The sequence below is a fragment of the Aliihoeflea sp. 2WW genome, assembly GCF_000497755.1.
In the GTDB taxonomy this organism is placed as follows: Bacteria; Pseudomonadota; Alphaproteobacteria; order Rhizobiales; family Rhizobiaceae; genus Aliihoeflea.
Genome location: NZ_AYOD01000006.1, coordinates 1 through 56,158, shown reverse-complemented (window position 1 = coordinate 56,158; position 56,158 = coordinate 1). Strand labels below are relative to the sequence as shown.

Genomic DNA, 56,158 nt, shown 5'->3' with positions numbered 1-56,158 from the left:
ATAGACGCGGTCCGGCGTCTCCACGCGCAGCGTTCGCACGAAGGCGTCCGCGAAATCGTCGGTGACGTCGATCTCGTCGGCCTGGAAGCGCGTTCCGTCCGGGTCGATAATCTCGACGCCGCCACTCGCGATCAGCCGCGACGTCGCGCGGTCATAGGTGACGCGCTGCGCCACGAGGCGATTGCCGTCATAGTCGATCTGAACGGAGCCGACGGCGGTGATGCGGTTGCGGTCGTTGTCGTAGACCAGCGTGTCGGCCTCGAGCAGCATGTCGGCATTGGGATCGGTCTGCGCGGACAGATCGATGCTCTGCGCGATGACGGGCTGCAACGCGACGATCGAACCGGTCGCGGCGAGGACGCCGGCGAGCGCCGTCGCACCCAGAAGGCGCCGGGCTCGAACCGCTCTGCTCAGGCCGGAAAGCACGCCCCTCACTAACCGTCCTCTCTGTACAGCAAGAAAGTCACCCCGAAAAAGCCTGCGACGACGACCGGAAACCAAGCGGCGGCGACAGGCGGCACGAATCCGGCGCTCCCGAACGCCTTGACCAGAACCGTCACGACATAAAGCAGAAACCCCGCCATCACGCCACCCAGAATCATGGCGGATGATTGTCCCATTCTGGCAAAACGCATCGACACTGTCGCGGCGATAAGCGTCATCGCGACAAGCAGCGCCGGCATGGCGAGCATCGAGTGCATATGCATGGCGAAATTGTTTGCCGGCAGCCCGAACGAGCGTGCCGCAGCGATCTTGCGCGGCAGTTGGAAGATCGGGATCGTCTCCGGGCTTGCCAGGCGTTCGAGTACGAATTCGGGCGTCAGGTTCGTCGGAATCGCGACCGTTTCCATGAGTTCCGGCGGATTGCCGCGCGTGGTGCGACGGGCGTTCTCGAGCTGCCATTCGCTGGCGCGCAGGAATGCCCGCTGCGCATCGAACCGTTCCATAGCGTCCATGTCGGCGCCGATGACGATGAAGGTCGCGCCGACGAGTTGCAGCCCTTCGTCGAGGACGCCGGCGGCGCCGATATAGGTTTCGGTCTGTCCGAAGCGCTGCTTGATCCAGGGCGCTTCGCCGCCCGCCACCGGCGTGTTGTTGCCGCCGCGAATGTCGGCCTCGAGAAACTGCGTGCGCTCGTAGCCGAAGGAGGCGAGGGGATTGAGGACGAAAAGCGCGGCGAAGCCGAAGAGAAGCGCGCCGATGCAGATCGGCAGCAGGAACTGCCAGGCCGAGATTCCGGCGGCCCGCGCCACGACGAGCTCATATTTGCGGTTGAGCGAGATCAGCGTCGCGATGCCCGAGACGAGCGCGATGAACGGCACCGCCTGCTGCATGATGAACGGCGTCTGCAGGGCCGCGAACGTGACGCCCCACCACAGCGAATAGTCCGGCAGGTCGCCGACCCGGCGCGAGACCTCGGTGAAGTTGACGATGAAGATGAGGCCAAAGATGCCGGTGAAGAACCAGAAGGTGATGATCAGGTAGCGCCGCATGAAATAGGCGCCGAGGGTGCGTCCGATCATGGCTTGCCCTCCGAGGCGGAGCGGCGGCGAAAAATCGACCGCGACGCCTGGCGGGCCCAGAAATCCTGCATGCGCTCGGTCCAGCGGGTCGGGATTTCGAGCCGCTTGTTTGCCGCGATCACCCAGATGCACACGGCCATCGCCATCAGCGGCACCGCATACAGGGCGGGAATGACGGCAGGACTGTCGGCCGCGGCATTGCCGACGATGAAGCCTTCCCACCGGATGAAAAGCGCGATCAGCATGGTCGTGATCAGTGGATGGATGCGCGATTCGCGGAACGAGCGCGAGTCGCCGGCGACCGCCAGGCCCACCAGGGCGAAGACCAGCGGATAGACCCAGTCTGTCAGCCGTCGGTGCAACTCGGCCGCAAAGGCAAGCGGCGCACTCTGGAAGACCGGGTCGGCGGGGTCCGGATTAAGCAGGAAGCCGAGGGTCCGGTCCTTGGGCAGATAGTTGATCTGAGAGGTTGCCGGCGCGAATTCGGCCAGGTCGAACGCATAGGACTGGTAGCGGATGATCGAGACGTTGCCGGTCGCGTTACGCCGATGGACGACGCCGTCCTGCATCACCAGAACGTGCTCGCCATTGAGTTCGATCGTCGCGCCGGTATCGGCGTAGTAGATCAGCTCGGTCTCCTCCTCGCGCGTATCGGCGAGGAAGATGCCGGCAAAGCGGCCATCGGGCAGCCTTTCGCTGATCTGGATGACGAGACCGTCATCGATCGTCTGGAACGTGCCTTCCTGGACGACCGAGGTGATCAGGTCGGCGCGCGCTTCGGAGACGAGGGCGCGAAGCCTTTCGCGGGCGAACGGCTCGACCCCGTTTTCGATGGCGAAGGAGGCGACGGAGGCGAGGGCCGCGATCAGCAGAATCGGCCGGACCACCGTCGTCTTCGGGCTGCCCGAGGCGGTGATCACGATCAGCTCCGAATCGGTATTCATGGAGCTCAGCGTCTGCGCGACGGCGATTCCGAGCGCGAACGGAATCACGATCGGAATGACGGCGGGCAGCACAAGCGCGGCGATCTCGAAGAAGGTTGCGGCGGACTGTCCGCTGCTGGTGACGATGTTGATGCGGGTGAGGACCTGCGTCGTCCATACGATGGCCAGAACCCATAGCAGCGTCACCGCGAAAATCGCGAAGGTGCGCCGCATGATGTAGGTTTCGAGCACTCTCATGCGAGCTGATTGATCCGTTCATTGGGGCAAGTCTACGGCGCATGCTGCTGCCGCTGCGTCGCTTTGCCGACGCAACCCGATCCGTGGAACATACAATCGGCCTTCTTGGCAAACAAATGCCAAACACGCATGGTTAACGTTTGGTTGACGACCTCTTTCGACCTGGCCCACCTGTCTTTTCTTGAAATGCGGTGCCCGATTCTCTACCGCAAAGGCAACGACCTCGCCTTCCATCCCTACGCATAAGGATAGCCAATGTCCCGCACCCCAGCCATCAGCTTTGCCAAGCCGTCATCCATCTCAGAAGGCGTTCTGGTGCTCTTGAGCGGCGAGGAAACCGGCTTGGCTGCTTCGGCGGCGGGACATGACCCGCAGGGCGTTCTCCCCCGCGCGGTGGAAGTCGCTTCGTTCAAGGGCAAGATGGGCACATCGGCCGACATCCTCGCGCCGCACGGAACCGCGCTCGACAGGCTGGTCGTGCTCGGCATCGGCAAGCCGTCGGCGCTCGACGAACAGGCCTGGCTGAAGATTGGCGGCGCGGTTCAGACCGCGGCCCGCAAGGCGAAGACGGTGACGGTGATCCTCGACGTGGCAGGCGCCGAGGCGTCATCCACCGAGGCCGCGCAGCTTGCCATGGGCATCCTTTTGCGCGCCTACACGTTCGACAAATACAAGACGCGCAAGGACGAGGCCAATGGCGAGGGCGACAAGGAAACCGCCTTCGTCGTCGCCTGCGCCGATCCTCAAGCGGCAAAGAAGAAGTTCGCCGAACTGGAGGGCATCGCGGGCGGCGTGCTCCTGGCCCGCGATCTCGTCAACGAACCGGCCAACATCCTCGGCCCGCTCGAATTTGCCGCCAAGGCCAAGGAACTGGAATCGCTCGGGGTCGAGATCGAGATTCTCGACGACGCGGACATGGAAAAGCTCGGCATGGGCGCGCTTCTGGGCGTCGCGCAGGGCTCGGAGCGTCCGGCGCGTCTCGTCGTCATGAAGTGGAATGGCGGCAAGGCCAAGGACAAGCCCGTCGCCTTCGTCGGCAAGGGCGTGGTGTTCGATTCGGGCGGCATCTCCATCAAGCCGGCCGCCGGCATGGAGGACATGAAGGGCGACATGGGCGGCGCGGCCGCCGTCACCGGCCTGATGCACGCGCTCGCCGCCCGCAAGGCCAAGGCCAACGTCGTCGGCATCATCGGCCTCGTCGAGAACATGCTCGACGGCAAGGCGCAGCGACCCGGCGACATCGTGACCTCCATGTCCGGCCAGACGATCGAAGTCCTCAACACCGACGCCGAAGGTCGCCTCGTGCTGGCGGACGCGCTCTGGTACTGCAACGACCGCTTCGAGCCGCGTTTCATGATCAACCTGGCGACGCTGACGGGCGCGATCCTGATCGCGCTCGGCCAGCACCATGCCGGTCTCTTCTCCAACAATGACGAACTCGCCGGCCGTCTCTTCGATGCGGGACAGGTGACGGGCGAGAAGGTTTGGCGCATGCCGATGGGCCCGGACTACGACAAGCTCATCGATTCCAAGAACGCCGACATGAAGAATATCGGCGGACGCCACGCCGGCGCGATCACCGCCGCCCAGTTCCTGCAGCGTTTCGTCAAGGACACGCCCTGGGCGCATCTCGACGTCGCAGGCACCGCCATGGGCTCGCCCACCAACGAGATCAGCCAGACCTGGGCTTCGGGCTACGGCGTGCGCCTTCTCGACCGCCTCGTGCGCGATCACTACGAAGGCTGAGGCGCGCTTGACGGAAATCCTGTTCTACCACCTGACCGAATCGACACTCGAGGAGGCGCTGCCGGCGCTTCTCGAAAAATCGGTCGACCGGGGCTGGAAGGCTGTCGTCCAGGCTGGTGGCGAGGAGCGCCGGGATGCGCTCGACGCCGCCTTGTGGACCTTTCGCGACGATTCGTTCCTGGCGCATGGCACCGATGCCGAACCCCACGCGTCGGAAAATCCGGTTCTGCTGACGACCGGGCAGGCGAATGATAACGGCGCGCAGATCCGGTTTCTGGTCGATGGCGCCGACGCACCCGACCTGGCCGGATACGAGCGCGCGGTCTTCATGTTCGACGGTCATGACGACGAGCAGCTGCGCAAGGCGCGCGAGAGCTGGAAACAACTGCGGCAAGAAAGTCACACCGTCACCTATTGGCAGCAATCCTCGGATCGCCGCTGGGAACGCAAGGCCTGATCAAGAGTTCTGGCGGTCATGAATAGAACTTTACCTTCACTTGCCTTGATCGCTTGCGCCGCCGCCCTTGCCGGGTGCGGCAGCGAGGCGCCGATCGCACAGACGGCGGAAGCCGCGGCCCCGGTCGTCCAGACCCAGCCGGGCGTCGGCCACATCTATGGACGCTGGGCGCTGGACCCGGCCTTCTGCTCGGCGGATGGCGCAAGCCGTGTCATCACGATTGGCGAGCAGAAACTGGACTCGCGCAACTACGCCTGCACCATGACCACACCCGAGGTGAACGGGGAGGGATGGCTGGTCACGCTCGAATGCACCGGTTCGAACGGTGCAGAGGACGTCACCGAGCGCGTGCGCTTCGTGCCGAACGAGGAAAAGCTCGAACTCAACTATATCGATCGAACCGAACGCAACGACGAGCGTCTGGTCCGCTGCCCATAGTTCAGGCGGCCGCTATTCCCTCTTCGTACTCGGTCGAAAGGTTCAGCCAGATTTCCTCGTGCCGTTCGAGTGCTGCGACATTATCGGAGCGCTCCTTGGCCAGTTTCGCCGCCTTGCCCGGATCGCGCTCGTAAAGCGTCGGCACGGCCAGTTCCGTGTCGAGTGCGTCGATGCGCTTGCGCGTGCGCTCGATCAGGCCTTCCGTCGCCTTGATCTGCTTGGCGAGCGGTTCCAGCGCTGCGCGCTTCTGGGCCGCTTCCCGGCGCTTGTCCGCCTTCGAGGCCTTGTCCGTTTCGCGCTTTTCGCGCCGGTCGGAGGCACCGCCCGTCACCACCTGCCGGTAGTCGGCCATGTCGCCGTCGAAGGGTCCCACCTGGCCGTCCTTGACCAGCCACAGCCGGTCGGCCGACGCCTCGATCAGGTGCCTGTCGTGGCTGATGACCATCACGGCGCCCGAATAATCGTTGAGCGCGTGGATCAGCGCTTCGCGGCTGTCGATGTCGAGATGGTTGGTCGGCTCGTCGAGGATGAGCAGGTTCGGGCCGTCGAAGGCCGCGATGCCCATCAGGAGCCGCGCCTTCTCTCCGCCCGACAGATCCTTGGCGGGCGTCAGCATCTTTTCCGTCACGAGACCCATCTGCGCGACGCGCGCGCGCACCTTGGCCTCGGGCGCATCCGGCATCAGGCGGCGTACATGCTCGATGGCATTTTCCTCCGGCCGCAGATCGTCGAGCTGGTGCTGGGCAAAGATCGCGACCTTGAGGCCCGGAGCGATGGTCATCGTGCCCGAATCGAGTTGCAGCCGGCCCGAGAGCAGCTTGGCAAAGGTCGACTTGCCGTTGCCATTGGCACCCAGAAGCGCGATGCGATCGTCATCGTCGATGCGAAGCGACATGCGCGACAGGACCGGCTTGCCCGGCGTATAGCCGACCGATCCGCCCGAAATGGCGATGATGGGCGCGGCCACCGTCTTCGTCGGCTCGGTGAAGGTGAACGGCCGCACGCTTTCGCCCATGAAGCTGTCGATCGGCTTCAGCTTCTCCAGCGCCTTCAGCCGCGATTGCGCCTGCCGCGCCTTCGACGCCTTGTAGCGGAAGCGCTCGACGAAGGCTTCCATGTGTTTGCGATGGGCTTCCTGCTTGACGATGGACTTCTGCTGCAATTCGGCCTGTTCGGCATATTGCCGCGAAAACTGGTCGTAGCCGCCGCGCCAGAAGGTCAGCTTCTTGTTTTCCAGATGCACGATCGAAGAAACAGCGCGGTTGAGCAGGTCGCGGTCGTGGCTGATCAGTAGAACGGTGTGCGGATAGCGCGACAGGTAGGTCTCGAGCCAGAGCGTGCCTTCGAGATCGAGATAGTTGGTCGGCTCGTCGAGAAGCAGCAGGTCGGGTTCGGCGAACAGAACCGAGGCGAGCGCGACGCGCATCCGCCAGCCGCCGGAAAAGGAAGACGCCGGCCGCTGTTGCGCGGCCTCGTCGAAGCCAAGCCCGGCGAGAATGGTCGCCGCCCGCGCCTCGGCCGAATGGGCGTCGATATCGGCCAGCCGCATTTGGATTTCGGCGATCCGGTGCGGATCGTGCGCGCTTTCGGCCTCGTGAAGCAGCGACGCGCGCTCCGTGTCGGCCTTGAGCACGATCGAGATCAGCGATTCTTCCGTGCCGGGCGCTTCCTGCGCCACCTGGCCGATCCGCGTGTTGCGCGGCAGGTTGATCGACCCGCTTTCGGTCGGCAATTCGCCGGTGATCGCCTTGAACAGCGTCGTCTTGCCGGTGCCGTTGCGGCCGACGAGGCCGGCCTTGGCGCCTGCGGGGAGGGACAGCGTCGCGTGGTCGATCAGGAGCCGACCGGCGATGCGCAGGGAGATGTCGTCGAGAACCAGCATGATGCTGCGCTGTTTGGACTGCCGCCGCATCGCGCGCAAGGGGGCGCCGCTCGCGAGCTAGATCGATGCGGTGCCTGACCCGTCGATCACGAATATGTTATAATCGGCCGCCGCCAAGACGGCGAAAACAATCATCGAGGGGTGATCGGCAATGCCACAGGTTTCGCAACTCTTCTTCAAGGCTGCAATTCTGTTTCTATTGGTCGGCATCGGCATGGGACTGCAGATGTCGATCTCCGGCAATCACAACGTCATCGGCGCACATGCGCACACCAATCTTCTGGGCTGGGTGACGAGTGCGCTGTTCGGCACATACTATGCGCTCAACAAGGAGAAGGCGGCCCAGCGCCTCGCCATGATCCAGTTCGGCGTCTACACGCTCGGCGTCGTCGTCATGGTGCCGTCGCTGTACCTGCTGCTGCAGGGCAATGCCGGCGCCGAGCCGTTCGTGGCGATTTCGTCGCTGATCGCGTTTCTCGGCGTCGCGATCTTCGCCTTCATCGTCTTCGCTCCAGCGCCCGCCGCCCGCGAAATGCCGCGCGGCCCGCTTGCCGTGAACTGACGAAACGGGCGCCGGCTCGCACCGGCGCCCTCTGAGACTTGATCCGGGCGAGCCTGGGCCCGCCTGGAGAACTAGCGCGTCGCCGTCTGCACCATGTTGCACAGGTCGACCAGCGCACGGTCGTAGACGCCTGGCGAAGCCAGCACGTCGACGCAGCGACGGCTGAGCCGCGCGATCTCGGCCGAGTTCATGCTGCCGAGGCCGGGCGAGACACTGCCGGTTTCGGTGTCATCGGTGCCGGGTCCGGTTCCCGGGCCGGAGCCGCCATTGCCGCCCGGATCGCCGGGGCCACCGGGCCCGCCGGGGCCGCCGGGGCCACCACCCGTACCGCCGCCACCAATGCCGATGCCCAGCCCGACATCGACGCCGCCGGGTCCGCCGACATTGGCTCCGACACCGGCATCGATGCCGGAACCACCGCCAATGCCAACGCCCGCGCCGGCATTCACGCCGCCGGAGCCACCGATGCCGACGCCTGCGCCCGCGTCGACGCCCGAACCGCCACCGACGGATGCACCGGCGCCGACCCCGACGCCATCCGAGCCGCCGACGCTGGCGCCTGCGCCCGCATCGACGCCGGAGCCGCCGCCGACGGACGCGCCGGCACCGACGCCCACGCCATCCGAACCACCGACGGAGGCGCCCACACCTGCGCCGATGCCATCACTGCCGACCGATGCGCCGACGCCGGCATCGACACCGCCGATACCCACGCCCACTCCGGCGCCGATCTGCGCATGCGCTGCGCTCGCCAATGCCAGCGCACTTCCGGTCGCAAGTGCCAGCGCTGTTTTCCTGAAATTGAAGTTCATCGTCTTCTCCTCTTCCCATTGTTGCGATCGGAAGGGTACCGACCATGCAACAATACGGATGACCCAGAGGAAGGTTTCTTCAATTCACAGTAATATCATGCAAGAAATATAGTGCGTTACATAGATATACTATACGGATCATAAGAAAAGTCGAGCGTAGTCTGAACTGTCTCGATTCAGCCCGAATTCCCGTTATACGGGAGAAAGATGCGCGTTATACGGGAGATTGATGCCCGCTAAACGAGTATTGATGCAACTCGAGGTTTCTTCAACTCAAGCGAGTGATTCGCACGCAATCGCCCGAAGCGCACGTCCTTGCCGCCCTACGCGAAGCTGCGCCCGCCTTCGGAACGCTGGAAATAGGCGAGATCGAGCGCCGGAGCTTCACCTGCAAGCCGGGTGAGGGCGGCATGCGCCTGGCCGCGATGATGCGTCTGGTGGTTGAAGAAGTGGGCGAGCGCGGGCGCAAGGCGCTGCGAGATCGTTCGCATGTCGGTTGTGGTCGTATAGGAAAAGCGTCCACCCAGATCGTCGTCGGTCAGGTCGGCGACATAGCGCAGGATGCGCTCGTCTTCGGCCTCGCGGGCATCCCAGAGCGGACCGATGTCGCGAAACAGGATCGCGTCGAGCCGTTTTGCCGCCACGCCTTCGCCGGTAAAGCGCTTCATCCAGATCCCGTCGGCGACGAGAACGTGATTGAGCGTGCCGCCGAGCGAGGTAAAGGCAAGGCCGAGATCGGCCCACAGCGCATCCTCGCCCGCTTTTGCGGCCGCATCGTAGATCAACCGGTTGGCCCAGGCATTATAGGCGGCGAACATGGAGAAATGCTGCTTCATCGGGTTTTCATTCGTCGTGGTCGCGGGCATAGATTTGCGCAACGCTTATACGCCCGGGAGGCCGCACAGCAATGACCGTTCTGCTTTATGATCTCGTCGGCTCGGACCCGACCCGTCCGTTCAGCCCGCATTGCTGGAAGGTCGCCTTCGCGCTCGCGCATAAGGGCCTCGCCTTCGAGCGCGTTCCGACGCCCTTCACGGCCGTGGCCGGTGTCGAGGGCGGCAGGCACAAGACGGTTCCGGTCATCCGCGAGGGCGAGCGCACGGTCGGCGATTCCTTCGAGATCGCGCTCGACCTCGAGCGGCGCTACCCCGACCGGCCGACCCTTTTCGGCGGTGCGGGCGGCGAAGCGGCCGCGCGCTTCATCGAGCGCTGGGCGCTCGTCACCCTGCATCCCTATCTCGCGCAGTCCGCACTCATGGACATTCATGACCGGCTCGAGCCGGAGGATCAGGCGCATTTCCGCACGACGCGGGAGGTGCGTTTCGGCAAGCGTCTCGAAGACATCCCCATGACGCGCGACGAGCGCCGTCCCGCATTCCGCGCAAGCCTGGAGCCGCTGCGCTCGACCCTGACGTTCCAGCCCTTTCTCGGCGGCGAAAGCCCGCTCTTTACGGATTACATCGTGGCGAGCGCATTCCAGTGGGTCCGCGTCATCTCCGACTACGAGTTCCTTGAGAACGAAGATCCGGTCGGGGCATGGCTCGACCGCTGCCTCGATCTTCATTCCGGTCTGGGCCGTTCGGTTCCCGCTGCCGCATAGGCCGTCGGCGGGACTTCACATCACGGGGCGAGGTGGGTATAGACGCGCATCCAATCACTCCCCCAAAGAATTGAGGAAGACCCGACATGGCGATCGAACGCACCTTTTCCATGATCAAGCCGGACGCGACCAAGCGCAACCTGACCGGCGCCATCACCAAGATGCTCGAGGATGCCGGCCTCAGCGTCGTCGCCTCGCGCCGCGTCTGGATGAGCCGCCGCGAAGCCGAAGGCTTTTACGCGGTCCACAAGGATCGTCCGTTCTTCGGCGAACTGGTCGACACCATGACGTCCGGCCCGACCGTCGTTCAGGTTCTCGAAGGCGAAGGCGCCATCCTGAAGAACCGTGAAGTGATGGGCGCGACCAATCCGGCCAATGCCGATGAGGGCACCATCCGCAAGGTTCACGCGCTGTCGATCGGCGAAAATTCGGTCCACGGTTCGGATGCGCCGGAAACGGCCGCTCAGGAAATCCGCTACTGGTTCTCGGACACCGAGATCGTCGGCTGATTCAGTTTCGACGCTGAAGCTTCGAAATAATTGAAATTGCAGGAAAAGCCGCGGTCGATGCCGCGGCTTTTTTTATGCGCGGAGCCGAGAGTCGCGCTCAGCCGCATGATCGCGCATCTGCGTGCCGAGCGCCTGCAACCGGCGCGCATCGATGACGCCGACGCCGTTTCCGCCTGCGGCTTTAATGTCGTACATCGCCTGGTCGGCCTCCTTCAGGAGCGCATCGACGGACGTGTCGGTGCCGTCGAACATGGCGACGCCCACGCTTGCCGAAGCCTGGTGCGCGATGGAGCCGATCTGGAAGGGACGGGCCATCTCTGCAGCCATCCGCTCGGCGAGGGAGAGGGTATCCGTCAGCGCACGCGTCCGGTCCTCGGCTTCGGCAGGCAGGAGCGCAACGAACTCGTCGCCGCCGATCCGCGCCACGGAGCCTGCATCGCCGACCACGGCGGTCAGGCGCTCGGCGACCTGCTTGAGATATCGATCCCCCGCCTCGTGGCCGTGCCTGTCGTTCAAACCCTTGAAATTGTCGAGGTCGACATAGACCAGCGCGCCGCAATTTCCGTCGCGGCGGCAGGCTTGTAGCGCCTTGCGGGTGTCGTAGATCAGCGCGCGGCGGTTCGCCAGATCGGTCAGCGGATCGCGATAGGCGAGCCGGCGGATCTCCATTTCCTGCGCCTTGCGCAGCGAGATGTCGGTTACGTATCCGTGCCACATGATGCCGTCGCCGACCGGCTCCGGCGTCGCGAGGACGCGCAGCCAGCGAAACGTCTCGCCATGCTCGATCCGGAATTCATGTTCCCACGGACGAGCGCCCTTGCGGGCTCGGTGGAAGCTTTCCAGGAAGCGCGGCCGGTCCTTCTCCACCACGATCTCGAAGAAGCGATGCGGGGAGGGATAGCCGCGCTCGAACGACAGACCTGTCATCGAGACGAACCCGTCCGAAATGTAGGCGACGTCGAAGCTGCCGTCGTGCCCCCGTTTGAACTGGAACAGTCCGCCCGGCAGATGGCTCGTCAGCTTCGTGAAGCGTTCTTCCAGGTTCAGGCGCTGCATCGTTTCGGTAACGTCACGCACCGTGCCTTCATAGCAAAGGGGAGCGCCCGTTCGACGATGGCGGATCAGGCGGGCCGATTCGGAAATCCAGATGCGCTCGCCGGTGCGGTGCCGATAGGCCTGCGACACGAAATCGGTGACGGTGCCATCGCGGAAAAGCAGTTCGCGAAATTGCGCGCCGCGTGTCGGGTCGACATAGCATTCGACAGAAGGGCGAGGAGAGGCGTGCATCACCGCTTGGGAACTGGCGTAGCCCTGGAGCCGCGCCATCGCCGTGTTGGTACGGATGTGCCGACCGTCTGGCAGGGCCCGGTAGACGCCCTCGGCGAGGTTCTCGAACAGAAAGCGGCTGCGCGAAAGCTCGTCGGCGACGGCTGCGTGACGGCGCTGGAAGTAGACGGCGCCCGCGACCGAACACGCCACCACGGCAAGCATCGCCCCGTCCAGCCAGCCGTGAATTTCCGCCACCGTCTCCAGCATGTCCGCCCGCCCGCATTGCAAGGATCGGAGCCTAGCCGATGGCGGCTACCAAATGCCTAACAGAGAGATTTGGCCGGGCCGGTGGCTGGGGATTTGCTCACCAGCGCGCGGCAGCGTCGTCGTCGGCATCCTTCGCCTCGACCCAGGCCCCCGACGTGCCGTCGGCCAGATGTTCCTTCTTCCAGAATGGGGCGCTGGTCTTGAGAAAATCCATCAGGAACGAGGCCGCCTCGAATGCGGCCTGACGGTGAATGGAGGCGGCGACGACGAGCACGATTTCCTCTCCGGGCCTGAGTTTGCCGTGGCGATGGATCACGGTCAGGCTGGTGACGGGCCAGCGTTCGGCAGCCTGCGCCGCGATGCGCCGGATCTCGCCCTCGGCCATGCCTGGATAATGTTCGAGCTCGAGTGCGGCGAGCCGCCCGCTTTCGTCGCGACACACGCCGCTGAAGGTGACGACCGCACCGACATTCCCGCCCGCGGCCTTCGCCGCATCGATTTCGGCTGCCGTATCATAGGCGGCGGACTGAACAGCTACGCGAATGACGCATGCGTCCGTCACCTCGTCACCCCCCCGTCATCGGCGGAAAGAGCGCGATTTCGCGCGCGCCGGCAATCGGTTCGCGGTGGTCGACATGCTCCTGGTTGATCGCGACGCGAATGACTTTCGGGTTCTGCAGCGCTTCGGCATAGCCGTCACCGCGCTCACGCAGCCAGGCGAGTAGATCGCCCGCCGTCTTCACGTCGCCGGGCAGCTCGACGTCCTCTTCGGAAATGCCGATGCGCTCGCGCACCCAGGCGAAATAGATCAGCTTCATGCTCAGTCCTCGATGACGTGCTTCAGGCCGGCGCGAAAATAATCGTAGCCGGTGTAGAGCGTCAGCATGGCCGCGATCCAGAGCAGGGCCAGCCCCATTTCGCTGGTGTAAGGCAGGACCTTGTCTCCAGCGGGGCCGGCCAGAAGAAAGCCGATGGACACTAGCTGGATCGTGGTCTTCCATTTGGCGAGCTGGGTCACCGGCACCGAAACCTTGAGCGCGGCAAGATATTCGCGCAATCCCGAAACGAGGATTTCGCGGCACAGGATGATGATGGCGGCCCAAAGCGACCACTCGCCGATCGTGCCTTCGGCCGCCAGAAGCAGCAGCGCCGCGGCGACGAGCAGCTTGTCGGCGATCGGGTCGAGCATTCGGCCGATATTCGACGTCTGGTCCCAGATGCGCGCCAGATAGCCGTCGAGGAAATCGGTGAGGCTGGCGACGAAGAAGATGGTGACGGCGGTCCAGCGCCAGAAGTCGGTCGCCTGCTGGCGGTCGTCCGGCACGAAGCAGAGCACGACGAGCGGAACCGCCAATATGCGCGCATAGGTCAGGATGTTCGGAATATTGAAGGCGCGATTGGACATGTAAGCCTGTCGTTTATTCTGGAGCGCCGAACCTGCACCGTCCGGGCTGGCTGCAAATTCGCGGGACGGGTGGGGCAAGTCAAGCCGATAGCACGGCCGACCGTCATCCCTTTTCGTGGAAATGGTCGTAGATCGTCTTGGCAACGGTCGCCGAGATGCCCGAGACGGACATCAGGTCTTCGATCCCCGCCCGGCTGACGGCCTTCGCGGTGCCGAAATGGTGGAGCAGCGCGCGCTTGCGGCCGGGCCCAATGCCGCCGATCTCGTCGAGCGGGTTGCGCACCATCTCCTTCTTGCGCCGCGCCCGGTGCGAGCCGATCGCAAAGCGGTGCGCCTCGTCGCGCAGGCGCTGGACGAAATAGAGCACCGGATCGCGCATCGGCAGAGAGAAGGGATCGCGGCCCGGAATGAAGAAACGCTCCCGCCCGGCATCCCGGTCGACGCCCTTGGCAACGCCGATCGTCGCCACTGCGTCCTGTATCCCGAGGTCGCCCAAAATCTTGCGCACGGCCGAAAGCTGGCCCTGTCCGCCGTCGATGAGCAGGAGATCCGGCCATGCCGGAAATTCGTCGCGGTCGTCGGGCGCGTTGCGATCGGGAATCCCGTTCTCCTTGATCAGCCGCGAGAACCGCCGCTCCATCACCTCGCGCATCATGCCGAAATCGTCGCCGGGCGTGATGTCGGTCGAGCGGATGTTGAACTTGCGGCACTGGTTCTTCACGAAGCCTTCCGGCCCGGCGACGATCATCGCACCGACGGCGTTCGTTCCCATGATGTGCGAATTGTCGAAGACTTCGATCCGCCGCGGCGTCCGATCCAGGCCGAACGCCTCTGCAAGCCCCGCAAGAAGCCGCGCCTGCGACGACGTCTCGGCCAGCCGCCGCCCGAGGCCCTGCCGGGCGTTCTGCAGCGCGTGATCCGTCAGATCCTTCTTCTCGCCGCGCTGCGGCACCATCACCGTGATCTTGCGTCCCGCCTTGGTCGCCAGCGCCTCGGCCAGCAATTGCTGTTCCTCGACCGGCTGGGACAGGAGGATCGTGCGCGGGATCGGCTTGTCGTCGTAGAACTGCGCCAGGAACGCGCCAAGCACTTCCGGCGCCTCGATCGAGGGATCGGCCTTCGGGAAATAGGCGCGGTTGCCCCAGTTCTGGCCGGTGCGGAAGAAGAACACCTCGATGCAGCTCTGCCCGCCCTCCTGATGAATGGCGAAGACGTCGGCCTCCTCGGTCGACTGGGTGTTGATCCCCTGATGGCTCTGCACGTGGGAGAGCGCCGACAGACGGTCGCGATAGATCGCCGCCCGCTCGAAGTCGAGCTCCGCCGACGCCTCCTGCATCGCCTTCGAGATTTCCGCGACGATCTTCGACGACTTGCCCGACAGGAACGCCTTCGCCTCGTCGACCAGTTCGTCATAATCGGGCTTCGACACTTCGTTCGTGCAGGGGCCGGAGCAGCGCTTGATCTGGTAGAGAAGGCAGGGCCGCGTCCGGCTCTCGAAGACCGAATCCGTGCAGGTGCGCAAGAGGAACGCGCGTTGCAGCGAGTTGATCGTTCGCCCCACAGCGCCGGCCGAGGCGAATGGGCCGAAATAGTCGCCCTTTTTCGAACGCGCGCCGCGATGCTTGAAGATGCCGGGCGAGGGGTGGTCGCGTGTCAGAAGGATGTAGGGAAACGATTTGTCGTCCCGCATCAGAACGTTAAAGCGCGGCCGCAACCTTTTGATCAGATTCGCTTCCAGAAGAAGCGCCTCGATCTCCGTGCGCGTGACGACGAACTCCATATGCGCCGTCTCGCGCACCATCCGCCCGATCCGGTTGGTGTGGCCCTTGCCCTGCGCATAGTTCGTGACGCGCTTCTTCAGGCTGCGCGCCTTGCCGACATAGAGCACATCGCCGGCCGCATTCGTCATGCGATAGACGCCGGGCGAATTGGGCAGGCGTTTGACCAGCGTCTGGATGACGTCGATGCCGGTCTTGCCCTCCGCGTCGCCGCGGTCGCCATCCCACTCGATGCCGAGATCGGTGCCGGCGGGCTGCGGCTCGGCTTCGATCTCGATGTCGTCCTCTTCGTCGCCGTTCGGCATGTAGCCCGCGACGTCGCCGCCTGCACGCTCGGCACGTTTCAGGTCGGATGTGCCCTTCTCGGGTGTGGGCGGCTTCATTCCGCAACCCCGGCGACGTCCGGCGTTTCCCAGGCGAGATGCTGGCCGCCGTCGAGCGCGATCATCTGGCCGGTCACCGAACGGGCATCCCACAGCCAGCGGATCGTCCGGCCGAACTCGGCCAGATCCGGCCCGCGCTTCAACAGGAGCGCATCGACCTGGCGCTGGAAATCGCCATCGTCCTGCCGGGCATTGGCGAGCGTCGGTCCAGGCCCGATCGCGTTGACGCGGATCGCCGGCGCAAGCGCCTGCGCCAGTGTGCGCGTCGCCGTCCAGAGCGCGGATTTGGAGAGCGTATAGGAGAAGAACTTCGGCGTCGGCCTCCAGACCCGCTGATCGATCAAATTGACGACGAGCCCGTCGGTCCCTGCCGGAAGGCGTTCGGCGATCGTGCGGGCAAGCATCGCCGGCGCTTCGAGGTGGATCGCGAAATGGCGGTCCCATGCCTCCCATTCGAAATTTTCGGCCCCGTCCTCCTCGAAGATCGAGGCATTGTTGACGAGCAGAGAGATCGGCCCGAGCGCGCTCTCGGCACGACGCACGAGCTGCGCCACGGCGGCACGATCGGTGAGGTCCGCATCGACGACCGCGGTGGTCGCCCCGTTGCGGGCAAGGTCGGCAGAAAGGTCCTCGGCCGCTTTTCGCGAACCGTTGCAATGGATCGCCACGGCAAAGCCATGCGCCGCGAGGTCCTCGACGATGGCCCTGCCGATGCGCTGCGCACCGCCCGTGACGAGTGCGACTTGGGGCGTTGCCTGGTGATTGGTCTGCATCATCCGTTCGTGCTGCCGGGAAGGGAACGACAGATATAGGCGGCGAACGCCCAAACCAGAAGACCGCCCCCGTCTTTTCCCATGACGATCCTGCCATCTTCCAAGATCGCGGATCATGCCGCGAACGTGACGCTCCCGTGCCGCCACGAAGACGCCGATCGCAGCCCGGACATGAGACGACGGTCCTTGCGCCCGATCCGATTAGGGTATAGTAAACAGATAGTTAACCGGGGCTGATGTCCGTTACTGTGGCACGAATGCAACGTCACATTGCAGCCATATTGCAGCCCGGGAATGACCCCTTTTCAGTTTGGGTTCAGCCGCATTTCGACACGATCTTCGCCTCGGTCGACGCCGGGAACCATTTGCCTCCCGTAAGGGTTTCAGCGTCTGTCTCGAAGTCGGGAACCGCGTATTGGTTCTCGTGGCTAAGGAGTTATAAAAATGAAGAATCGTTTCTACCGCCCCGCCGCTCTCGCTCTCGGCGTTGCCGTCCTCGCTTCGGCCCCGGCCTTTGCTGCTGACGTTGTCTACCAGGAGCCGCCGGCACCGGCCGCTCCGATGGAGTTCGCTCCGGTCAACACCTGGTCCGGCCCTTACGCCGGTGTGAGCCTCGGCTACGGCTTCAACGGTGAGACGCGCAACCGCGCCACCAACGAAGAAGCCGAAACCGACGGCTGGATGGGCGGCGCGTTCGGCGGTTTCAACATGCAGAACGGCTCGTTCGTGTATGGTGCTGAAGCCGACATCAACTACAGCCGCGTCGATGGCGAAGCCACCACGTTCGACTCGCGTTCGACGGTCGACGGCTCGCTCCGTGCCCGCGCTGGTGTCACCGTCACGGAAGACATCCTGCTCTACGGTACGGCTGGTGTTGCCGCTGAGCGTCAGCGCATTACCCACGAAACGGGCGACCGCGATACCAACGTCGCTCTCGGCTACACCGTCGGCGCCGGCGTCGATGCCAAGCTGACCGACCAGGTCTTCGGCCGTCTCGAGTACCGTTACACGGACTACGGCAGCAAGGACTACGCGCTTCCGGGCGTCAATGGTGCCGACTTCGACTCGAGCAACCACCGCGTGTCGGTTGGCCTCGGCGTGAAGTTCTAATTCGGTCTTCGACTGAATGCGGAAAGGCCGGCGATTTCGCCGGCCTTTTTGTTTGCGCTATTTCGGAAGCTCGGCGGCAATCTCCGGAAAACGTTCGTCGAAACGCTTGGCCCAGCGTGTCAGCTTCGGCCGTCCGCGTTCCCACTGACCGTCGAAGCGCAGCGCCAGATAGCCGAGCGTCGCCCGCAGCGCGATATGACCACCGGTGATCTTCTTCGTCAGCTTTGGCGGATTTTCGTTCAGTTCGTCGAGCGCGCGCGTCGCTTTCGACCATTGCCGTTCGAGCCAGGGCAGGTGGATCTTCTCCTCCGGCCGAAAGCGGCGCTCGTAGACATGGGCGAGCAGGCAGTCGCAGATGCCGTCGGCGATCGCTTCCAGCCGCTCGGCTTCGAGCCGCTTCGCCGCATTTCGCGGATAGAGCGTATTGCCGGTCTCGCGGCCGATATACTGCATGATGACCCGGCTGTCGTGAATGCCGTCGCCTTCATCGGTGACGAGACAGGGGATTTTGCCGAGCGGGTTCGCCTTCAGCAGCTTCTCGGGGTCGGCATTGGTGTCGACCGTTTCGGATTCGAGCGCGTATCCGGTGTGGACGGCGGCCATCCGGACCTTGGCGCTGTAAGGTGAAGCGGGCGAATAAAGCAGTCTCGGCATCCATTTCTCTCCATGCGATCGGTTGCCGACAAGCTATGCGAGCACGGCCGGGTCGGCAATCACATCTCGTTCAGGGTGCGGGCAGGCGCAAATCCGGCTGCCGGCAGGAACGCTCGGCGACTTCCGGGCACGAGCGGAAGTCGAGCGCAGTCGTCATGCAGATGCGCACTTCGCGCAGGAGGCCGCTGCTGCAGGTGACGGCGACCCCATCGGCGGGCAATCCGTCATTGGCCTCGAGGAAGGCAGCGCGCATGTCGGCTGCAGAGACGCGGCGCTGGCTGAACTGCGGCACCGTCACCTTGTCGAACGCCGCGCGGGTCGTGTCGAAATAGCCGTCGGCCGCCAGCCCGGTGCAGGTGCCGTGCTTGCGCCATTGATGGCGGATCAATCCATCGGAAGGAATGATGTCGGAGATGGCGTCGATTTCCGGGCGCGACGGATTGCGTGCATCGTCGTCGCAATATTCCGGCCAGCCCTTTTCGAACTGCGGCCAAAGCCCATGCACGACGAAGCCCAGATCGCGATCCGCATCGCATTGCTGCGGATCGGCATTGCCGCCTTCGGCCGCACAATAGCTCGGCGACCAGGAAAGCGAGAGGACGTAGAAGTCGAAGGGTGCGTCGTCAGCGACGGTGTCTTCGCTGCCGCAGCCTGCAAGGATCGAGGCGGCGGCGAGAAGCCCGATCAGGCGGACGCGCAATTGACGATCAGCGAAGGACGCGGCAATTGCCGCCGTAGACCTTCCAGCGGTCGAAGCCGAGAACGCAGAATTCGACATTGCTGCCGATCGACGCGAAGCCCATCGGATGCTCGATCAGATACCAGACGTCGCGCATATGGCCGTCGGTCAGGTGAACGTTGGCGATGCAATAGCGGCGCTCGATCGGCCAGTCGGGACGCGAGGGCAAATAGCGGTTCTCGCGAATCTGCCGGAATTCGACGATGTCGACCATCGGCAGGTTCGGCACGTTGCGCACCTGATAGGCGAATTTCTTGGTGATCGCGCCGAGCACCTTGTCGTTTCCGCAGACGCCCGGATCGGTCGCATAGACGCCCCGGACCATGTCGGCCGCCGCCGCCTGATGCGTCATGCCGCCGGCGAGGATGGAAAGTGCCGTGAAGAAAGCAGCGCCGGCCCGGCGAAGCGAAATGGCCATGGAAAGTCTCCCGAAGGCGGTCAATGAGTCGGCAATGTCCGTCAGCGCCGCATTTCGGTCAAGATGCAGGCCGTTCCCCCGCGAGCCATTCCGCCCGCCATGTTGCGTCTTTGCCATCGCCGAGCAGCCGCGCCAGGACGGGAAGCACGATTTTCATCTCGGCTTCGAGCGGGTAGGGCGGGGTCACGACGACGAGCCCGGTCCCGTCGAGCCGCTCCGGCACGCTCGGTGCCCGGATGTCGAGCGACAGGTCGAGGATCTTGGAGATGCCAGCCTCGCGCAGCGCCTCGCGGAAGGCGGCGACCGCTTTCCGGTTCTTCACCGGATACCACATCAGATAGGTCCCGCCCGGCCAGCGCTTGTACGCTTTGACCAGTCCGTCGATGAGCCGGTCGAACTCGCCTTCGCGCTCGAAAGGCGGGTCGACGATGACGAGGCCGCGCTTCTCCTTCGGCGGCAGGTGCGCGCCGAGCGCCAGCCAGCCGTCGAGTTCGATCACGCGGGTCTGGAAGTCGCCTGCAAAACGCTTCTTCAGCGTTTCGGCATCGGCCGGGTGAAGTTCGATCGCCGTCAGTCTGTCCTGATTGCGCAGGAGATGGCGCGTGATCGCCGGCGATCCGGGATAGGCGGTGAGGCCGCCGGGAGCGTTTGCCGCACGGACGGCATCGAGATAGGGCGCGATCAGCGCCGCTGCGTCGTCCGGCAGGTCGGCATCGAGCAGCCGGCCGATCCCGTCCTTCCACTCGCCGGTCTTCTGCGCCTCCTCCGACGACAGGTCGTAGACGCCGATCCCGGCATGGGTGTCGATAACCCGGAACGCACCGGGCTTGCGCTTCAGATAGTCGATCGTGCGGGCAAGGACGATGTGCTTGACCACGTCGGCGAAATTCCCGGCATGGTAGATGTGGCGATAGTTCACGTTTCTGTCCGATCGATCGCGTCGAGGTGGGTCTGTTGAGTATCACCGCACGGGCTGCGCCGCAGAGGAAATTTGTCGGTTCAAGGAGGGAGGAGGAAGGACATGCCGAGCATATTCGACGACGACCGAGGCCGAACCGGCAGATTTCAGCGCGGCACAGCCGTGCGGTGATATTCAACAGACCCACACATGGTGGATCAATCCTTTTGTTGGGTCCACGGCCTACACGCTGGAAGCGATTTCGGCTAGGTTCCGCGGCATGAACCAGCACGCCCCGATCCGCATCGGCCATTCGGCCTGCCCGCATGACTGTCCGTCCACCTGCGCGCTCGACGTGGAAGTCGTCGACGGCAAGATCGGCCGCCTCCATGGCGCGAAGGAAAACAGCTACACCGCCGGCGTCATCTGCGCCAAGGTCGCCCGCTACGCCGAGCGCATCCACCACCCCGAACGCCTGTTGAAGCCGCTGGTGCGTGCCGGCGCCAAGGGTGAGGGCAAGTGGAAGGAGGCGAGCTGGGACGCCGCGCTCGACCTGATCGCCGAGAATTTCGAGGCGGCAGAGGCGAAGCACGGCTCGGAATCCGTCTGGCCTTATTACTATGCCGGCACGATGGGCCTCGTTCAGCGCGACGGCATACATCGCCTGCGCCACGCCAAGAAATATTCCGGCTTCTTCGACACGATCTGCACCAATCTCGCCTGGACCGGCTGGGTCATGGGCGCGGGCGCACTGACCGGCGTCGACCCGCGCGAGATGGCGAAATCGGACTGCGTGGTGATCTGGGGCACCAATGCCGTGGTCACGCAGGTCAACGTCATGACCCATGCGATCAGGGCCCGAAAGGAACGCGGCGCGAAGATCGTCGTCATCGATGTCTATGACAATGCGACGATGAAGCAGGCCGACCTGGCGCTGATCCTCAAGCCCGGCACCGACGGCGCGCTGGCCTGCGCCGTCATGCACGTCCTTTTCCGCGATGGCTTCGCCGACCGCGCCTATCTCGAAAAGTACACGGACGATCCGAAAGGCCTCGAGGCGCATCTGGCGACGAAGACGCCTGAATGGGCGGCATCGATCACCGGGCTCTCGGTTGCCGAGATCGAGACCTTCGCCCGCCTCGTCGGCGAGACGAAACGCACCTTCTTCCGCCTCGGCTACGGCTTCACCCGCAGCCGCAACGGCGCGGCCAACATGCACGCCGCGCTCTCCATCCCCGCCGTTACCGGCGCCTGGCAATATGAGGGCGGCGGCGCGTTCCATTCCAATTCGGACATCTTCAAGCTCGACAAGACCGAGCTCGAAGGCCGCCGCTTCCTCGACCCGAAAATCCGCCATCTCGACCAGTCCCGCATCGGCCCGATCCTGACCAACGATCCGTCCGCGCTGAATGGCGGCCCGCCGGTCACCGCGATGCTGATCCAGAACACCAACCCGGCCAACGTCGCGCCCGAGCAAAGGCTGGTGAAGCAGGGCTTCCTGCGCGACGACCTCTTCACCGCCGTCCACGAGCATTTCATGACCGACACGGCGATACTCGCCGACGTCGTCATCCCCGCGACCATGTTCCTCGAGCACGACGACATCTATCGCGGCGGCGGGCAAAGCCACATCGTGCTCGGCCCGAAAGTTATCGACGCGCCGGAGGGACCGAAGACAAACCATTTCGTCATCGAGGAACTGGCGAAACGCCTCGGCGTCGCCGACCTTCCCGGCTTCGGCCTGACCGAGCGCCAACACATCGACAAGATGCTCGAAAAGCGCGGCCTCGGCACCTTCGAAACCTTCTCCGAAGAACGCTGGTCGGACATGCAGCCGGACTTCGAAAAGGCGCATTTTTTGAACGGATTCGGCCATTCTGGTGGAAAGTTTCGCTTCAAACCGGACTGGATCGCGACGGTTTCGCCGAATAAACCGCCGAAATCGATCGGCTTGCAGGGAAACTGGGCCGGTTTGCCCGCATTTCCGGACCATGTCGAGCTGATCGAGAGCGCCGATCCGGCTCATCCGTTCCGCATGGCGACCTCGCCGGCACGGTCCTTCCTGAACTCGTCATTCACCGAGATGCCGACCTCGCGCAAGAAGGAAGGTCGGCCTGAACTGATGCTCCACCCCGATGATGCGGCTGGCCTCGGCATCGCCGACGGCGACCGCATCGAGATCGGCAACGAACGCGGCGAAGTCGTTCTGAACGCAAAGCTTTTCGACGGCGTGAAGCGCGGCGTGGTGATTGCCGAAGGCATCTGGCCGAACGGCTCGCACGAGCGCGGCGAAGGCATCAACGTCCTCACCGGCTCCGACGCCGCCGCCCCCTACGGCGGCGCCGCCTTCCACGACACCAAGGTCTGGCTGCGGCCGGCACCACCCGCTGAACTTCCCGCGACATCCTTGGGTTGAATTGACGTCCTCCATATGCGGTAATGGAAGCTCGGTCAGGAGGTGGCCGTGTTTTGCCAGCGACCGATTGATCGCCGGGACATCTGGGAGGATGACATGCAACGACGCTCGTTTTTGGGCGGTTTGGCGACTGGCAGCGTGGCTGCGAGCGCGACCGCTTTGGCAACGCCTGCCATCGCACAAAACACTCAGACATGGCGGATGGTCACGGCCTGGCCCAAGAATTTTCCCGGCCAGGGTGTAGGCGCGCAGCGCCTGGCTGACCGCATCACGCAGGCATCGGGCGGACGGCTGACAATTCAGGTCTTTTCCGCAGGGGAACTCGTTCCGCCGCTCCAGTCCCTCGACGCCGTCATCGACGGCAATGCCGAAATGAGCCACGGCGCTTCGTATTACTGGCAGAACAAGAGCGCCGGATTGTCACTCTTTTCCGGAGTCCCTTATGGCATGACGTCAAGGGAGTTGTCGGCTTGGATACGCCATATGGGCGGCCAGCAGCTTTGGGACGACATCTACGATCAATTCGGCGTACAGGGCTTCCTTGCCGGCGATACGGGCACTCAGGCCGGCGGCTGGTTTCGCAACGAGTTGACGAGCGTCGCGGACATTCAGGGCTTGCGCTTTCGAACCCCCGGCCTTGGCGGAAGGGTCTGGCAGCAGCTTGGCGCTTCAGTGACGAATATGGCTGCAGGTGAGATTTTTCAGGCTCTTCAATCGGGTACGCTGGATGCGGCCGAGTTTGTCGGGCCTTACAACGACCTTGCGCTCGGTTTCCACCAGATCGCCAAGAACTACTACTTTCCCAGCTTCATCGAGCCCGCGCTGACTGCCGAATTGGCGATCGACAAGTCCAAATATCTGGCGCTACCCGAAGACTTGCAGGCGATCATCAGACTGGCGGCCCAAGCCGAGCATGACGAGATTGCGTCGGATTTTGCGGCAAATGATCCGCGGGCGCTGGAGACGCTGGTCAATGACCATGGCGTTCAGGTCCGCCAGTTTCCGGAAGACATCCTCGAGGCGGGAGCCAAGGCTGCTGCGGAGGCGATCAACTCGCTGCGCGACGGCGACGAATTGACGGCGCGGGCCGTGGAGGGCTTCATCGCGGCTCTGGCGATCGTGCGGCGCAAGACGGAACTGGCCGAAACGCCCTTCGTCCGGGCGCGGCAGCAATACTTCAAGCTCTAAGTCTTGGAAGGGTAACGCCCGTCAAACGCGATTTCAGGGCGTAAAGCGTGCCAGCGATTCGAGGTCGGCTTCGCCGTCATGGCCGGTGGAGGGCGACAGGATGCGTTCGCGGCCGCTGGATGCGCCGAGATGATCGAAGGCGACGCGGTTGCCGACGAGTTGGGCGCGGCCGGTGGCGACGAGGTCGAGGGCCATTGGGTAAAGCTGGTGCTCGGCGGCGAGCACGCGGCGCGTCAGGCTGTCCTCGTTATCATCGGGCGAGACGGGTACGGCCGCCTGCGCGATGATCGGCCCGCCGTCCATTTCGGCGGTGACGAAGTGGACGGTGCAGCCATGGATGCGAAGCCCGCCGTCGAGCGCACGCCTGTGCGTGTCGAGCCCCTTGAAGAGCGGCAGGAGGGAAGGGTGGATATTGATCATCCGACCCTTCCAGGTCTCGACGAAGTCGGCCGACAGGAGCCGCATGTAGCCTGCCAGCGCGACAATTTCGACGTTCCAGCGCTTGAGCTGCGCGTCGATGGCGGCTTCGTGCGCCGCCTTGTCGACAAACTCCTGGCGCGGGATCGCGCGCGCCTCGATGTCGAGGGCGGCGGCGTGGTTGAGCCCGGTCGCCTCCGGCTTGTCGGAGATGACGCCGACGATCTCGTAGGTCGCGCGCGGACCGGCTGCGGCTTCCGCCAGCGTCTTCATGTTCGAGCCGCGGCCGGAGATGAGAACGGCGACGCGCTTTTTCGTGATGCTCATAGGTCGAGATGTCCGCGATAGACGACGCCGGTCTCGCGACGGGGCACGATGCGTCCGATGGTCATGACATGTTCGCCTTCCTTCTGGAGAACGGCGGCGACCTGCGCTGCCTGCCCCGAAGCGACGACGAGGATCATGCCGACGCCGCAATTGAAGGTGCGCTTCATTTCGACGGGCGCGACGCCGCCGGTCTTGGCGAGCCAGGAAAAGACGGGTGGAACGTCGATCGCGTCGAGGTCGAGTTCGGCGGCGAAATCCTTCGGCAGGACGCGCGGGATGTTTTCGGGAAAGCCGCCGCCGGTGATGTGGGCGAGCGCCTTGATGCCGTGCGTGGAGCGGATCGCGGCGAGGATCGGCTTGACGTAGATGCGGGTCGGCTCGAGCAGCGCTTCGCCGAGCGTGCGGCTTTTGTCGAATGGCGCCTTCGCACCCCAGTCGAGGCCGGAAAGCTCGACGATCTTGCGGACGAGCGAATAGCCATTGGAATGGACGCCCGAGGAGGCGAGGCCGAGGATGACGTCGCCTTCGACGATGTCGTCGGTAGGGAGCAACTGGCCGCGCTCGGCAGCGCCGACGGCAAAGCCTGCGAGATCGTAGTCGCCGTCGCGATACATGCCGGGCATTTCGGCCGTCTCGCCGCCGATCAGCGCGCAGCCCGCCTGTCGGCAGCCCTCGGCGATGCCCGACACGATGGCCGCGCCCTGGTCTGGATCGAGCTTGCCGGTCGCGAAATAGTCGAGGAAGAAGAGCGGTTCGGCGCCCTGCACGACGAGGTCGTTGACGCACATGGCGACGAGGTCGATGCCGACCGTGTCGTGGATGCCGGCGTCGATGGCGACCTTCAGCTTGGTGCCGACGCCGTCATTCGCGGCGACGAGGACGGGATCGGAAAAGCCCGCGGCCTTCAGGTCGAACAGGCCGCCGAAGCCGCCGATCTCGCCATCGGCGCCCGGTCGCCGCGTCGAGCGCACCATCGGCTTGATCTTCTCCACCAGCGCATTGCCCGCATCGATGTCGACACCGGCCTGCGCATAGGTGAGCCCGTTCTTCTGGTCGCTCATCTGAGAAACTCCGCTCCGGACCGGCGGGACGAGCCACGCTCGCTGCAAGCCGTCCAAATTTCGTATGCTCGTGCCCGCTCTTGGCACGAAGCACGCCCATCCTGCAAGGCGAAGGCGTTCTTGCCGGCCACTTGACCACCGCAACCGCGCGCGCCTATGTCGTGAGCCTGCCCGAACAGCGGATGATGACGCGCATGACGACGGAAACGCCAACGCCTGCCACCACGCCCGCCACGGTGCAGCCGCGCATGTCGCTGCGCCGGCAGGCCATGTTCTGGGCGGCCGCCGTCGCGGTCTTCGTCCTGTTCCTCTTCATCTTCGCGTCGGTCCTGCTGCCCTTTTTTGCGGGCATGATCCTCGCCTATTTCCTCGATCCGGTTGCCGACTGGCTGGAGCGGCGCGGCCTGTCGCGCATCTGGGCGACGGTGCTGATCCTGATCTCCTTCGTGCTTCTTCTGGTCGTCGGCCTGGCGGTTATCGTCCCGATCCTCGCCAACCAGCTTGCCGGCTTCATCGAGCGCGTGCCGGACTATTTCGCGCGGCTGCAATCGCTGGTCACCTCGTTCGACTTCGATTGGCTATCCTCGCGCATCGGCATGGAGCCGGGCGGGCTGGAAGAGGGGATCGGCTCGATCTTTTCCGAAGGCTCGGGCATGGTCGCCGCGCTGCTGGCCTCGATCTGGAGCGGCGGACAGGCGCTGGTCGACATCGTCGGCCTGCTGGTCGTCACCCCCGTCGTCGCCTTCTATATGCTTCTCGACTGGGACAAGATGGTCGCCCGCGTCGACCAACTCGTGCCGCGCAACAATGTCGAAACCGTGCGCCAGATCGCACGTGACATCGACGCGTCCGTTGCCGGCTTCGTCCGGGGGCAGGGCACGCTCTGCCTGATCCTCGGAACGATGTATGCGATCGGCCTGACCGTCGTCGGCCTCAATTTCGGCCTGCTGATCGGCATGTTCGCCGGGCTCATCTCCTTCATTCCCTATGTCGGGTCGATGGTCGGCCTCGTTCTGTCGGTCGGCGTCGCCTTCGTCCAGTTCTGGCCCGAATGGCACATGGTGGCGCTCGTCGCTGCGATCTTCTTCGGCGGCCAGTTCATCGAGGGCAACATCCTGCAGCCCAATCTCGTCGGCAAGAGCGTCGGCCTGCATCCGGTCTGGCTGATGTTCGCGCTTTTCGCCTTCGGCTATCTGTTCGGCTTCGTCGGGCTTTTGATCGCGGTGCCGGCGGCAGCGGCCGTCGCCGTTCTGGTGCGCTTTGCGATTGGCCGCTACGAGGCCTCTCCGCTCTATAGCGGCGGGCAAAAGCCGCTCGACCGGGTCTGATCCGTGACACTCGCGCCAAGACGGCCGCAACAGATTCCGCTCGATCTGGCGCATCGGCCGGCCACGAGCCGCGACGATCTCGTGCCGGGCAAATCGATCCGCCCCGCCCTGCATCTCATCGACACCTATCCAGACTGGCCGGCTCCCGTCGTGGTGATCGTCGGGCCGCGCGGGGCCGGAAAGACCCATCTGGCCTCCGCCTGGCAGGAGATGACTGGCGCCGCCTCGCTGGCCATCGCCGGCATCGCGCCTGAGGCGCTGGACTGGGCCGAGCGCGGGCCGATCCTGGTCGACGATGCGGATCGCGCGCCGATCGACGAGACCGGCCTGTTCCATCTGATCAACGCGGTCCGTTCGGCCGGAACGCACCTGCTACTGACGGCCTCGACGCGCCCGGCGGCGTGGCCGATCGACCTGCCGGACCTCGTCTCGCGCCTGCGCGCCGCGGCGGTCGTCGAAATAGGCGCGCCCGACGACATGCTGCTCGCCGGTGTCCTCACTAAGCTCTTCTCCGACCGCCAGGTCGAGGTCGATCCGGCGGTGATTCAATATCTCGTCAAGCGGATGGAGCGCTCGCTCGAAAGCGCCAACGATATCGTCGAAAGGTTGGACGCAGCGGCCCTCGCGCGCAAATCCAGGATCACGCGGGCGCTCGCTGCCGAAGTCGTCGGCGACCGCTGACCGGCGCAGCGGTCGTCGGACCTAACCAACTGATCCTGTTGCGTCTCGAAGATTTTCCACTACTCTGTGACGGTCATCATGGAGGGGGCCATGCCGCTGCATCGCAAGGCGGAAGAAGCCGGGATCATCTCGCCCATCGAACTGGCGCTCCTGGCCCGCGTCTTCCAGGCCACGGGCCGCACCGGCGAGAACGAGACCGACCGCGAGGCGCGCGCCTCGCGCATCCTCGGCTATTATCTGGCCGGCATCGATGACGAAAGCGAGCTGATAACGCTCGCGCGCCAGCCTCTGCAGCGGTAATCGGCTTGAAATGCGTTTTGGAATCGGCGCATCGCTGCGTCTGCCGGTCGGCTACCGTGAATAGTTTGGCCAGAGGCTAAGTGTTAGGCGTCGCCTCGGGCCGCAGCCGGCAGCCATCAAGACAGGAGCGGGGGCATGACCCAACCGGTGAACGCGATCTGGATCGGCGATCGCATGGGGCCGATCCACGCCGCGTGCCTAAAGTCATTCCTGACATGCGGACACGATGTCATACTCCACGCTTACCGACTGGCGCGGTCCGCTGACGTTGAAGGAGGTTTGATTGAAACGCTCGCTCCAGCGGGCAAGCCCGTGATCGCCATCGATCAGATTTCCGGTGGTGCGAAAGTCTCGGCGGTGCTTGGCAGGACCGGCTGGCCCTACGTCTTCGAGGTGCAGACCGTCACTGCCGACATCGTTGCACACGCACTGGCCGAACTGCAGATATCTGCTGTTCGCCAGCACATCGCCGCCAGCCAGACCAGAATGGTCGAACTCACTCGTCGAGCTCTCGCGGCCGGCGTCGAGGCGGTGAAGCGTTCTTGAAAGGCTGCCTAGCGAAATGGCGATCCCGGCAGGATTCGAACCTGCGACCATCGGCTTAGAAGGCCGGTGCTCTATCCAACTGAGCTACGGGACCTGAACCGGGGCAGGGCTGTCAGTGCGTCCAGGGGATCTTGCGATCGTAGCGAAAATTCTCGGCATAGGAAATCTGCCGGCGGCGCGCGTCCTTCGGCTCCTGAACGCGGAAGGCGATGCCGTTGCGCTGCGCATAGGCGACGGCCTCTTCCTTCGTCTCGAAGGACAGGCGGATCTGGCTCTTCATGTCGCCCGACGACGTGTAGCCCATCAGCGGGTCGATCTTGCGCGGCTGTTCGGGATCGAATTCGAGCACCCAGAACCCGGTCTTGGCCTTGCCGGACTGCATCGCCGTCTTGGCGGGGCTGAAGATACGTGCGGACATCGATCATACTCCGTTCGGGCCGCATGGTCGGAGCGGCAGGATTCGAACCTGCGACCCTCTGGTCCCAAACCAGATGCGCTACCAGGCTGCGCTACGCTCCGACGGTCACTGCGGACGCAGCCTGCCTAGTTGGTCGGCAGGCCGTTCGCAAGGGGAAATACGCAATCGGGCCGGATTCTCAGGCGCGCAGGGCGTCGAGCCCGGCTTCGATGTCGGCCTTGATGTCGGCGACGTCCTCGAGGCCGATCTGGAGACGCAGGACGGGGCCGGGATAGTCGACCTTCGAAACGGTCCGGTCCGACAGGTTGACGTGGACGGCCAGGCTCTCATAGCCGCCCCACGAATAGCCGAGGCCGAATATCTTCAACGCGTCGAGAAAGGCATGCGCCTCACGCTCGCCGCCCGATTTCAGCACGATCGAGAAGATGCCGGACGAGCCGGAGAAATCGCGCTTCCAAAGCGCGTGGTCCGGATGGCTTTCAAGTGCGGGGTGGAGCACCTGCGCGACTTCGTCACGCGTCTCCAGCCAGCGGGCGAGCTCCAGCGCGCTTTGTTGGTGGCGTTCGAGCCGCACGCCCATGGTGCGCAAGCCGCGCAGCACCTGGTAGACGTCGTCCGGCGCCGAGCAGACGCCCATCGTCAGATAGGTGTCCCAAAGCTGCTCCCAGCAATCCGCATTGGCCGAGACGGTGCCGAGCAGTACGTCGGAATGGCCGGCGGGATACTTCGTCGCGGCATGGATCGAGATGTCGACGCCATGGTCGAGCGGCTTGAAATAGAGCGGCGTCGCCCAGGTGTTGTCCATCATCACGATCGCGCCGCCGGCATGGGCGGCCTCGGCGATCGCGGGTATGTCCTGCATTTCGAACGTGTTGGAGCCGGGCGCTTCGGTGAAGACGACCTTCGTATTCGGCTTCATCAGTTTGGCGATCCCGGCGCCAACGCGGGGCGCGTAATATTCCACCTCGACGCCGAGCCGCTTCAGCATGGAATCGGCAAAGCGGCGGGTTGGATTGTAGATCGAATCGACGATCAGCACGTGGTCGCCCGCCGACAGAAAGGCGAGGAGCGGAATCGTCACCGCCGCGAGGCCCGACGGAACGAGGATCGTGCCCGCGGAGCCCTCGAGATCGTCGATCGCCTGGCAGAGCGCATCGGAAGTCGGCGTTCCGCGGGTGCCGTAAGTATATTTCTGGTTGCGCGAGGCCATCGTCGCGGCATCGGGGAAGAGTACGGTGGAAGCGTGGACGACGGGCGGATTGACGAAGCCGAAATAATCGCGCGGATTGTTGCCGCCATGGGCGAGGCGGGTGTTGATACCCTTGCGATCGACATCGTTCTTCATGCTTTTCCACCGTTGGTTTCAAGTCTTGGCGAGATCAATACGCGGCTGCACGAATTGGTGCAATGCAGCGGTCCTGCTCATCCGCTGGGCAAAGGACGGGGCCGAGGCGACGTGGGGGAAGATGGCCGAATGATGACGGGCCGATAGGTCCACTGGCGCTTTCAGGCTTGACCCAGCAAAATTTATGGCCTTCGATGGCCTTCGTGAATGGGAGACAGGGCAGGGGGCCGGCGTCGCCGCAGTTCGCTGTGGCGCATGAGGCCGCTCACGCGGCTCCCAGACAAAACAAGACGGAGCATTAGGAACATGCTTCGAAAACAAGAGGGTAAGTGGGCAATGAACAAATTTATGGTGGGAATTCTCGGTGGTGCGGCGATGGCGCTCGGCGCATCGACTGCTTCGGCTGCGACCCTCGACGACGTCAAGGCCAAGGGCTTCGTCCAGTGCGGCGTTCACACCGGCCTGGCCGGGTTCGCCGCCCCCGATGACGCCGGCGACTGGACCGGTTTCGACGTCGATTTGTGCCGCGCCGTTGCGGCGGCGGTCTTCGGCGACGCCGAAAGCGTTCAGTACACGCCGACCAACGCGACGGAGCGCTTCACCGCGCTGCAGTCGGGCGAAATCGACCTGCTCGCTCGCAACACGACCTGGACGCTGACGCGCGACACCACGCTCGGCCTGAGCTTCGCCGGCGTGAACTACTATGACGGCCAGGGCTTCATGATCAATCAGACCGCCCTGCCGGACATCAACTCGGCTCTTCAGCTCTCGGGCGCGGCGATCTGCGTGCAGTCCGGCACGACGACCGAACTCAACCTCGCCGACTATTTCGCGGCCAACAACATGGAATACAACCCGGTTGTCTTCCAGGGCTTCGACGAGACCAACGCCGCCTATGAAGCCGGCCGTTGCGACGCCTACACGACCGACGCTTCGGGCCTCTACGCACTTCGCCTGACGCTCGCCAATCCGGACGAGCACGTCGTTCTGCCGGAGATCATCTCCAAGGAGCCGCTCGGACCTGCCGTGCGCCAGGGCGACGAGCAGTGGTTCAACATCGTCAAGTGGACGCTCTACGCGATGGTCCAGGCCGAAGAACTCGGCATCACTTCGGAAAACCTCGAGGAGATGCTGAATTCCGAGAACCCGGAAATCCGCCGCGTGCTCGGTCTGGAAGACGAGTCGACGATCGGCCAGGGCCTCGGTCTTGAAAACGACTGGGTCCAGAACATCGTCCGCGAAGTCGGCAATTACGGTGAAGTGTTCGACCGCAACATCGGCGCCGGCAGCCCGCTCGCCATCGCACGCGGCCTGAACGCGCTGTGGACCGACGGCGGCCTGCAATACGCAATGCCGCTGCGCTAAGCAGGTTCGGACTGGTTTCGGGAGGCGGATTCCGCCTCCCGTTCTCTTTGGCGCGGAGGGAAAATGGCTTCGCAGATGAGTGTGCGCGGCGAAGAGCCCGCACGGGTGTCCTGGGTGAATGACCCCAAGACACGCGGCATCGTCTTTCAGGTCGTCGTCGCGGTTGCGCTGATTGGCTTCATCTACTGGATCATCGGCAACACGGCGGAAAATCTACGGCGCGCGAACATCTCGTCGGGCTTCGCCTTCCTCAACGGGCGCAGCGGCTTCGATCTGAGCCAGGCGCTGATTCCGTATTCGTCGAACTCGACCTTCATGCGGGCGATGATCGTCGGCCTGCTGAACACGCTCCTCGTGGCCGTGACCGGCATCATCACGGCGACCATCGTCGGCTTTCTCGTCGGCATCGGGCGCCTGTCGGGCAATTGGCTGATCGCGCGGATCTGCACCGTCTATGTCGAGATCTTCCGCAATCTTCCGCCGCTGCTCGTCATCTTCTTCTGGTATGTCGGCGTGCTTTCGGTGCTGCCTGGACCGCGCCAGTCGGTCGATCTTCCGCTCGGCGGCATGATCAACAATCGCGGCCTTTATCTGCCGCGCCTTTTGACCGAACCCGGCTTCTGGCTCGTCCCCGCCGCGCTCGCGCTGGGCGTCGTGCTGACCTTCTTCTTCATCCGCTGGGGACGCCGTCGCCAGATGGCTACCGGACAGGTGTTCCCCGGTTTCCGCGTCGGTCTCGGCCTGATCTTCGGACTGCCGATCCTCGCCTTCATCGTCTCGGGCATGCCTGCGACGCTCGAATATCCGGAAATGGCAGGCTTCAACATTCGCGGCGGCCAGGTCGTGCTACCCGAATTCCTGTCGCTCTATCTCGCTTTGTCGCTCTATACGGCCTCGTTCATCGCCGAGATCGTGCGCGCGGGCGTTCTCGGCGTGGCCAAGGGACAGTCGGAGGCAGCCTATTCGCTCGGGCTTTCGCCGCGCCGCACGTTGCGCCTCGTCGTGGTGCCGCAGGCGATGCGGATCATCATCCCGCCGCTGACGAGCCAGTATCTGAACCTGACCAAGAACTCGTCGCTGGCGATCGCGGTCGGCTATGCGGATCTGGTTGCGATCGGCCAGACGACCATGAACCAGACGGGTCAGGCCATCGAGGTCGTGGCGATCTGGATCGTCGTCTATCTCGGCCTCAGCCTGATCACCTCGGCATTCATGAACTGGTACAACGCCAAGATGGCGTTGGTGGAGCGGTAGGGCCATGCAGGAACACGACCTTTCCTACGTCCGCATGGAGATGGTGAACGCCCAGAATGCGCCCGAGCGCGAAAAGGGCGTCACCCGCTGGCTGCGCAAGAACCTGTTCGCGACGCCCATCGACGGGCTCCTGACGCTGATCGGCCTCCTGATCGTCGCCTACGCGCTTCCCAATATCGTGCGGTGGGCCTTCATCGATGCTGCCTGGGTCGGGCCGGACCGATCGGTCTGCTCGACGCAGTCGCAGGGAGGCGTCCAGCCAGATGGCTGGTCCGGCGCCTGCTGGGCCTTCGTCAACGCCAAGTTCTCGCAGTTCATGTACGGCCGATATCCGGTGTTCGAACGCTGGCGCGTGGACCTGACGGCAGTGATGTTCATCGCGCTTCTGGTGCCGCTCCTGATCCCGCGCATCCCCTACAAGGCGCTGAACGCGATCGTGTTCTTCGGCGTCTTCCCGGTGGTCGCCTATTTCCTGCTCGTCGGCGGCAATTTCGGCCTGAACCGCGTCCAGACCTCGCTATGGGGCGGCCTTCTGGTCACGATGGTCCTGTCCTTCGTCGCAATCTCGGTCTCGCTGCCCTTCGGCATCCTCCTGGCACTCGGCCGGCGATCGAGGCTGCCGGTGATCAAGATGATCTGCGTCGTCTTTATCGAGACGATCCGCGGTGTGCCATTGATCAGCGTCCTGTTCATGGCGAGCGTCATGCTGCCGCTCTTCATGCCGGCCGGCACGACCTTCGACCGCTTCCTGCGCGCCGTCGTCGGCCTGTCGATCTTCGCCTCCGCCTATATGGCAGAGGTGGTGCGCGGCGGCCTGCAGGCCATTCCGAAGGGCCAGTATGAGGGCGCGTCCTCGCTCGGCCTCGGCTATTGGCAGTCGATGGGGCTGATCGTGCTTCCGCAGGCGCTGAAGCTGGTGATCCCGGGCATCGTGAACACCTTCATCGGGCTCTTCAAGGACACGAGCCTCGTCTACATCGTCGGCATGTTCGACCTTCTGGCGATCGTGCGCCAGAACTTCTCGGATGCGAACTGGGCCTCGCCGCAGACGCCGAAATCGGGCCTGATCTTCGCCGGGCTGATCTTCTGGGCGTTCTGCTTCGCGATGTCGCGCTATTCGATCTACATGGAACGCCGGCTCGACACCGGCCACAGAAAATAAGGCCAAGGGGAACCGACATGGCTACTCAAGACGCCGTTATGGCAAGCGACCGCCCGCTCGACCGTTCGAAGATGCAGATTTCGGACACAGACGTCGCGATCGAGATCATCGGCATGCACAAATGGTATGGCGACTTCCATGTGCTGCGCGACATCGACCTCAAGGTCATGCGCGGCGAGCGCATTGTCGTCTGCGGCCCCTCGGGATCGGGCAAGTCGACCATGATCCGCTGCATCAACCGGCTCGAGGAGCACCAGAAAGGCAAGATCCTGGTCGACGGGATCGAACTGACCAACGATCTGAAGAAGATCGACGAAGTGCGCCGCGAAGTCGGCATGGTGTTCCAGCACTTCAATCTTTTCCCGCATTTGACCATTCTCGAAAACTGCACGCTTGCGCCGATCTGGGTGCGCAAGATGCCGAAGAAGCAGGCCGAAGAGATTGCGATGCACTATCTGGAGCGCGTCAAGATTCCCGAGCAGGCCCACAAATATCCCGGCCAGCTTTCGGGCGGCCAGCAGCAGCGCGTCGCAATCGCGCGCTCATTGTGCATGAACCCGCGCATCATGCTCTTCGACGAGCCGACCTCGGCACTCGATCCCGAGATGATCAAGGAAGTGCTGGAGACGATGGTCGGTCTGGCCGAAGAAGGCATGACCATGATCTGTGTGACGCACGAAATGGGCTTCGCACGCCAGGTCGCCAATCGCGTGATCTTCATGGATCAGGGCCAGATCGTCGAGCAGAACGTGCCGGAGAAGTTCTTCGACAATCCGCAGCATGAGCGCACCAAGCTCTTCCTGAGCCAGATTCTGCACTGACGATGCCGACGCGAAGCCGCCGGATGCGGCTGCTTCGCGGGATGCTCGCGATCGCGGCCCTTGCCGCGGTCGCCTTCGTTCTCGGCGCCATCGTGCCGCGCCCGCTCTTCGCGCCCGCAGGCGAGCCGCCGACACGGCAGGTGCTGCTCGTCGCCAACGCCATCCACACCGACATCGCCTTCCCCGCCGATCCCGACATTCTGGCCCGGTTCGGCTTCCTCGCCGAGGATGGCCTGCCTTTGGACGCGCCCGAACTTGCCTGGCTGGTCATCGGCTGGGGCGGACGCGCCTTCTATCTCGAAACGCCGACCTGGGCCGATCTGAAGCCGGGCCCGGCGGCGAAGGCATTGACGCTCGACCGCGCGGTGCTCCACGCAGCGCTAGGCGGGTCGATCGCCTTGCCTGCCGAGGGTGTCGTCGTCCTCGACGTCTCCGAGCGGGAAATGACGGCGATGATCGACGAGGTGCTGGCGACGCTGGTGCCGGACGCCGCCGGCCGGCCGGACGTGATCGAGGGAGCCGGCTATGGCGAGTTCGATCGCTTTTACGAAGCGCGCGGCTGGTTCAACGTGCTCGTCGGCTGCAATCTATGGAGCAGTCGCGTATTGCGCGAAGGCGGCTTTCGAACCGGCTGGTGGAACCCGCTGCCGGTGAGCCTCGTCTGGTCCGTCGATGCTCACAATGCGGCGGCGTCGAACCCGTAGAGCCAGTCGAAATCCGCCGCGAGGCGCTCGGGGCTGCGCGTCTTCAGGACGAGGTTGCGCGCAAGCGCGACCGGGCCGGCCGCATGCCAGGCGAAGCGGTTGAACCGCGCGCGACCGGCAACGCGGGCAAGGCGCGGGCGACGGACGGCTTCATAGCGGGTGAGCGCGGAAGCCATGTCGGGCGCCGCGGCGAGGGCGCTGGCCAGCGCCGCGCCATCCTCGATCGCCATCGCCGCGCCCTGCGCCGCATAGGGCGTCATCGCATGCGCGGCATCGCCGACGAGAAAGCCGCTCGCATCCCCCCATCTGCCCGATGGATCGACGTCGTGAAGCGGCCAGCGCGTCCAGCCGTGTACGCGCGAGAGCAGGTCACGCAACGCGCCAACGCGATCCTCCGGCAATGGCGCGGCGTCCGCGACGGACTGCGACCAGTCGTCCGTACCGGCATTCCCCGGCATGATCGCGACCAGATTGAGCGCCCGACCCTGCCGGATCGGATAGGCGACGAGGTGAAAGGAGGGGGAGAGAAGCGCGGTGACATTGGTCGGCGACAAGCGGGCGACGAGGTCGGCGAAGGCTGGATGGTCGGCTTCGACGAGCACGCGCCATGCGACGTGGCCGCTGAACCGGGCTGGCGACGCACCGGGGATACGGGCCCGCATCGCGGACCAGACGCCATCGGCGCCGATGGTCAGATCGGCATGTGTCGAGTGGTCGATATCCGATCCGAAACCGACACTTATCCGAGGTTCCCGCAACGCCGCATCAAGCAAGATCCGCTGCAGATCGCCGCGATGGATGACGAGATAGGGCGCCCCCCAGCGCTTGGTGGCGAAATCGCCGAGGGCGACGGAAGCGAGCGGCTTCAGGCTGCATGCGTCGCGAAGTTCGATCGCTCGCGGCGCGACGGATGCCGCTTCAAGCGCGGGCAGGAGGCCAAGGCGATCGAGAAGTCGGGTCGCATTGGGGGAAAGCTGCAACCCGGCACCGACCGGCTCGAGGCTTTGCGCGCGTTCGTGAATCTGGACGTCGAAGCCCGCACGGGCGAGGAAGAGGGCGCCCGTCAGGCCGGCAATACCGGCGCCTGCGATCTCGACGCGCCGGCCCGCGCTCACCTCAAGCGGCGTGTTCGTGATAGGCCGCGCCCGCCGGAACGCTCTTGCCGGCCTTCAGGCTTGCATTGAAGCGGTAGAGCGTCGAGCAGTAGGGGCAGACCTTCTCGTCGCCGTCGCCCATGTCGAGGAACACGTGTGGATGGTCGTAAGGCGGGTTCGCGCCGACGCACATGAATTCCTTGACGCCGATCTCGATGACCGGATGACCCTCGTCGTTTTGGAAATGGGGAATTGCGTGGCCGGCCATGACGGACTCCGAAGATCGTACGAATAGGCCTTGAGCGTTTGCAGCATCGGCCCCACCATTGCAAGATGCGTGATATGAAACTGTCGCAAAAGGCTGGCAGGAACGGGCATTGGTCGCGACGGTCGCGGCGCGCGGGAGCCGGGTGAACAGATGAACGAGATGAAGCCAGTCGAACGAAGCTTTGCAAGCCCGGTGGCAAAGCTCGTCAAGTCGCCGGACGACAATCCGGACCGCTTCGTCAATCGCGAATTCTCCTGGCTGCAGTTTAATCGCCGCGTGCTGGATGAATCGCAGAACCCCAACCATCCGCTCCTGGAGCGGCTGCGCTTCCTGTCGATCTCGGCGACCAATCTCGACGAGTTCTTCATGGTCCGCGTCGCGGGCCTCGCGGGCCAAGTGCGCGCCGGCATTGCCATCAGGAGCCCGGACGGGCGCACGCCAGAGGAACAGCTCGAGCAGATACTGCTCGAGGTTTCGAGCCTTCAGGAAGACCAGCAGAAGAGCTTTTCGCTGCTCGCCGATCTCCTGCGCAAGGAGGGCGTCGAGATCGTCCGCACCGCGCCCCTGTCGAAGGAGGACAAGGCTTGGCTGGAGGACCATTTCCTCGAGGCGATCTATCCGGTGCTGACGCCGCTATCGGTCGATCCGGCGCATCCGTTCCCGTTCATCCCCAATCTCGGCTTCTCGATGGCGCTGCAATTGCGCCATCGCAAGGAGGGGGAGGAGATGTCGGCGCTGCTACGCCTGCCGATGGCGCTCAACCGCTTCATCCGCCTGCCGGACAAGCGCAAGCACACGCGGTTCATCGCGCTGGAGGATGTGGTCGAACTCTTCATCGGACGTCTTTTCCCCGGCTATGAGGTCAAGGGATCGGGTACGTTCCGCATCATCCGCGACAGCGACATCGAGGTGGAGGAAGAGGCCGAGGATCTGGTGCGCCTGTTCGAGACGGCGCTGAAGCGGCGCCGGCGCGGGCAGGTGATCCGCATCGAGTTCGACGACGAGATGCCGGCGGCGCTGCGCGACTTCGTCGCCTCGCAGCTCAATGTCGGCCCCTCGCGCATCAGCGTGCTTTCCGGCCCGCTGGCGATCAGCCAGATTTCGGAAATTGTCTCCCTGCCGCGCGAGGATTTGAAGTTCCAGCCCTTCAACCCGCGCTTTCCCGAACGCATCCGCGAACATGGCGGCGATTGCTTCGCGGCCATCCGCGAGAAGGACATCGTCGTCCACCACCCCTACGAATCCTTCGACGTCGTCGTCCAGTTCCTGCGCCAGGCGGCGCTCGACCCGGACGTCGTCGCGATCAAGCAGACGCTCTACCGCACCTCGAACGACAGTCCGATCGTGCGCGCGCTTATCGACGCCTCGGAAGCCGGCAAGTCGGTGACGGCGCTGGTCGAACTCAAGGCGCGGTTCGACGAGGAAGCCAATATCCGCTGGGCGCGCGATCTGGAGCGCGCGGGCGTGCAGGTCGTATTCGGCTTCCTGGAGCTCAAGACCCACGCCAAGATGTCGCTCGTCGTACGCCGCGAGGACGGCAAGCTGCGCAACTACGTGCACCTCGGTACCGGCAACTACCACCCGATCACCGCGCGCATCTATACGGACCTGTCCTATTTCACCTGTGAGCCGCAGATCGCGCGCGATGTGGCGCAGATATTCAACTTCATCACTGGCTATGCCGAGCCGACCGACCAGATGAAGCTCGCCATTTCGCCCTTCACGCTGCGCCAGCGCCTGCTCGACCACATCCGCGGCGAGATCGACTTCGCCAACAAGGGCAAGCCGGCGCAGATCTGGCTGAAGATGAATTCACTGGTCGATCCGGCAGTGATCGACGCGCTCTACGAGGCGAGCCGGGCGGGCGTCGAGATCGACATCGTCGTGCGCGGCATCTGCTGCCTGCGCCCGCAGGTGCCGGGCCTGTCGGACAATATCCGCGCCAAGTCGATCGTCGGCCGCTTTCTGGAGCACAGCCGCATCTACTGCTTCGGCAACGGTCACGGCCTGCCGTCCGACGAGGCGATCGTCTACATCGCGTCCGCCGACATCATGCCGCGCAATCTCGACCGGCGCGTCGAAACGCTGGTTCCCATCACCAATCCGACCGTGCACGAGCAGGTCCTCGGCCAGATCATGCTCGGAAACCTGATGGACAACCGGCAAAGTTTCGAAGTATTGCCGGACGGCACCTCGCGGCGGATGACGCCGGAGGAGGGGGAAGAGCCGTTCAACGCGCAGGAATATTTCATGACGAACCCGTCGCTCTCCGGTCGCGGAAATGCCCTGAAATCCCATGCGCCGAAACGCATCGCGCGCCACCGCCGCAAGAAGCATGACTAAGGCCGCATGATCGCCACCTCCCAGGGCCGGTTGCAGGACCGGCGTCCGCTGTCGATCATCGACATCGGCTCGAACTCCATCCGCCTCGTTATCTATGAAGGAATCGCGCGCTCGCCGACCGTGCTCTTCAACGAAAAGATGCTGGCGGGCCTCGGGCGCGGCATCGTGACGACCGGCAAGCTCGACCCCGATGGCGTACGCCGCGCGGTTGAGGAATTCGGCCGCTTCCGTGCGCTATCCGAACAGGCGGGCGCAGAAAGCCTGCACGTCATCGCCACCGCCGCCGCGCGCGAGGCGGAAAACGGGCCGGACTTCATATCGCGCGCGGAAGACATCCTCGGCACGAAGATCAAGGTCCTGACCGGCCGGCAGGAAGCCTACTATTCCGCGCTCGGCATCATTTCCGGCTTTCATCCGGCAGATGGCATCGCGGGCGATCTCGGAGGCGGCAGTCTCGAACTCGTCGACGTTTCGGGCGAGACGATCGGCGACGGCATCACACTGCCGCTCGGCGGGCTTCGCCTGCAGGAAATGGCGCAGAACTCGCCAACGGCCGCGACCAAGATCGCGCGCACCGAACTGATCCGCGCGCAGCTTCTGCGCGCCGGGCAGGGCCGCACCTTCTATTGCGTCGGCGGCACCTGGCGAAACCTTGCCCGCCTCCACATGATGGTGAACGGCTACCGCCTCAACGTCATGCACCATTACGAAATGCCGATGGAAGGGCTGTCGGACTTTCTGAAACAGGTGGCTTCCGGCGAACTCGACAAGGTCAAGGGCATCGACCGGATTTCCAAGAACCGGCGCGGGCTCCTGCCTTACGGCGCGACGACGCTGCTCGAAGTCATGCGCTCGATGAAGCCGGAAAAGGTGGTGGTCTCGGCGCTTGGCGTGCGCGAGGGCTATCTTTATTCGCTGCTGTCAGACGAGGAAAAGCAGAAGGACCCGCTGATCTCGGCGGCCGAGGAACTGGCGATCCTGCGTGCCCGCTCGGTCACCCATTCGCGCGAACTGGCCGAATGGACCGGCAAAAGCTTCAGCGCCTTCGGTATCGAGGAAAGCGAAGCGGATTCGCGCTACCGGCAGGCGGCGTGCCTGCTGGCCGATATCGGCTGGCGCGCGCATCCCGAATATCGCGGCACGCAGTCGCTCAACATCATCGCCCACGCCTCGTTCATCGGCGTCGACCATCCCGGCCGCGCCTTCATCGCGCTGGCGAACCTGTTCCGGCACGAGGGCGTCTTCGAGGACTCCGTCTCGCCGGAGATGCGGGCGCTGGCAACGCCCCATTATGTCGAGCGCGCGCGCGTTCTCGGCGCGCTGTTGCGCGTCGTCTATCTGCTCTCGGCCTCGATGCCGGGCATCATTCCGAATCTGACCTGGCGCACGCGGCCCGACGGCACGCTCTGCCTCGTCATCCCTGCCGAACATGCCGGCCTGATGGGAGAGCGCCCCGCCGGGCGCATGGCGCAGTTGTCCAAGGTTCTAGGGCGGCCGATGGAACTGGTGGTCGACGGCGAATAGCTATTCGCCGGCGGCGATATCGAACGCAACGACCCGGCGCTTCTCGAATTTCAAGCCGACCTCGCCGCGCACGAGTTGCAGCGCGCGTTCGCCGAAGACTTCGCGGCGCCAGCCCGATAAGGCAGGAACCGTAGCATTCTCGCCTTCGCCGGCGATCTTTTCGAGATCGTCGCCCGAGGCGAGCACTTTTGGCGCGACGCCTTCCTTTTCGGCGATCAGCTTGAGCAGGACCTTCAGGAGTTCGACCGCTGCGCCCGATCCTTCCGGCTGGTGAACCTGCTTTGGCATTTTGGGAAGCTGCTCCTTCGGCAGATCGAGCGCCTGATTGACGATCTCGAGCAGCGCCGCTGCGGTCGACGAGCGCTCCCAGCCCTTCGGCGTCGAACGCAATCGCCCGAGCGCCTGGCTGTCGCGCGGGCCTTGCTGCGCGATCTCGTAAATGGCGTCGTCCTTGACGACGCGCTGGCGCGGCACGTCGCGCTCGCGCGCCTCGCGGTCGCGCCAGGCGGCCAGCGCCCTGCACGATCGCCAGTTCCTGCGGCTTGCGCACCCGCATCTTGAGCCGCTTCCAGGCATCGTCGGGATGCGGATCGTAAGTCTCGCGGGCCGTAAGGACGTCCATCTCCTCGGTCAGCCAGTGCGCACGGTCTTCGCGCTCGAGTTCGGCGCGCAGATATTCGTAGACATCGATCAGGTAGGTGACGTCGGCGAGCGCATATTCGAGCTGCTTGTCGGAAAGCGGGCGATGGCGCCAGTCGGTGAAGCGCGACGACTTGTCGAGCCGGGTTCCGGTGATCCGCTGGACGAGCTGGTCGTAGGAGACGCTGTCGCCGAAGCCGCAGACCATTGCCGCGACCTGCGTGTCGAAGACGGGATGCGGGATCATGTCGCCGAGATGGAAGACGATCTCGATGTCCTGCCGCGCAGCGTGGAAGACCTTGATGACCTTCTCGTTCGCCATCAGGCGGAAGAAGGGTGCGAGGTCGATGTTTTTGGAAAGCGGATCGACCAAGGCGGTGACGCCGGGCGCGGCCATCTGGATCAGGCACAGGATCGGCCAGAACGTCGTCTCGCGAATGAATTCGGTATCGACGGTGACGAAGCTCGACTGTTCGAGCTGGGCGACGACGGCTTCGAGTTCGGCCTGATCCTGAATGAGATGCATGTCTTGCTTGGCTATCCTGTCGTTTGCTTCTCATTCACAGCCGATCGACCGTGCGTCAACCGGATTCTCGACACGCCTCAGTTCGGCCTGTCGGCCTTGCCCGGCTTGTGCGCAAGCTTGGCGAAGAACGGCGAGGTCCGCAAAAGCGCGGTGAAGCGGCCGCGCTCGGCACGCGGCGGGGCGGCGCGCACGCGCATCCGGTAGAGCGTGACGCAGATGAAGAGCGCATAGACGCCGACCAGATAGAAGAAGAGCGCCGAATTGCCGAACTGCGTCAGCAGCGCCGAAGAGGCGAGGGGGCCGATCACGGCACCGATGGCATAGAAGAACATCAGCGCGGCGGCGACCTTCACATAGCCGCCTTCGCCCGCATTGTCGTTTCCGTGCGCCGCCGCCAGCGAATAGATCGGCATGGCGAAGGCCGAGAATATCAGGATCAGCGCGAAATGGATCAGGCTGCCCGCGTCGGTCGCCAGCGCGAGCGCGAGCGCGGCCAGCATTGCGGCGGCCGAGGTCAGCAGCAGGGTCTTGCGCCGGTCCCAGCGGTCAGACAGGGACCCGAGCGGATATTGCAGCACAACGCCGCCGATGACGCCCAATGAGATGAAGGTCGCGATCTCGCCGACATTCATGCCGATCGACTGCGCGTAGAGCGGGCCGACGAGACGAAACGCGCTGTTGGCAAGCCCCGCGACGGCCGAGCCGATGCACGCGAGCGGCGAAATCAGCCAGACGCTCTTCAGGTCGAGCTTCAGTTCCACCGGCGGTTTGGGGTTCGAGCGGTCGCCGAGCGAGACCGGCACGAGCGACAGCGTGATCATGATCGCCATCACGCCGAAGATCGTGAAGCCCTCGATGCCGAAAAGTGGGATCATGAACTGCGAGAGCGTCGTGCCGACGAGATCGATGACGCGATAGACGGCAGTCGCGCGCCCGCGCGCCTCGTTGCCGACGCTGGAATTTATCCAGCTTTCCATCACGGTGAAGAGGCCGGCAAAGCAGAAGCCAATGATGAAGCGGACGATGATCCACAGCACCGGATCGACGAACAGAACCAGCGTCAGAGTTCCGCTCGCGGCAAGGGCGGCGAGTGCGGCGAAGCAGCGTATGTGGCCGACCGCGCGCAGCATCTGCGTGATCGTCATGCAGCCGAGGAAGAACCCGGCGAAATAAGCCGCGCCGATGACGCCGATGAGGCCGGTCGAAAAGCCTTCCTCCTGGCCCCGCAGTGCGATCAGCGTGCCCTGCAGACCATTGCCGGCGAGCAGGATGCCGGCGGCGAGGAGCAGGGGAAGGAGAGGGCGGATGGAGGTCATGGGAATCCGGGCCGGGTTCTTCGTTCTATAGTCCGCGCCGCGGCGCGAGGCCATGATCCAATCCGGCCCTGAGGGTGACCCCACAGGCATCGTGCGTGGCAGCCAGCGGCTCGAACGGTTGCACTGTGGACGGGGGATCGTCGACGGCGAACGTGCCGCATGGGGATCGGTTCGGATTCGCCAAAGCTGCGCGGCGAGCGTGCTTCACATTATTTGTGAATTTTGCTTATCTCTGTTATGATCGCTCACAAATATGGAGATTCTTATGGCGACAATGACCATTTCCCTGCCGGAGAAGATGAAGGAGTGGGTCGAGGATCAACTCGAAGCCGGCTATTTCGCCAGTTCCAGCGATTACGTCCGCGATCTGATCCGGCGCGACCGCGAGAAGCGAGAGGCGGAGCGCGACAAGGAAGTGCGCATGGAGGAGTTGCGCCGGATCATCGACGAGGGAATGGCGAGCGGCATCAGTACGATGACCTTGGACGATCGCCTTGCGCAGGCCAAAAAGATTGCTCGGGAACGAGGCATTCTGCGTGACTAGGTTCATTGTTTCCGAACGCGCCACGCAAGATCTCATCGACATCACCATAGAAGGCTATCAGCGCTTTGGCGTGATGCAGTCGGACAAGTATCAAGCCGAGCTCGACGAGAAGTTCGCGATGCTCTCCGAGTTTCGCAAGATGGGCCGCCGCGCTGATTCCATTCGCAATGGCCTTCGCCGGCATGAACACGGCAGTCACGTCATCTTCTACGTCGAGGAAAACGAATGCATCGTGATCGTCGCGGTCGTTCACGCCCGAAGCCTGCACGGACTGGACCTTTGAGCTGATCTGCTCAACCATACCGACGACCGGCAAAACTTGACAAAAGCGACACTGCGTGCGCTTGTCGCGCCGATTTTCGGGGTGCCCAGGGCATCCCTCGTTGCCAGCCAGAATTCGGAAGAAACTCCCATGCACGCCTATCGCAGCCACACTTGCGCGCAACTTCGAAAGAGCGACGTCGGCGCGAATGTGCGCCTGTCGGGCTGGGTGCATCGCGTGCGAGATCATGGCGGGCTGCTGTTCATCGACATGCGTGACCATTACGGGCTGACGCAGATCGTCGCCGATCCCGATTCGCCCTGCTTCAAGGTCGCCGAGACGGTGCGCGGCGAGTGGGTGATCCGCGTCGACGGCGTGGTCAAGGCGCGCATGGACGAGACGGTCAACGCGAACCTGCCGACCGGCGAGATCGAGATCTTCGCGCGCGACATGGAAGTCCTGTCGAAGGCGAAGGAACTGCCGCTGCCGGTCTTCGGCGAGCCGGACTATCCAGAGGACATCCGCCTCAAATACCGCTTCCTCGACCTGCGCCGCGAGACGCTTCACCGCAACATCGTGCAGCGCACGAAGATCATCGCGGAAATGCGCAAGCGCATGGCCGATGTCGGCTTCACCGAATATTCGACGCCGATCCTGACGGCCTCCTCGCCGGAAGGCGCGCGCGATTTCCTTGTGCCCTCGCGCCTGCATGAGGGCACGTTCTACGCGCTGCCTCAGGCCCCGCAGATCTACAAGCAGTTGATCATGGTGTCGGGCTTCGACCGCTATTTCCAGATCGCACCCTGCTTCCGCGACGAGGACCCGCGCGCCGACCGCCTGCCGGGCGAGTTCTACCAGCTCGACCTGGAAATGAGCTTCGTCGAGCAGGAAGACGTGCTTGCGACCATGGAGCCTGTGCTGCGTCAGGTGTTCGAGACCTTCGCCAACGGCAAGCCGGTGACGCAGAAATTCCCGCGCATCGCCTATGACGAAGCCATGCGCAAATACGGTTCCGACAAGCCGGATCTACGCAATCCGATCGAGATGCAGGACGTGTCGGACCATTTCCGCGGCTCGGGCTTCAAGGTCTTCGCGAACATTCTCGCCAACGATCCGAAGGCCGAAATCTGGGCCATACCGGTCAAGCATCGCGAGGAGAAGGTTGGTCGAGCCTTTTGTGATCGCATGAATTCATGGGCGCAAAGCGAGGGTCAGCCTGGGCTTGGCTATATTTTCTGGCGCAAGCCTGAGAACCCGTTGGCTATATCGAACGAGGAGTTCAACGAGTTCGATAGCAATGCCGCGTTTGCGAAGCGGAAACGAGAAGAAGATGCTGCACAGGCTTCGGCAAAAAAGCTCGAAGGCGCCGGCCCGCTCGCCAAGAACATCGGCGATGAGCGCACCGAAGCCGTTCGCCAGCAGCTTGGCCTCGACGACGGCGACGCATGTTTCTTCGTCGCCGGCGATCCGAAGAAGTTCGTTTCCTTCGCGGGCGCCGCGCGCACGCGGGCTGGCGAGGAACTGAACCTCGTCGACCGCGACCGGTTCGAACTGTGCTGGATCGTCGATTTCCCGTTCTTCGAATGGAACGAGGACGAGAAGAAGATCGACTTCGCCCACAACCCGTTCTCGATGCCGCAGGGCGGCATGGAAGGCTTGCAGGGCGATGACCCGTTGGCGCTAAAGGCGTTTCAGTACGACATGGTTTGCAACGGCTTCGAAATCGCGTCGGGCGGCATCCGCAACCACCTGCCGGAGACGATGGTCAAGGCATTCGAGATGGTCGGACTCAGCCGAGAGACGGTCGAGGAGCGCTTCGGCGGCCTCTATCGCGCGTTTCAGTACGGCGCGCCGCCACATGGCGGCATGGCGGCAGGCATCGACCGCATCGTCATGCTGCTGGTCGGCGCCAAGAACCTGCGCGAAGTGACCATGTTCCCGATGAACCAGCAGGCGCAGGACTTGCTGATGAACGCTCCGTCGCCGGCAACGCCGCAGCAACTGCGCGAACTGCATTTGCGCGTCGCGCCGACGGCGAAGAAGGACGCGTGACGAATGGCGGGCGGCATGGTTGAGCAGCGTCGCCCGCGCATTCTCCTGACGGGTTTTTCGGTCTTCCCCGGCGCTCCGGTCAATCCGACCGAGGCGCTGGTGGGAAATCTGCGCGAGACACCGCCGTCCATTGATGCCGATCTGAAAACGGCTGTGCTGTCCGTCGAATACGACACGATCGCGGCTCAGCTTGCCGCCCTTTGCGTGGATTTCGAGCCGGACATCGCGCTGCATTTCGGACTTGCGCGCGAATGCCAGGGTTTCCGGCTCGAACGCGTTGCCCGCAACACCAATGCCAAGGCGCGGCCGGACAATCTCGGCAATTTGCCTGCGGCCGCCGCGATCTGCGCCGGTCCAGAGACAATCGCAGCGACACTGCCGCTCGACGAGATGGAGCGACGTCTCGCCGCAGCCGGCCTGCCGGTCGAGTGGTCGGACGATGCCGGCGGCTATCTGTGCAACACGGTCTTCACGCTTTCCGCCGCCCATGCCTGCGACGGTCTGAAGCCGGCAATGACGGGCTTCATCCACGTCCCGCCACTCGACACGGATGCTTCGGCGCCCGGAGCGACCCTATTGCTCGCCGATCTGCGCCGCGGCGCGGACATCATCCTGTCGGCGGCGGTCGACGCATGGAGCGGATCATGATCCGACGTGCACTGCTAGTGCTGGCGCTGGTCGCCACGGCCATTCCTGTCGCCCAGGCCAATTGGGAAGCCGTCGAGCGGGTCGAGCCCTATTCGATCTCCGGCACAACCGGCATCGAGCTCTACCAGTCGATCGGCGCGAACGGCCCCAAGATCGGCATCGGCCGCGCCATCGCCTATACGAATTTCGATCTGAAGTGGTCGCGCGACTACCAGCCCCAGCCGGACGGTTCCTGCGTGCTGGTCACCGCGCGCCCGCATCTGATCATCACCTATGCCCTGCCCAAGCCGTCGAGCAGCCTGTCTGCGGACATGCAGCGCAGCTGGGATCGGTTCATCGAGGGCATCCGCGCCCATGAGAACGTGCATGGCGAGGACATCAAGGACATGGTCCGCGCCATCGAGGCCTATTCGGTCGGCTTGAGCGCGCCCGACGACGCAGGCTGCCAGAAGGTGCGCCAGAAGCTTCAGGCGCGGCTGGGCGAACTTTCGCAGGCGCAGCGCCAGAAGAGCCGGGATTTCGACCGGGTCGAGATGGGCAATGGCGGCAACATCCACCAGCTCATCCTGACCCTCGTCAACGGCTGACTTTGCTCGACGCCTAGTCGTTCGCGGTCACGCTCAGGTTCAACTGCTGCACGAGCGCGTCGGGCGAGGCCATTCCGGCGGCAAGCAGCATCGAAAAGGGGACGGGCTGGGCCGGAGCGGCGCGGATCGTCAGCGATTGCGGGTTGTCCAGGAATTGCGACAGCGCCGCCGTCACCATCTGCGAAAGCTGCGGCGCGTTGATGCCGGCCATCATGAAGGGCAGGACGGCCTTGGTCTGGTTAGCGACGTCGGCCGCCGAGATTTCCTGTTCCTCGGCGGCGAATTCAAGCACGTTCGTGGTCAGTGACGCGTCGTCATAGGTAATTTCCAGCCCATACAGGCTGAGCTGCTGCATCAGGCCGAGCATGGCGAGCCCATGCCGCGATTGCTCCGCCTGCGAACTCGCGGCCATTCGCTCCGAAGTCTCGCGCAACGCCTTGATGAATTCGGGCGTGTAGCCGCTGACGTCGAAGCTGATGCCGAGCGTGCCGGCGTCGTCGACGACGAAATCGTATTGAGACAGCTTCAGCCGCCCGTCGCCTGCGGCCCAGCTTCCGGCAAAGGCCATGCTGCCGGAAACCTGCTCGTAGCCGAGACGCGTCAGGACTTCGGTGTGCTTGGGGTCGTCTGAAACGCTCAGGTCTGCCGTGAAGGCGTCGGCGCCGCCGGTGAAGGCGAGTTCGCCATCGTCTTCAGGCGGCGTGATTTCGACGTTCAGATTGGTGAGGGAAAAAATCTCGCGGCCATCGGTCTCGAGCGTGGCCGCGCCGAGCGCCGCGCGCTCGTAGAAGAAGATTTCCGCACCTCCGACGTCCAAGCCCTCGTTGGGCAGAAAGACTTCATCCATGACCAGATCGGTCAGCGTGAGCGTGCCGCCGGCTTCGGTCGCGGTGTAGGTCGGCATTTCGATGCTGCCGACGCGGTAGCCATTTTCGGCATCCGCGATACCTGTCACCTCGATATCGCCGATCGGCTCGGCCGTGCCTTCAGAGGTGACGGTGACACCGGTGAGAGTGGCGTTCGCGCCCGAAATTTCGGCGTCCGCCCAGTCGAGCGTGACGCCCTGTTCCGCCATCAACACCTTCATGCGCGCTAGCGCGGCGTCGACATCCTGCGCGAATGCGCCCGTCAGCGTGGTTGCAGTGAGCGCGCAGCCGAGCGCCAATGTCTTCATTCCAGTTGCAACGATCTGCATCGAAAAACCTAAATCCTTTGATCTAGAGGACACAGAGCGCAGACGTGGCGAAAACGCAAATGATGTTTCTGTGGCACAAAATCATGGGGTGGCGCTTTTCGGTGGATTGACACGGGGTGCGGCGGCGCGTGGCCTTGCTGCGAATCCCCCGGCTGGTTAAGCCATACCCATGGGAAAAAGCCTTTTGCCGCCTGGCGCCGGAGACGGCGATCATATCGAGCCGGTCGACCTGAAGAAGGCGCTCGAAGAGCGCTATCTGGCCTATGCGCTCTCGACCATTATGCACCGCGCGCTGCCGGACGTGCGCGACGGGCTGAAGCCCGTCCACCGCCGCATCGTCCACGCGATGCGCCTCCTTCGGCTGAACCCCGAGCAGGGCTTCGCCAAGTGCGCCCGCATCGTCGGCGAGGTGATGGGCAAGTTCCACCCGCATGGCGACCAGTCGATCTATGACGCGCTGGTGCGCCTCGCGCAGTCTTTCTCGGTGCGCTATCCGCTCGTCGACGGGCAGGGCAATTTCGGCAATATCGACGGCGATAACGCCGCCGCCATGCGCTACACCGAAGCGCGGATGACCGAGGTGACGACCGAGCTTCTGGCCGGCATCACCGAGGATGCGGTCGATTTTCGCCCGACCTACAATGAGGAGGACGAGGAACCGGTCGTCCTGCCCGGCGCCTTCCCGAACCTTCTCGCCAATGGCTCGTCCGGCATCGCCGTCGGCATGGCGACGTCGGTGCCGCCGCATAACCTCGCCGAACTCTGCAAAGCCGCGCTGCATTTGATCGACCACCCGGACGCCGAGGTCGAGGACCTTTTGACCCGCGAGCCGCACCCGACCGACCCGGACGAGAACATGGTGCGCGGGCCGGACTTCCCGACCGGCGGCATTATCGTCGACGATTTCGACATGATCGCGCAGGCCTACAAGACCGGGCGCGGCTCGTTCCGCGTGCGCGCCAGATGGGAGCAGGAAGACCAGGGCAGGGGCACCTACCAGATCGTCGTCACCGAGATTCCCTATGGCGTCCAGAAGGCGCGGCTGGTCGAGAAGGTCGCCGAACTCCTGCTCGCCCGCAAGCTGCCGCTGCTCGATGACGTCCGCGACGAAAGCGCGGAGGACATTCGCCTCGTGCTGGTGCCGAAAAGCCGGCTGGTCGACCCGGCATTGCTGATGGAATCCGTTTTCAAGCTGACCGAGCTCGAAAGCCGATTTCCGCTCAACATGAACGTCCTGACGCGCGGCAAGGTGCCGAACGTGCTCTCGCTCAAGGGCGTCCTCGTCGAATGGCTGGAGCATCGCAAGGAAGTTCTGATCCGCCGCTCGCGCCACCGGCTGGCGGAAATCGAACGGCGGCTGGAAATCCTCGGCGGCCTGCTGATCGCATACCTCAACATCGACGAGGTCATCCGCATCATCCGCGAGGAAGATGAGCCCAAGAAGGTGATGATCGCCCGCTGGGACCTGACGGATATCCAGGCCGAAGCCATCCTCAACATGCGCCTGCGCAATCTGCGCAAGCTTGAGGAGTTCGAGATCCGCAAGGAGCACGAGGCGCTGACTGCCGAGAAGGCGCAGATCGAAGGCCTGCTCGCCTCCGAGGCCAAGCAGTGGAAGACCATCCGCTGGGAGGTCGAGAAGATCCGCGACAAGTTCGGCTCGCACACCGATCTCGGTCGCCGCCGTACGCAGTTCGCCGACGCGCCGGAGCATGATGTCGGCGACATCCACCATGCGATGATCGAGAAGGAGCCGGTGACAATCGTCGTTTCCGAAAAGGGCTGGCTGCGGGCGATGAAGGGCCACATGGCCGATTTCTCGGCGCTGACCTTCAAGGAAGGCGACAAGCTCAAGCTCGCCTTCCACGCGCAGACGACGGACAAGATCATCGTCTTCACCACGGGCGGCAAGTTCTACACGCTCGGTGCCGACCGGCTGCCGGGCGGGCGCGGGCATGGCGAGCCGATCCGTATCATGGTCGACATGGAAAACGATCAGGACATCCTGACCGCCTTCGTCCACGATCCGCAGCGCAAGCTGCTGCTCGTCAGCCGCGAAGGCTATGGCTTCACCGTGCCGGAAGGCGAAGTCGTCGCCAATACCCGCAAGGGCAGGCAGGTGATGAACGTCAAGTCGCCGGATGAGGCGCGGCTGTGCCTGACCGTTTCGGGCGACCACCTCGCCATCGTCGGCGACAACCGCAAGCTGCTCGTGTTCCCGCTGGTCGAGGTCCCGGAAATGACGCGCGGCAAGGGCGTGCGCCTGCAGCGCTACAAGGATGGCGGCGTGTCGGACGCAAAGACCTTCGCGATGGAGGCGGGGCTGACCTGGACGGATTCGGCCGGACGCGGATTCACCCGCAGCCAGGCCGAGCTGATCGAGTGGATCGGTAACCGTGCCAGCGCCGGTCGCATGGTGCCGAAGGGCTTCCCAAGGACGGGCAAGTTCTAACCAGGAACCATCGTTGCAACCTTGCGTTGGCCTTCACCGACCCAGCCGAGGAGTTCTTGATGAAGTTGCAACTTGCCGCCGCCAGCCTGTTGATCGCTGCCGGACTGTCAATGCCCTCTCTTGCCCAGCCCGCGCCGGGCTCGGTCCCGCTTTCAGAAATTCTCGCAACGATCGAAGCCGAAGACGGTTTTGGCTATTTCGACGAAATCGAATGGGACAGCGACGGCTATTGGGAGATCGAATATTACCGCGCCGACGGTGCCAAGATCGACATCGACATCGATCCGGCTTCGGGGCAACCGCGATAGTCTCGACAGGGCGCCGTAAGGCGCCCTTCGATTTCAGCCTTCGCGCTTCGGCTTCTTCTTCTTGAAGCCGTCGGGGCGCTTTTCGAACTTCGGCTTGCCCGGCTTCTTCGACCAGTCCTTCTTCTCGAACTTCTGGTCCGGCTTCTGGCCGCGATGCGCCGGCTTGGAGTCGCGCGCGAATTCCGGCGTGCCTTCCACCCGCTTTACACGAATACCGCGTTCCAGATCGCCCTTCTTGCCGATGAGCGCGGCAAAGCGGTCGGCGGAGCCGGCGGCGATCTCGACGAAGGTCTCTTCCGGCATCATCTTGATCGCGCCGATGTCCTTCTTGGTCAGGTTCCCGTTGCGGCACAGCATCGGGATCAGCCAGCGCGGCTCGGCATTCTGCTTGCGGCCGATGGACAGCGAGAACCAGACGGCATCGCCGAAGGGCTCGCGCTCCTTGGCGGCCTTGCGATCCTCGACGAAGTTGACCTCCATCAGATCTTCCGGTGCCGAACGCCCGGCGCGATAGGCGCGGACATAGGCGGCGGCGACCTGTTCGGCGCCATGCTTTTCGAGGATCTGGCGAACGAACTCCTCGACGTCCTCGGTGATCGGCTCCGAGAGCGCGGGATCGGCGAGCAGGCGCTCGTCGTCGCGCTGGACGACCTCCTCCGCCGTCGGCGGCTTGCCCCACTGGGCGTTGATGGAAGCACTTTGAAGAAGCCGGCTCGCGCGCTTGCCGGCCTTGTTCGGCACGATCAGAACGCTCATGCCCTTGCGGCCCGCGCGCCCGGTCCGGCCCGAACGGTGAAGCAGCGTCTCGCGGTTGGTCGGAAGGTCGGCGTGGATGACGAGTTCGAGGTTCGGCAGGTCGATGCCGCGCGCGGCAACGTCGGTGGCGATGCAGACCTGCGCGCGCCCGTCGCGCATCGCCTGCAGCGCGTGGGTGCGCTCGTTCTGGCTGAGTTCGCCCGACAGCGCGACGACCGAGAAGCCGCGATTGTTGAAGCGGGCGGTCATGTGGTTGACCGCCGCGCGGGTCGCGCAGAAGACGAGCGCGTTGGTCGGCTCGTAGTAGCGCAGGACGTTGATGATCGCATTCTCGCGGTCGGCATCGGCAACGGTGAGAGCGCGATATTCGATGTCGCCATGCTGGCGCGCTTCGGCAGCGGTCGAGATGCGCACGGCATTGCGCTGGTAGTTCTTGGCAAGTTCGGCGATCGGCTTGGAGACGGTCGCCGAGAACATCAGCGTGCGGCGCTCGTCGGGCGCGGCCTCGAGGATGAATTCGAGGTCTTCGCGGAAGCCGAGGTCGAGCATCTCGTCGGCTTCGTCGAGGACGACGGCGCGGATGTCGTCGAGCTGGAGCGAGCCGCGCGTGATGTGGTCGCGCAGGCGGCCCGGCGTACCTACGACGATCTGCGCGCCGCGTTCGAGCGTGCGACGCTCCGTGCGCATGTCCATGCCGCCGACGCAGGAGGCGACGGTGGCGCCGGTCTCGGCATAGAGCCATTCGAGCTCGCGCTTGACCTGAAGGGCAAGCTCTCGTGTCGGCGCGATGGCGAGCGCCAGCGGTGCGGCGGCGGGGCCGAAACGCTCGTCGTCGCCAAGCAGGGTCGGCGCGAGTGCGAGGCCGAAGGCGACGGTCTTGCCGGAGCCGGTCTGTGCCGACACGAGCGCATCGGCATCCCCGAGTTCGGAGCCGGTCACGGCCTTCTGCACCGGAGTCAGGGAGGAATAGCCGCGCTTTTCAAGTGCGGCGGCAAGCGGAGGCAAAATGCCTTCGAATTCGGTCATCGGTCGTCTTTCGGGAGTGGGCGCGCAGGCGCAACGGGCGCGGCGCTGAATTTTGCGCCTTCCTAACCGGGTTCGGGGGAAAAGTATAGGTTTAGTGGCAATCGGAATCGTGGCGCTAGGCACCCCCCTCTGGCCTGCCTTGACCGCCACCTCAGGCGCCACGTCGAATTCGAGCGGATCGCCTTGATCCGTTATCGCTATGACGCGCCGGGAATCGGGGCGGTCGAGAACGCGCTCGACCGAGGCGGGGATGCCGCCGCCGGTCGCCGACCAGGTGAGATCGCTCGGCCGCAGATAGGCGTCAGCCTTGCCGTCGGCGAGCGCTGGCGCGGCGATGGACGCGCCGCCGAGATCGGCCATGCCGTTGGCGACAGACGCGCCGAGGCGGTTGGTGTCGCCGAGGAATCGCACCACGAAGGCCGATTTGGGCTGCCGCGTCACTTCTTCGGGCGTGCCTTCCTGCACGATCCTGCCCTCGTCGAGAATGACGACGCGGTCGGCAAGGTCGAGCGCCTCTTCCTGGTCGTGCGTGACGAACAACGTCGTGATGCCGAGTTCGGAATGGATTTCGCGCAGCCAGCGGCGCAGTTCGCGGCGCACATTGGCGTCGAGGGCGCCAAACGGCTCGTCGAGCAGCAGCACCTTCGGATCGACCGCGAGCGCACGGGCAAGGGCGACGCGCTGACGCTGGCCGCCGGAAATCTGGTTCGGGAACCGGTCCTGAAGGCCGTCGAGCTTGACGAGGCGAAGCAATTCGCCGACGCGCGCGGCGATGTCGGCCTTGGAGCGCTTCTTCTTCGACACCTTCATGCCGAATGCGACGTTTTCGCCGACCGTCATGTGCGGGAACAGCGCGTAATGCTGGAAGACGAAGCCGACGCCACGCTCGCGCACGGGGATATCGGTCGCATCCTCGTCGCCGAAGAATATCTGACCCTCATCGGCATATTCGAGCCCTGCAACCATGCGCAGGATGGTCGTCTTGCCCGAGCCGGAGGGCCCGAGAAGCGCGACGAGCTCGCCGCTTTCGATGTCGAGCGACACACCACGCACGGCGCGGAACGTGTCGAAGGTCTTGGCGACGTTCTTCAGGGCGATCTTCATGGCTTGGCCTCGACGATGGGGGCGGCAAGTGCGGGACGCGAGCGGCGGCCGGCGCCCTGGCGCTCGAGCAGCACCTTGGCGATGATGGTCACGACGGCGAGCAGCGCGAGGATGGACGCGGCTGCGAACGCGCCGACAGAATTGTAGTCGTGGTAGAGCAGCTCAATGTGCAGCGGCAGGGTGTTGGTCTGGCCGCGAATGTTGCCCGAGACGACGGACACCGCACCGAATTCACCCATCACGCGGGCGTTGCACAGGACGACGCCATAAAGCAGCGCCCATTTGATGTTGGGCAGCGTGACGGAGAAGAACGTGCGCCAGCCGGACGCGCCGAGCGAGGTCGCGGCTTCTTCAAGGTCGCGCCCTTGCGCCTGCATCAGCGGGATGAGTTCGCGGGCGACGAAGGGTGCTGTGACGAACATCGACGCGAGGACGATGCCGGGCAGGGCGAACAGCACCTTGATCTCGGCCGATTGCAGCATCGGCCCGAACAAGCCCTGCAGTCCGTAGACGAAGAGATAGGCGACGCCCGCGACGATCGGCGAGATCGAGAACGGTATCTCGATGATGACGATCAGGAAGCGTCGGCCCCAGAAATCGTACTTCGTCACCGCCCATGCGGCAGCGACGCCGAAGATGGTGTTGATCGGCACCGCGATCAGCGCGGTTGCGACAGTCAGGAAGATCGCATGGCGGGTATCGGGATTGGCGATGGTCGCGCCGAAATAGCCGACGCCCATCGAAAAGGCCTGAACACCGATGACCAGGAGCGGGGCGAGAATGAGAAGCGCGCCGGTGATCAGCACGAGGCCGATGAGCGTGCGGCGGATGGCCGGCCTGTCGCCGATCCTTGGCGGGCGTCCTGTCGCATGTCGCATCGTCAGGTCCTCGCCGTGTAGCGCAGCGCGCGCGCCTGCATGAAATTGGTCACCGCGAGCATGACGAAGGCGGTTATCAGCATGACGGAGGCGATCGCAGCGGCAGCCTGGTAGTCGTATTCCTCAAGCCGGATGAAGGCGAGAAGCGCTGTGATTTCGGTCGAAAAGGGCTGGTTGCCGGCGATGAAGATGATCGCGCCGAACTCGCCGAGGCTGCGCGCGAAGGCAAGCGACGTGCCGGCCAGAAGTGCGGGCCAGAGGATCGGCAGGATCACGCGCCAGAAGATCGATAGGTCGCTGCCGCCGAGCGACTGCGCGGCTTCCTCGAGCGCCGGGTCGAGGTCTTCGAGCACCGGCTGCACGGTGCGCACGATGAAGGGCAGACTGGTGAACGCCATCGCGATCATGATGCCGATCGGCGTATAGGCGACGCGGATGCCGGCATCCAGAAGCGGGCCGCCGAACCAGCCATTGGGGGCGAAGAGGGTGGTCAGGGCGATACCGGCAACGGCGGTCGGCAGGGCGAAGGGCAGGTCGACGATCGCGTCGACGAGGCGCCGTCCGGGAAAGGAATAGCGGACGAGAACCCAGGCGAGCGCGAGACCGAAGACGAGGTTGAAGAACGTGGCGGCCAGTGCGGACAGCACCGTGACGCGATAGCTGGCCACCGCGCGCTCGGAGGAGATGATGTTCCAGTAGGCTTCCGGCCCGAGGCTCGCGGCCTTGAAGACCAGCGCGCCCAGCGGCAGCGCGATGATGAGGCCGACATAGAAGAGCGTGATGCCCAGCGAGAGTGGCAGTCCGGGGATGACGCGGCGGCGGCTCATGACGGCTTGGACGGGTTGTGCGAGACACCCCCCTCTGGCCTGCCGGCCATCTCTCGACAGGGCGCCGTAAGG

Annotated in this window: 54 protein-coding genes, 2 tRNA genes and 2 pseudogenes (1 of these 58 cut by a window edge); 27 read left to right on the top strand and 31 right to left on the bottom strand. The window is 64.2% G+C overall.

What is annotated here, in order from left to right:
• The 3 genes in view from ALII_RS0104835 to lptF are tightly spaced (each overlapping or abutting the next) and all read right to left on the bottom strand, a layout consistent with a single transcriptional unit that may run on beyond the window.
• Positions 1-435 carry the start of an LPS-assembly protein LptD gene (locus ALII_RS0104835; RefSeq protein WP_051375773.1) on the bottom strand. The gene continues 2,031 nt to the left of window position 1, outside the view, so only the first 435 of its 2,466 coding nucleotides appear in the window; its start codon is at positions 433-435; its stop codon lies off the left edge, out of view.
• Entirely contained in the window at positions 435-1,523 is a 1,089-nt protein-coding gene (gene lptG, locus ALII_RS0104830) for an LPS export ABC transporter permease LptG (protein WP_024586195.1), read from the bottom strand. The genes ALII_RS0104835 and lptG overlap by 1 nt, the downstream gene beginning before the upstream one ends.
• Positions 1,520-2,704: an LPS export ABC transporter permease LptF gene (lptF, locus tag ALII_RS0104825; RefSeq protein ID WP_024586194.1), complete on the bottom strand. Its 1,185-nt coding sequence runs from the start codon at positions 2,702-2,704 to the stop codon at positions 1,520-1,522. The genes lptG and lptF overlap by 4 nt, the downstream gene beginning before the upstream one ends.
• Before the next feature lie 255 nt (positions 2,705-2,959).
• Between lptF and ALII_RS0104820 the strand changes: the two genes are divergently transcribed.
• From ALII_RS0104820 to ALII_RS0104810, 3 genes are read left to right on the top strand one after another with little or no spacing between them, the layout of a single operon-like run.
• Complete coding sequence (locus tag ALII_RS0104820; RefSeq protein WP_024586193.1) at positions 2,960-4,450, top strand: leucyl aminopeptidase; 1,491 nt, start codon at positions 2,960-2,962, stop codon at positions 4,448-4,450.
• A 7-nt stretch (positions 4,451-4,457) separates the two neighbouring features.
• Positions 4,458-4,907, top strand: coding sequence for a DNA polymerase III subunit chi (locus tag ALII_RS0104815; RefSeq protein WP_024586192.1), 450 nt, complete (start codon positions 4,458-4,460; stop codon positions 4,905-4,907).
• A gap of 18 nt (positions 4,908-4,925) precedes the next feature.
• A complete protein-coding gene (locus ALII_RS0104810; protein ID WP_152529540.1) occupies positions 4,926-5,345 on the top strand; it encodes a hypothetical protein in 420 nt (139 codons plus the stop codon).
• Between the two features lies 1 nt (position 5,346).
• Here ALII_RS0104810 and ALII_RS0104805 read toward each other — a convergent pair whose 3' ends face one another.
• Positions 5,347-7,227 (bottom strand): ABC-F family ATP-binding cassette domain-containing protein, encoded by a 1,881-nt coding sequence (locus ALII_RS0104805; RefSeq protein ID WP_024586190.1) that lies wholly within the window; start codon positions 7,225-7,227, stop codon positions 5,347-5,349.
• Positions 7,228-7,378: 151 nt separating this feature from the next.
• Between ALII_RS0104805 and ALII_RS0104800 the strand changes: the two genes are divergently transcribed.
• Complete coding sequence (locus ALII_RS0104800; protein ID WP_024586189.1) at positions 7,379-7,789, top strand: hypothetical protein; 411 nt, start codon at positions 7,379-7,381, stop codon at positions 7,787-7,789.
• A gap of 71 nt (positions 7,790-7,860) precedes the next feature.
• Here the strand turns inward: ALII_RS0104800 and ALII_RS22275 are convergent, their stop codons facing one another.
• Positions 7,861-8,601: a hypothetical protein gene (locus ALII_RS22275; protein WP_024586188.1), complete on the bottom strand. Its 741-nt coding sequence runs from the start codon at positions 8,599-8,601 to the stop codon at positions 7,861-7,863.
• A 323-nt stretch (positions 8,602-8,924) separates the two neighbouring features.
• Positions 8,925-9,437, bottom strand: a complete 513-nt coding sequence (locus ALII_RS0104790) for a DinB family protein (RefSeq protein ID WP_024586187.1) — start codon at positions 9,435-9,437, stop codon at positions 8,925-8,927.
• A gap of 71 nt (positions 9,438-9,508) precedes the next feature.
• On the opposite strand from ALII_RS0104790, the gene ALII_RS0104785 reads away from it, so the two are divergent.
• Together ALII_RS0104785 and ndk are read left to right on the top strand one after the other, a co-directional pair.
• Positions 9,509-10,201, top strand: a complete 693-nt coding sequence (locus tag ALII_RS0104785) for a glutathione S-transferase family protein (protein WP_024586186.1) — start codon at positions 9,509-9,511, stop codon at positions 10,199-10,201.
• Positions 10,202-10,287: 86 nt separating this feature from the next.
• Positions 10,288-10,710 carry a nucleoside-diphosphate kinase gene (ndk, locus tag ALII_RS0104780; RefSeq protein ID WP_024586185.1) on the top strand — a complete coding sequence of 141 codons (423 nt, stop codon included), beginning with the start codon at positions 10,288-10,290 and terminating at the stop codon, positions 10,708-10,710.
• Between the two features lie 72 nt (positions 10,711-10,782).
• Here ndk and ALII_RS0104775 read toward each other — a convergent pair whose 3' ends face one another.
• From ALII_RS0104775 to ALII_RS0104750, 6 genes are all read right to left on the bottom strand, one after another.
• Positions 10,783-12,246: a diguanylate cyclase gene (locus tag ALII_RS0104775; RefSeq protein WP_024586184.1), complete on the bottom strand. Its 1,464-nt coding sequence runs from the start codon at positions 12,244-12,246 to the stop codon at positions 10,783-10,785.
• Between the two features lie 97 nt (positions 12,247-12,343).
• On the bottom strand, positions 12,344-12,808 hold the full coding sequence (locus tag ALII_RS0104770; RefSeq protein ID WP_024586183.1) for a molybdenum cofactor biosynthesis protein MoaE: 465 nt from the start codon (positions 12,806-12,808) through the stop codon (positions 12,344-12,346).
• A 4-nt stretch (positions 12,809-12,812) separates the two neighbouring features.
• Positions 12,813-13,070 carry a molybdopterin converting factor subunit 1 gene (gene moaD / locus ALII_RS0104765; protein WP_024586182.1) on the bottom strand — a complete coding sequence of 86 codons (258 nt, stop codon included), beginning with the start codon at positions 13,068-13,070 and terminating at the stop codon, positions 12,813-12,815.
• Positions 13,067-13,651: a CDP-diacylglycerol--glycerol-3-phosphate 3-phosphatidyltransferase gene (gene pgsA, locus ALII_RS0104760; protein ID WP_024586181.1), complete on the bottom strand. Its 585-nt coding sequence runs from the start codon at positions 13,649-13,651 to the stop codon at positions 13,067-13,069. The genes moaD and pgsA overlap by 4 nt, the downstream gene beginning before the upstream one ends.
• A gap of 103 nt (positions 13,652-13,754) precedes the next feature.
• A complete protein-coding gene (gene uvrC / locus ALII_RS0104755) occupies positions 13,755-15,734 on the bottom strand; it encodes an excinuclease ABC subunit UvrC (RefSeq protein ID WP_051375775.1) in 1,980 nt (659 codons plus the stop codon).
• Between the two features lie 74 nt (positions 15,735-15,808).
• Entirely contained in the window at positions 15,809-16,585 is a 777-nt protein-coding gene (locus ALII_RS0104750) for an SDR family oxidoreductase (RefSeq protein WP_029660205.1), read from the bottom strand.
• A 444-nt stretch (positions 16,586-17,029) separates the two neighbouring features.
• Between ALII_RS0104750 and ALII_RS0104745 the strand changes: the two genes are divergently transcribed.
• Positions 17,030-17,695 carry an outer membrane protein gene (locus tag ALII_RS0104745; protein ID WP_051375772.1) on the top strand — a complete coding sequence of 222 codons (666 nt, stop codon included), beginning with the start codon at positions 17,030-17,032 and terminating at the stop codon, positions 17,693-17,695.
• A 57-nt stretch (positions 17,696-17,752) separates the two neighbouring features.
• Here the strand turns inward: ALII_RS0104745 and ALII_RS0104740 are convergent, their stop codons facing one another.
• From ALII_RS0104740 to rlmJ, 4 genes are all read right to left on the bottom strand, one after another.
• Positions 17,753-18,349, bottom strand: a complete 597-nt coding sequence (locus ALII_RS0104740; protein WP_024586177.1) for a glutathione S-transferase — start codon at positions 18,347-18,349, stop codon at positions 17,753-17,755.
• A gap of 70 nt (positions 18,350-18,419) precedes the next feature.
• Positions 18,420-19,049 (bottom strand): ribonuclease T2, encoded by a 630-nt coding sequence (locus tag ALII_RS0104735; protein WP_024586176.1) that lies wholly within the window; start codon positions 19,047-19,049, stop codon positions 18,420-18,422.
• A gap of 7 nt (positions 19,050-19,056) precedes the next feature.
• A complete protein-coding gene (locus tag ALII_RS0104730; RefSeq protein ID WP_024586175.1) occupies positions 19,057-19,506 on the bottom strand; it encodes a hypothetical protein in 450 nt (149 codons plus the stop codon).
• Between the two features lie 58 nt (positions 19,507-19,564).
• Positions 19,565-20,425, bottom strand: coding sequence for a 23S rRNA (adenine(2030)-N(6))-methyltransferase RlmJ (gene rlmJ / locus ALII_RS0104725; protein WP_024586174.1), 861 nt, complete (start codon positions 20,423-20,425; stop codon positions 19,565-19,567).
• 259 nt (positions 20,426-20,684) lie between these two features.
• On the opposite strand from rlmJ, the gene ALII_RS0104720 reads away from it, so the two are divergent.
• Both ALII_RS0104720 and ALII_RS0104715 read left to right on the top strand, forming a co-directional pair.
• Positions 20,685-22,820: a molybdopterin oxidoreductase family protein gene (locus ALII_RS0104720; RefSeq protein ID WP_024586173.1), complete on the top strand. Its 2,136-nt coding sequence runs from the start codon at positions 20,685-20,687 to the stop codon at positions 22,818-22,820.
• A gap of 42 nt (positions 22,821-22,862) precedes the next feature.
• A complete protein-coding gene (locus tag ALII_RS0104715; RefSeq protein ID WP_244437305.1) occupies positions 22,863-24,008 on the top strand; it encodes a TRAP transporter substrate-binding protein in 1,146 nt (381 codons plus the stop codon).
• Positions 24,009-24,041: 33 nt separating this feature from the next.
• Here ALII_RS0104715 and purN read toward each other — a convergent pair whose 3' ends face one another.
• Both purN and purM read right to left on the bottom strand, forming a co-directional pair.
• Positions 24,042-24,752 (bottom strand): phosphoribosylglycinamide formyltransferase, encoded by a 711-nt coding sequence (gene purN / locus ALII_RS0104710; protein ID WP_024586171.1) that lies wholly within the window; start codon positions 24,750-24,752, stop codon positions 24,042-24,044.
• Complete coding sequence (purM, locus tag ALII_RS0104705) at positions 24,749-25,813, bottom strand: phosphoribosylformylglycinamidine cyclo-ligase (protein ID WP_024586170.1); 1,065 nt, start codon at positions 25,811-25,813, stop codon at positions 24,749-24,751. Before purM ends, purN begins: the two co-directional genes overlap by 4 nt.
• Before the next feature lie 248 nt (positions 25,814-26,061).
• On the opposite strand from purM, the gene ALII_RS0104700 reads away from it, so the two are divergent.
• The 4 genes from ALII_RS0104700 (at position 26,062) to ALII_RS0104685 (ending at position 28,668) form a co-directional block, all read left to right on the top strand.
• Entirely contained in the window at positions 26,062-27,141 is a 1,080-nt protein-coding gene (locus ALII_RS0104700) for an AI-2E family transporter (RefSeq protein WP_244437307.1), read from the top strand.
• Positions 27,142-27,144: 3 nt separating this feature from the next.
• Entirely contained in the window at positions 27,145-27,822 is a 678-nt protein-coding gene (gene hdaA, locus ALII_RS0104695) for a DnaA regulatory inactivator HdaA (protein ID WP_024586168.1), read from the top strand.
• 90 nt (positions 27,823-27,912) lie between these two features.
• On the top strand, positions 27,913-28,122 hold the full coding sequence (locus ALII_RS0104690) for a hypothetical protein (protein ID WP_024586167.1): 210 nt from the start codon (positions 27,913-27,915) through the stop codon (positions 28,120-28,122).
• Between the two features lie 135 nt (positions 28,123-28,257).
• A complete protein-coding gene (locus tag ALII_RS0104685) occupies positions 28,258-28,668 on the top strand; it encodes a hypothetical protein (protein ID WP_035449374.1) in 411 nt (136 codons plus the stop codon).
• Positions 28,669-28,685: 17 nt separating this feature from the next.
• Here the strand turns inward: ALII_RS0104685 and ALII_RS0104680 are convergent.
• The 4 genes from ALII_RS0104680 to ALII_RS0104665 all read right to left on the bottom strand — a co-directional run bounded on the left by ALII_RS0104680 (position 28,686) and on the right by ALII_RS0104665 (position 30,431).
• A tRNA-Arg gene (locus ALII_RS0104680) sits at positions 28,686-28,762 on the bottom strand.
• Positions 28,763-28,780: 18 nt separating this feature from the next.
• Positions 28,781-29,086 (bottom strand): ETC complex I subunit, encoded by a 306-nt coding sequence (locus ALII_RS0104675; protein ID WP_024586165.1) that lies wholly within the window; start codon positions 29,084-29,086, stop codon positions 28,781-28,783.
• Between the two features lie 24 nt (positions 29,087-29,110).
• Positions 29,111-29,187 (bottom strand) — tRNA-Pro (locus ALII_RS0104670).
• Between the two features lie 77 nt (positions 29,188-29,264).
• Positions 29,265-30,431, bottom strand: a complete 1,167-nt coding sequence (locus ALII_RS0104665) for a cystathionine beta-lyase (protein ID WP_024586164.1) — start codon at positions 30,429-30,431, stop codon at positions 29,265-29,267.
• 336 nt (positions 30,432-30,767) lie between these two features.
• Between ALII_RS0104665 and ALII_RS0104660 the strand changes: the two genes are divergently transcribed.
• From ALII_RS0104660 to ALII_RS0104640, 5 genes are all read left to right on the top strand, one after another.
• A complete protein-coding gene (locus tag ALII_RS0104660) occupies positions 30,768-31,796 on the top strand; it encodes an amino acid ABC transporter substrate-binding protein (RefSeq protein WP_024586163.1) in 1,029 nt (342 codons plus the stop codon).
• Between the two features lie 63 nt (positions 31,797-31,859).
• Positions 31,860-33,050 (top strand): amino acid ABC transporter permease, encoded by a 1,191-nt coding sequence (locus ALII_RS0104655; RefSeq protein ID WP_024586162.1) that lies wholly within the window; start codon positions 31,860-31,862, stop codon positions 33,048-33,050.
• A gap of 4 nt (positions 33,051-33,054) precedes the next feature.
• A complete protein-coding gene (locus ALII_RS0104650) occupies positions 33,055-34,212 on the top strand; it encodes an amino acid ABC transporter permease (protein ID WP_024586161.1) in 1,158 nt (385 codons plus the stop codon).
• 17 nt (positions 34,213-34,229) lie between these two features.
• On the top strand, positions 34,230-35,033 hold the full coding sequence (locus tag ALII_RS0104645) for an amino acid ABC transporter ATP-binding protein (RefSeq protein WP_024586160.1): 804 nt from the start codon (positions 34,230-34,232) through the stop codon (positions 35,031-35,033).
• A 23-nt stretch (positions 35,034-35,056) separates the two neighbouring features.
• Positions 35,057-35,737 carry a TIGR02117 family protein gene (locus tag ALII_RS0104640; protein ID WP_024586159.1) on the top strand — a complete coding sequence of 227 codons (681 nt, stop codon included), beginning with the start codon at positions 35,057-35,059 and terminating at the stop codon, positions 35,735-35,737.
• Here the strand turns inward: ALII_RS0104640 and ALII_RS0104635 are convergent.
• Positions 35,710-36,852 (bottom strand): FAD-dependent monooxygenase, encoded by a 1,143-nt coding sequence (locus ALII_RS0104635; RefSeq protein WP_024586158.1) that lies wholly within the window; start codon positions 36,850-36,852, stop codon positions 35,710-35,712. The genes ALII_RS0104640 and ALII_RS0104635 overlap by 28 nt on opposite strands.
• Position 36,853: 1 nt before the next feature.
• Positions 36,854-37,099, bottom strand: a complete 246-nt coding sequence (locus ALII_RS0104630; protein ID WP_024586157.1) for a zinc-finger domain-containing protein — start codon at positions 37,097-37,099, stop codon at positions 36,854-36,856.
• Between the two features lie 150 nt (positions 37,100-37,249).
• Between ALII_RS0104630 and ALII_RS0104625 the strand changes: the two genes are divergently transcribed.
• Both ALII_RS0104625 and ppx read left to right on the top strand, forming a co-directional pair.
• Entirely contained in the window at positions 37,250-39,442 is a 2,193-nt protein-coding gene (locus ALII_RS0104625; protein WP_029660203.1) for an RNA degradosome polyphosphate kinase, read from the top strand.
• A 6-nt stretch (positions 39,443-39,448) separates the two neighbouring features.
• Positions 39,449-40,966: an exopolyphosphatase gene (gene ppx, locus ALII_RS0104620; RefSeq protein WP_024586156.1), complete on the top strand. Its 1,518-nt coding sequence runs from the start codon at positions 39,449-39,451 to the stop codon at positions 40,964-40,966.
• Here the strand turns inward: ppx and rnd are convergent.
• Together rnd and ALII_RS0104610 are read right to left on the bottom strand one after the other, a co-directional pair.
• Positions 40,967-42,131: pseudogene (gene rnd / locus ALII_RS21020) on the bottom strand (ribonuclease D).
• Positions 42,132-42,208: 77 nt separating this feature from the next.
• Positions 42,209-43,447: an MFS transporter gene (locus ALII_RS0104610; protein WP_024586155.1), complete on the bottom strand. Its 1,239-nt coding sequence runs from the start codon at positions 43,445-43,447 to the stop codon at positions 42,209-42,211.
• A gap of 274 nt (positions 43,448-43,721) precedes the next feature.
• On the opposite strand from ALII_RS0104610, the gene ALII_RS0104605 reads away from it, so the two are divergent.
• The 5 genes from ALII_RS0104605 (at position 43,722) to ALII_RS0104585 (ending at position 47,540) form a co-directional block, all read left to right on the top strand.
• Entirely contained in the window at positions 43,722-43,991 is a 270-nt protein-coding gene (locus tag ALII_RS0104605; RefSeq protein ID WP_244437302.1) for a type II toxin-antitoxin system ParD family antitoxin, read from the top strand.
• Positions 43,984-44,274, top strand: a complete 291-nt coding sequence (locus ALII_RS0104600; protein ID WP_024586153.1) for a type II toxin-antitoxin system RelE/ParE family toxin — start codon at positions 43,984-43,986, stop codon at positions 44,272-44,274. The genes ALII_RS0104605 and ALII_RS0104600 overlap by 8 nt, the downstream gene beginning before the upstream one ends.
• Before the next feature lie 129 nt (positions 44,275-44,403).
• Positions 44,404-46,305, top strand: a complete 1,902-nt coding sequence (gene aspS / locus ALII_RS0104595) for an aspartate--tRNA ligase (RefSeq protein WP_024586152.1) — start codon at positions 44,404-44,406, stop codon at positions 46,303-46,305.
• A gap of 15 nt (positions 46,306-46,320) precedes the next feature.
• Positions 46,321-46,953: a hypothetical protein gene (locus ALII_RS21545; protein WP_051375771.1), complete on the top strand. Its 633-nt coding sequence runs from the start codon at positions 46,321-46,323 to the stop codon at positions 46,951-46,953.
• Positions 46,950-47,540, top strand: coding sequence for a DUF922 domain-containing protein (locus ALII_RS0104585; RefSeq protein ID WP_024586150.1), 591 nt, complete (start codon positions 46,950-46,952; stop codon positions 47,538-47,540). The genes ALII_RS21545 and ALII_RS0104585 overlap by 4 nt, the downstream gene beginning before the upstream one ends.
• 13 nt (positions 47,541-47,553) lie before the next feature.
• Here ALII_RS0104585 and ALII_RS0104580 read toward each other — a convergent pair whose 3' ends face one another.
• Positions 47,554-48,735: a hypothetical protein gene (locus tag ALII_RS0104580; protein WP_029660201.1), complete on the bottom strand. Its 1,182-nt coding sequence runs from the start codon at positions 48,733-48,735 to the stop codon at positions 47,554-47,556.
• Positions 48,736-48,904: 169 nt separating this feature from the next.
• On the opposite strand from ALII_RS0104580, the gene parC reads away from it, so the two are divergent.
• A complete protein-coding gene (gene parC, locus ALII_RS0104575; RefSeq protein ID WP_024586148.1) occupies positions 48,905-51,187 on the top strand; it encodes a DNA topoisomerase IV subunit A in 2,283 nt (760 codons plus the stop codon).
• 26 nt (positions 51,188-51,213) lie between these two features.
• Positions 51,214-51,495, top strand: a complete 282-nt coding sequence (locus ALII_RS0104570; protein WP_244437300.1) for a PepSY domain-containing protein — start codon at positions 51,214-51,216, stop codon at positions 51,493-51,495.
• 33 nt (positions 51,496-51,528) lie between these two features.
• Here the strand turns inward: ALII_RS0104570 and ALII_RS23060 are convergent, their stop codons facing one another.
• The 4 genes and pseudogenes from ALII_RS23060 to cysT all read right to left on the bottom strand — a co-directional run bounded on the left by ALII_RS23060 (position 51,529) and on the right by cysT (position 56,086).
• A complete protein-coding gene (locus ALII_RS23060) occupies positions 51,529-53,277 on the bottom strand; it encodes a DEAD/DEAH box helicase (protein ID WP_024586146.1) in 1,749 nt (582 codons plus the stop codon).
• Positions 53,278-53,670: 393 nt separating this feature from the next.
• Positions 53,671-54,381 (bottom strand): annotated as a pseudogene (cysA, locus tag ALII_RS23055) (sulfate ABC transporter ATP-binding protein); the annotation flags it as partial.
• Complete coding sequence (gene cysW / locus ALII_RS0104560) at positions 54,378-55,259, bottom strand: sulfate ABC transporter permease subunit CysW (RefSeq protein WP_024586145.1); 882 nt, start codon at positions 55,257-55,259, stop codon at positions 54,378-54,380. The pseudogene cysA and the gene cysW, both read right to left, overlap by 4 nt.
• Positions 55,260-55,261: 2 nt before the next feature.
• A complete protein-coding gene (gene cysT, locus ALII_RS0104555) occupies positions 55,262-56,086 on the bottom strand; it encodes a sulfate ABC transporter permease subunit CysT (protein WP_024586144.1) in 825 nt (274 codons plus the stop codon).
• Positions 56,087-56,158 lie beyond the last annotated feature (72 nt).

Coding starts and splice junctions, on each gene's coding strand:
- lptG (WP_024586195.1), bottom strand. CDS start 1,523: ATGATCGGACGCACCCTCGGCGCCTATTTCATGCGGCGCTACCTGATC.
- lptF (WP_024586194.1), bottom strand. CDS start 2,704: ATGAGAGTGCTCGAAACCTACATCATGCGGCGCACCTTCGCGATTTTC.
- ALII_RS0104820 (WP_024586193.1), top strand. CDS start 2,960: ATGTCCCGCACCCCAGCCATCAGCTTTGCCAAGCCGTCATCCATCTCA.
- ALII_RS0104810 (WP_152529540.1), top strand. CDS start 4,926: ATGAATAGAACTTTACCTTCACTTGCCTTGATCGCTTGCGCCGCCGCC.
- ALII_RS0104805 (WP_024586190.1), bottom strand. CDS start 7,227: ATGCTGGTTCTCGACGACATCTCCCTGCGCATCGCCGGTCGGCTCCTG.
- ALII_RS0104800 (WP_024586189.1), top strand. CDS start 7,379: ATGCCACAGGTTTCGCAACTCTTCTTCAAGGCTGCAATTCTGTTTCTA.
- ALII_RS22275 (WP_024586188.1), bottom strand. CDS start 8,601: ATGAACTTCAATTTCAGGAAAACAGCGCTGGCACTTGCGACCGGAAGT.
- ALII_RS0104790 (WP_024586187.1), bottom strand. CDS start 9,437: ATGAAGCAGCATTTCTCCATGTTCGCCGCCTATAATGCCTGGGCCAAC.
- ALII_RS0104785 (WP_024586186.1), top strand. CDS start 9,509: ATGACCGTTCTGCTTTATGATCTCGTCGGCTCGGACCCGACCCGTCCG.
- ndk (WP_024586185.1), top strand. CDS start 10,288: ATGGCGATCGAACGCACCTTTTCCATGATCAAGCCGGACGCGACCAAG.
- ALII_RS0104775 (WP_024586184.1), bottom strand. CDS start 12,246: ATGCTGGAGACGGTGGCGGAAATTCACGGCTGGCTGGACGGGGCGATG.
- pgsA (WP_024586181.1), bottom strand. CDS start 13,651: ATGTCCAATCGCGCCTTCAATATTCCGAACATCCTGACCTATGCGCGC.
- uvrC (WP_051375775.1), bottom strand. CDS start 15,734: ATGCCGAACGGCGACGAAGAGGACGACATCGAGATCGAAGCCGAGCCG.
- ALII_RS0104750 (WP_029660205.1), bottom strand. CDS start 16,585: ATGCAGACCAATCACCAGGCAACGCCCCAAGTCGCACTCGTCACGGGC.
- ALII_RS0104745 (WP_051375772.1), top strand. CDS start 17,030: ATGAAGAATCGTTTCTACCGCCCCGCCGCTCTCGCTCTCGGCGTTGCC.
- ALII_RS0104740 (WP_024586177.1), bottom strand. CDS start 18,349: ATGCCGAGACTGCTTTATTCGCCCGCTTCACCTTACAGCGCCAAGGTC.
- ALII_RS0104730 (WP_024586175.1), bottom strand. CDS start 19,506: ATGGCCATTTCGCTTCGCCGGGCCGGCGCTGCTTTCTTCACGGCACTT.
- ALII_RS0104720 (WP_024586173.1), top strand. CDS start 20,685: ATGAACCAGCACGCCCCGATCCGCATCGGCCATTCGGCCTGCCCGCAT.
- purN (WP_024586171.1), bottom strand. CDS start 24,752: ATGAGCATCACGAAAAAGCGCGTCGCCGTTCTCATCTCCGGCCGCGGC.
- purM (WP_024586170.1), bottom strand. CDS start 25,813: ATGAGCGACCAGAAGAACGGGCTCACCTATGCGCAGGCCGGTGTCGAC.
- ALII_RS0104700 (WP_244437307.1), top strand. CDS start 26,062: ATGTCGCTGCGCCGGCAGGCCATGTTCTGGGCGGCCGCCGTCGCGGTC.
- ALII_RS0104690 (WP_024586167.1), top strand. CDS start 27,913: ATGCCGCTGCATCGCAAGGCGGAAGAAGCCGGGATCATCTCGCCCATC.
- ALII_RS0104685 (WP_035449374.1), top strand. CDS start 28,258: ATGACCCAACCGGTGAACGCGATCTGGATCGGCGATCGCATGGGGCCG.
- ALII_RS0104675 (WP_024586165.1), bottom strand. CDS start 29,086: ATGTCCGCACGTATCTTCAGCCCCGCCAAGACGGCGATGCAGTCCGGC.
- ALII_RS0104665 (WP_024586164.1), bottom strand. CDS start 30,431: ATGAAGAACGATGTCGATCGCAAGGGTATCAACACCCGCCTCGCCCAT.
- ALII_RS0104660 (WP_024586163.1), top strand. CDS start 30,768: ATGAACAAATTTATGGTGGGAATTCTCGGTGGTGCGGCGATGGCGCTC.
- ALII_RS0104655 (WP_024586162.1), top strand. CDS start 31,860: ATGGCTTCGCAGATGAGTGTGCGCGGCGAAGAGCCCGCACGGGTGTCC.
- ALII_RS0104650 (WP_024586161.1), top strand. CDS start 33,055: ATGCAGGAACACGACCTTTCCTACGTCCGCATGGAGATGGTGAACGCC.
- ALII_RS0104645 (WP_024586160.1), top strand. CDS start 34,230: ATGGCTACTCAAGACGCCGTTATGGCAAGCGACCGCCCGCTCGACCGT.
- ALII_RS0104640 (WP_024586159.1), top strand. CDS start 35,057: ATGCGGCTGCTTCGCGGGATGCTCGCGATCGCGGCCCTTGCCGCGGTC.
- ALII_RS0104630 (WP_024586157.1), bottom strand. CDS start 37,099: ATGGCCGGCCACGCAATTCCCCATTTCCAAAACGACGAGGGTCATCCG.
- ALII_RS0104625 (WP_029660203.1), top strand. CDS start 37,250: ATGAACGAGATGAAGCCAGTCGAACGAAGCTTTGCAAGCCCGGTGGCA.
- ppx (WP_024586156.1), top strand. CDS start 39,449: ATGATCGCCACCTCCCAGGGCCGGTTGCAGGACCGGCGTCCGCTGTCG.
- ALII_RS0104610 (WP_024586155.1), bottom strand. CDS start 43,447: ATGACCTCCATCCGCCCTCTCCTTCCCCTGCTCCTCGCCGCCGGCATC.
- ALII_RS0104605 (WP_244437302.1), top strand. CDS start 43,722: ATGACCATTTCCCTGCCGGAGAAGATGAAGGAGTGGGTCGAGGATCAA.
- aspS (WP_024586152.1), top strand. CDS start 44,404: ATGCACGCCTATCGCAGCCACACTTGCGCGCAACTTCGAAAGAGCGAC.
- ALII_RS21545 (WP_051375771.1), top strand. CDS start 46,321: ATGGTTGAGCAGCGTCGCCCGCGCATTCTCCTGACGGGTTTTTCGGTC.
- ALII_RS0104585 (WP_024586150.1), top strand. CDS start 46,950: ATGATCCGACGTGCACTGCTAGTGCTGGCGCTGGTCGCCACGGCCATT.
- ALII_RS0104580 (WP_029660201.1), bottom strand. CDS start 48,735: ATGCAGATCGTTGCAACTGGAATGAAGACATTGGCGCTCGGCTGCGCG.
- parC (WP_024586148.1), top strand. CDS start 48,905: ATGGGAAAAAGCCTTTTGCCGCCTGGCGCCGGAGACGGCGATCATATC.
- ALII_RS23060 (WP_024586146.1), bottom strand. CDS start 53,277: ATGACCGAATTCGAAGGCATTTTGCCTCCGCTTGCCGCCGCACTTGAA.
- cysW (WP_024586145.1), bottom strand. CDS start 55,259: ATGCGACATGCGACAGGACGCCCGCCAAGGATCGGCGACAGGCCGGCC.
- cysT (WP_024586144.1), bottom strand. CDS start 56,086: ATGAGCCGCCGCCGCGTCATCCCCGGACTGCCACTCTCGCTGGGCATC.